Annotated in this window: 55 protein-coding genes and 1 pseudogene (1 of these 56 running past the window's edge); 17 read left to right on the top strand and 39 right to left on the bottom strand. The window is 35.2% G+C overall.

Annotated features, from left to right (window positions below; genetic code table 11):
- From Q0992_RS08335 to Q0992_RS08295, 9 genes are all read right to left on the bottom strand, one after another.
- Positions 1-852: the 5' portion of a hypothetical protein gene (locus Q0992_RS08335; protein ID WP_299522343.1), read on the bottom strand. It extends 351 nt beyond the left edge of the window; only the first 852 of its 1,203 coding nucleotides appear in the window; the start codon lies at positions 850-852; the stop codon falls past the left edge of the window.
- Positions 853-854: 2 nt separating this feature from the next.
- A complete protein-coding gene (locus tag Q0992_RS08330) occupies positions 855-1,673 on the bottom strand; it encodes a GMP synthase (RefSeq protein ID WP_299522340.1) in 819 nt (272 codons plus the stop codon).
- A gap of 15 nt (positions 1,674-1,688) precedes the next feature.
- The gene (locus Q0992_RS08325) at positions 1,689-2,783 is read right to left on the bottom strand and encodes a carboxylate-amine ligase (protein ID WP_299522337.1); all 1,095 of its coding nucleotides are present in this window, start codon (positions 2,781-2,783) and stop codon (positions 1,689-1,691) included.
- 177 nt (positions 2,784-2,960) lie between these two features.
- Entirely contained in the window at positions 2,961-3,995 is a 1,035-nt protein-coding gene (locus Q0992_RS08320; RefSeq protein ID WP_299522333.1) for a hypothetical protein, read from the bottom strand.
- Positions 3,996-4,025: 30 nt separating this feature from the next.
- The gene (locus tag Q0992_RS08315) at positions 4,026-4,730 is read right to left on the bottom strand and encodes an alpha/beta fold hydrolase (RefSeq protein ID WP_299522331.1); all 705 of its coding nucleotides are present in this window, start codon (positions 4,728-4,730) and stop codon (positions 4,026-4,028) included.
- A gap of 296 nt (positions 4,731-5,026) precedes the next feature.
- A complete protein-coding gene (locus Q0992_RS08310; RefSeq protein ID WP_299522328.1) occupies positions 5,027-5,695 on the bottom strand; it encodes a hypothetical protein in 669 nt (222 codons plus the stop codon).
- A 152-nt stretch (positions 5,696-5,847) separates the two neighbouring features.
- Entirely contained in the window at positions 5,848-6,393 is a 546-nt protein-coding gene (locus Q0992_RS08305; RefSeq protein ID WP_299522326.1) for a hypothetical protein, read from the bottom strand.
- A 78-nt stretch (positions 6,394-6,471) separates the two neighbouring features.
- A complete protein-coding gene (locus Q0992_RS08300) occupies positions 6,472-7,101 on the bottom strand; it encodes a hypothetical protein (RefSeq protein WP_299522324.1) in 630 nt (209 codons plus the stop codon).
- Positions 7,102-7,261: 160 nt separating this feature from the next.
- A complete protein-coding gene (locus Q0992_RS08295; RefSeq protein WP_299522321.1) occupies positions 7,262-8,239 on the bottom strand; it encodes a hypothetical protein in 978 nt (325 codons plus the stop codon).
- 240 nt (positions 8,240-8,479) lie between these two features.
- On the opposite strand from Q0992_RS08295, the gene fumC reads away from it, so the two are divergent.
- The 3 genes from fumC to hutI all read left to right on the top strand — a co-directional run bounded on the left by fumC (position 8,480) and on the right by hutI (position 12,725).
- Complete coding sequence (gene fumC / locus Q0992_RS08290; protein ID WP_299522318.1) at positions 8,480-9,877, top strand: class II fumarate hydratase; 1,398 nt, start codon at positions 8,480-8,482, stop codon at positions 9,875-9,877.
- 77 nt (positions 9,878-9,954) lie between these two features.
- Positions 9,955-11,361, top strand: coding sequence for a T9SS type A sorting domain-containing protein (locus Q0992_RS08285; RefSeq protein WP_299522315.1), 1,407 nt, complete (start codon positions 9,955-9,957; stop codon positions 11,359-11,361).
- 95 nt (positions 11,362-11,456) lie between these two features.
- Positions 11,457-12,725, top strand: coding sequence for an imidazolonepropionase (gene hutI, locus Q0992_RS08280; protein WP_299522312.1), 1,269 nt, complete (start codon positions 11,457-11,459; stop codon positions 12,723-12,725).
- Between the two features lie 25 nt (positions 12,726-12,750).
- Here hutI and Q0992_RS08275 read toward each other — a convergent pair whose 3' ends face one another.
- Positions 12,751-13,638 carry a chromosome partitioning protein ParA gene (locus Q0992_RS08275; protein WP_299522309.1) on the bottom strand — a complete coding sequence of 296 codons (888 nt, stop codon included), beginning with the start codon at positions 13,636-13,638 and terminating at the stop codon, positions 12,751-12,753.
- A 110-nt stretch (positions 13,639-13,748) separates the two neighbouring features.
- Between Q0992_RS08275 and Q0992_RS08270 the strand changes: the two genes are divergently transcribed.
- Positions 13,749-14,762 carry a formimidoylglutamase gene (locus tag Q0992_RS08270; RefSeq protein WP_299522306.1) on the top strand — a complete coding sequence of 338 codons (1,014 nt, stop codon included), beginning with the start codon at positions 13,749-13,751 and terminating at the stop codon, positions 14,760-14,762.
- Entirely contained in the window at positions 14,752-15,222 is a 471-nt protein-coding gene (locus tag Q0992_RS08265; protein WP_299522304.1) for a GNAT family N-acetyltransferase, read from the top strand. Before Q0992_RS08270 ends, Q0992_RS08265 begins: the two co-directional genes overlap by 11 nt.
- On the opposite strand, the gene Q0992_RS08260 is transcribed toward Q0992_RS08265, so the two are convergent.
- The 12 genes from Q0992_RS08260 to Q0992_RS08205 all read right to left on the bottom strand — a co-directional run bounded on the left by Q0992_RS08260 (position 15,212) and on the right by Q0992_RS08205 (position 28,223).
- Positions 15,212-16,867 carry a SulP family inorganic anion transporter gene (locus Q0992_RS08260; protein WP_299522301.1) on the bottom strand — a complete coding sequence of 552 codons (1,656 nt, stop codon included), beginning with the start codon at positions 16,865-16,867 and terminating at the stop codon, positions 15,212-15,214. The two genes, Q0992_RS08265 and Q0992_RS08260, sit on opposite strands and share 11 nt — an antisense overlap.
- Positions 16,868-16,996: 129 nt before the next feature.
- A complete protein-coding gene (locus Q0992_RS08255) occupies positions 16,997-17,509 on the bottom strand; it encodes a phosphoribosyl-AMP cyclohydrolase (protein ID WP_299522298.1) in 513 nt (170 codons plus the stop codon).
- 200 nt (positions 17,510-17,709) lie between these two features.
- A complete protein-coding gene (locus Q0992_RS08250; RefSeq protein ID WP_299522296.1) occupies positions 17,710-18,423 on the bottom strand; it encodes a hypothetical protein in 714 nt (237 codons plus the stop codon).
- 12 nt (positions 18,424-18,435) lie between these two features.
- Positions 18,436-18,846, bottom strand: coding sequence for a lipocalin family protein (locus Q0992_RS08245; RefSeq protein ID WP_299522293.1), 411 nt, complete (start codon positions 18,844-18,846; stop codon positions 18,436-18,438).
- Between the two features lie 90 nt (positions 18,847-18,936).
- On the bottom strand, positions 18,937-20,631 hold the full coding sequence (locus Q0992_RS08240; protein WP_299522291.1) for a hypothetical protein: 1,695 nt from the start codon (positions 20,629-20,631) through the stop codon (positions 18,937-18,939).
- A 117-nt stretch (positions 20,632-20,748) separates the two neighbouring features.
- Positions 20,749-21,297 (bottom strand): hypothetical protein, encoded by a 549-nt coding sequence (locus tag Q0992_RS08235; RefSeq protein WP_299522288.1) that lies wholly within the window; start codon positions 21,295-21,297, stop codon positions 20,749-20,751.
- A gap of 42 nt (positions 21,298-21,339) precedes the next feature.
- The gene (locus Q0992_RS08230; protein WP_299522285.1) at positions 21,340-22,575 is read right to left on the bottom strand and encodes a DUF6638 family protein; all 1,236 of its coding nucleotides are present in this window, start codon (positions 22,573-22,575) and stop codon (positions 21,340-21,342) included.
- Complete coding sequence (locus tag Q0992_RS08225; protein WP_299522282.1) at positions 22,575-23,153, bottom strand: NUDIX domain-containing protein; 579 nt, start codon at positions 23,151-23,153, stop codon at positions 22,575-22,577. Before Q0992_RS08225 ends, Q0992_RS08230 begins: the two co-directional genes overlap by 1 nt.
- A gap of 66 nt (positions 23,154-23,219) precedes the next feature.
- Positions 23,220-25,181: an AAA family ATPase gene (locus Q0992_RS08220; protein WP_299522279.1), complete on the bottom strand. Its 1,962-nt coding sequence runs from the start codon at positions 25,179-25,181 to the stop codon at positions 23,220-23,222.
- Positions 25,182-25,214: 33 nt separating this feature from the next.
- A complete protein-coding gene (locus tag Q0992_RS08215; RefSeq protein WP_299522276.1) occupies positions 25,215-25,769 on the bottom strand; it encodes a hypothetical protein in 555 nt (184 codons plus the stop codon).
- Positions 25,770-25,777: 8 nt separating this feature from the next.
- A complete protein-coding gene (locus Q0992_RS08210) occupies positions 25,778-26,824 on the bottom strand; it encodes a hypothetical protein (protein WP_299522273.1) in 1,047 nt (348 codons plus the stop codon).
- A gap of 61 nt (positions 26,825-26,885) precedes the next feature.
- On the bottom strand, positions 26,886-28,223 hold the full coding sequence (locus Q0992_RS08205) for a microtubule-binding protein (protein WP_299522270.1): 1,338 nt from the start codon (positions 28,221-28,223) through the stop codon (positions 26,886-26,888).
- Between the two features lie 508 nt (positions 28,224-28,731).
- On the opposite strand from Q0992_RS08205, the gene Q0992_RS08200 reads away from it, so the two are divergent.
- The gene (locus tag Q0992_RS08200; protein WP_299522268.1) at positions 28,732-28,953 is read left to right on the top strand and encodes a hypothetical protein; all 222 of its coding nucleotides are present in this window, start codon (positions 28,732-28,734) and stop codon (positions 28,951-28,953) included.
- Positions 28,954-29,027: 74 nt separating this feature from the next.
- Here the strand turns inward: Q0992_RS08200 and ettA are convergent, their stop codons facing one another.
- The 6 genes from ettA to Q0992_RS08170 all read right to left on the bottom strand — a co-directional run bounded on the left by ettA (position 29,028) and on the right by Q0992_RS08170 (position 33,273).
- Complete coding sequence (gene ettA / locus Q0992_RS08195; protein WP_299522265.1) at positions 29,028-30,719, bottom strand: energy-dependent translational throttle protein EttA; 1,692 nt, start codon at positions 30,717-30,719, stop codon at positions 29,028-29,030.
- 2 nt (positions 30,720-30,721) lie between these two features.
- Positions 30,722-30,904: a CAL67264 family membrane protein gene (locus Q0992_RS08190; protein ID WP_299522262.1), complete on the bottom strand. Its 183-nt coding sequence runs from the start codon at positions 30,902-30,904 to the stop codon at positions 30,722-30,724.
- Positions 30,905-31,093: 189 nt separating this feature from the next.
- A complete protein-coding gene (locus Q0992_RS08185; RefSeq protein ID WP_299522259.1) occupies positions 31,094-31,993 on the bottom strand; it encodes a pirin family protein in 900 nt (299 codons plus the stop codon).
- A 26-nt stretch (positions 31,994-32,019) separates the two neighbouring features.
- Positions 32,020-32,457, bottom strand: coding sequence for a MarR family winged helix-turn-helix transcriptional regulator (locus Q0992_RS08180; RefSeq protein ID WP_299522256.1), 438 nt, complete (start codon positions 32,455-32,457; stop codon positions 32,020-32,022).
- Between the two features lies 1 nt (position 32,458).
- A complete protein-coding gene (locus Q0992_RS08175; RefSeq protein WP_299522253.1) occupies positions 32,459-32,740 on the bottom strand; it encodes a GNAT family N-acetyltransferase in 282 nt (93 codons plus the stop codon).
- A gap of 2 nt (positions 32,741-32,742) precedes the next feature.
- Complete coding sequence (locus Q0992_RS08170) at positions 32,743-33,273, bottom strand: NADPH-dependent FMN reductase (RefSeq protein WP_299522251.1); 531 nt, start codon at positions 33,271-33,273, stop codon at positions 32,743-32,745.
- Positions 33,274-33,431: 158 nt separating this feature from the next.
- Here Q0992_RS08170 and Q0992_RS08165 point away from each other — a divergent pair, with 158 nt between their 5' ends.
- Together Q0992_RS08165 and Q0992_RS08160 are read left to right on the top strand one after the other, a co-directional pair.
- On the top strand, positions 33,432-35,075 hold the full coding sequence (locus Q0992_RS08165; RefSeq protein ID WP_299522248.1) for an acyl-CoA carboxylase subunit beta: 1,644 nt from the start codon (positions 33,432-33,434) through the stop codon (positions 35,073-35,075).
- Positions 35,075-36,349 (top strand): nitrate/nitrite transporter, encoded by a 1,275-nt coding sequence (locus Q0992_RS08160; RefSeq protein ID WP_299522245.1) that lies wholly within the window; start codon positions 35,075-35,077, stop codon positions 36,347-36,349. Before Q0992_RS08165 ends, Q0992_RS08160 begins: the two co-directional genes overlap by 1 nt.
- Here the strand turns inward: Q0992_RS08160 and Q0992_RS08155 are convergent.
- From Q0992_RS08155 to Q0992_RS08125, 7 genes are all read right to left on the bottom strand, one after another.
- Positions 36,346-37,683 carry a M24 family metallopeptidase gene (locus Q0992_RS08155; RefSeq protein WP_299522242.1) on the bottom strand — a complete coding sequence of 446 codons (1,338 nt, stop codon included), beginning with the start codon at positions 37,681-37,683 and terminating at the stop codon, positions 36,346-36,348. The two genes, Q0992_RS08160 and Q0992_RS08155, sit on opposite strands and share 4 nt — an antisense overlap.
- A 96-nt stretch (positions 37,684-37,779) precedes the next feature.
- Positions 37,780-37,953: a hypothetical protein gene (locus Q0992_RS08150; protein ID WP_299522239.1), complete on the bottom strand. Its 174-nt coding sequence runs from the start codon at positions 37,951-37,953 to the stop codon at positions 37,780-37,782.
- A 102-nt stretch (positions 37,954-38,055) separates the two neighbouring features.
- A complete protein-coding gene (locus Q0992_RS08145) occupies positions 38,056-38,418 on the bottom strand; it encodes a methylglyoxal synthase (protein ID WP_299522236.1) in 363 nt (120 codons plus the stop codon).
- Positions 38,419-39,282 (bottom strand): N-acetylglucosamine kinase, encoded by an 864-nt coding sequence (locus Q0992_RS08140; RefSeq protein WP_299522233.1) that lies wholly within the window; start codon positions 39,280-39,282, stop codon positions 38,419-38,421.
- 84 nt (positions 39,283-39,366) lie between these two features.
- Positions 39,367-40,368 carry a type I glyceraldehyde-3-phosphate dehydrogenase gene (gene gap / locus Q0992_RS08135; protein ID WP_299522230.1) on the bottom strand — a complete coding sequence of 334 codons (1,002 nt, stop codon included), beginning with the start codon at positions 40,366-40,368 and terminating at the stop codon, positions 39,367-39,369.
- A gap of 19 nt (positions 40,369-40,387) precedes the next feature.
- The gene (gene pfkA, locus Q0992_RS08130) at positions 40,388-41,374 is read right to left on the bottom strand and encodes a 6-phosphofructokinase (protein ID WP_299522227.1); all 987 of its coding nucleotides are present in this window, start codon (positions 41,372-41,374) and stop codon (positions 40,388-40,390) included.
- Between the two features lie 135 nt (positions 41,375-41,509).
- A complete protein-coding gene (locus Q0992_RS08125; RefSeq protein WP_299522224.1) occupies positions 41,510-45,889 on the bottom strand; it encodes a translocation/assembly module TamB domain-containing protein in 4,380 nt (1,459 codons plus the stop codon).
- Positions 45,890-46,214: 325 nt separating this feature from the next.
- Between Q0992_RS08125 and tsaD the strand changes: the two genes are divergently transcribed.
- The 4 genes from tsaD (at position 46,215) to Q0992_RS08105 (ending at position 49,492) form a co-directional block, all read left to right on the top strand.
- On the top strand, positions 46,215-47,237 hold the full coding sequence (tsaD, locus tag Q0992_RS08120; RefSeq protein WP_299522221.1) for a tRNA (adenosine(37)-N6)-threonylcarbamoyltransferase complex transferase subunit TsaD: 1,023 nt from the start codon (positions 46,215-46,217) through the stop codon (positions 47,235-47,237).
- A gap of 450 nt (positions 47,238-47,687) precedes the next feature.
- Positions 47,688-48,059 (top strand): hypothetical protein, encoded by a 372-nt coding sequence (locus Q0992_RS08115; protein WP_299522218.1) that lies wholly within the window; start codon positions 47,688-47,690, stop codon positions 48,057-48,059.
- 99 nt (positions 48,060-48,158) lie between these two features.
- Entirely contained in the window at positions 48,159-48,788 is a 630-nt protein-coding gene (locus Q0992_RS08110; protein WP_299522215.1) for a peptidylprolyl isomerase, read from the top strand.
- Positions 48,788-49,492: a 16S rRNA (uracil(1498)-N(3))-methyltransferase gene (locus tag Q0992_RS08105; RefSeq protein ID WP_299522212.1), complete on the top strand. Its 705-nt coding sequence runs from the start codon at positions 48,788-48,790 to the stop codon at positions 49,490-49,492. The genes Q0992_RS08110 and Q0992_RS08105 overlap by 1 nt, the downstream gene beginning before the upstream one ends.
- A 347-nt stretch (positions 49,493-49,839) precedes the next feature.
- On the opposite strand, the gene Q0992_RS08100 is transcribed toward Q0992_RS08105, so the two are convergent.
- On the bottom strand, positions 49,840-50,565 hold the full coding sequence (locus Q0992_RS08100) for a thioredoxin family protein (protein WP_299522209.1): 726 nt from the start codon (positions 50,563-50,565) through the stop codon (positions 49,840-49,842).
- Between the two features lie 76 nt (positions 50,566-50,641).
- On the opposite strand from Q0992_RS08100, the gene Q0992_RS08095 reads away from it, so the two are divergent.
- The 5 genes from Q0992_RS08095 (at position 50,642) to Q0992_RS08075 (ending at position 55,647) form a co-directional block, all read left to right on the top strand.
- Positions 50,642-51,262: a DUF4159 domain-containing protein gene (locus Q0992_RS08095; RefSeq protein WP_299522539.1), complete on the top strand. Its 621-nt coding sequence runs from the start codon at positions 50,642-50,644 to the stop codon at positions 51,260-51,262.
- Between the two features lie 66 nt (positions 51,263-51,328).
- Positions 51,329-51,829, top strand: coding sequence for a TrmH family RNA methyltransferase (locus tag Q0992_RS08090; RefSeq protein ID WP_299522206.1), 501 nt, complete (start codon positions 51,329-51,331; stop codon positions 51,827-51,829).
- A gap of 53 nt (positions 51,830-51,882) precedes the next feature.
- Positions 51,883-52,971 (top strand): AI-2E family transporter, encoded by a 1,089-nt coding sequence (locus Q0992_RS08085; RefSeq protein WP_299522203.1) that lies wholly within the window; start codon positions 51,883-51,885, stop codon positions 52,969-52,971.
- 18 nt (positions 52,972-52,989) lie between these two features.
- Entirely contained in the window at positions 52,990-54,453 is a 1,464-nt protein-coding gene (locus tag Q0992_RS08080; RefSeq protein WP_299522200.1) for a vanadium-dependent haloperoxidase, read from the top strand.
- Positions 54,454-54,465: 12 nt separating this feature from the next.
- Positions 54,466-55,647, top strand: coding sequence for a class I SAM-dependent methyltransferase (locus tag Q0992_RS08075; RefSeq protein WP_299522197.1), 1,182 nt, complete (start codon positions 54,466-54,468; stop codon positions 55,645-55,647).
- Here Q0992_RS08075 and Q0992_RS08070 read toward each other — a convergent pair.
- The 3 genes and pseudogenes from Q0992_RS08070 to Q0992_RS08060 all read right to left on the bottom strand — a co-directional run.
- On the bottom strand, positions 55,634-56,047 hold the full coding sequence (locus Q0992_RS08070) for a hypothetical protein (protein ID WP_299522194.1): 414 nt from the start codon (positions 56,045-56,047) through the stop codon (positions 55,634-55,636). The genes Q0992_RS08075 and Q0992_RS08070 overlap by 14 nt on opposite strands.
- Before the next feature lie 116 nt (positions 56,048-56,163).
- The gene (pdeM, locus tag Q0992_RS08065; protein ID WP_299522192.1) at positions 56,164-56,841 is read right to left on the bottom strand and encodes a ligase-associated DNA damage response endonuclease PdeM; all 678 of its coding nucleotides are present in this window, start codon (positions 56,839-56,841) and stop codon (positions 56,164-56,166) included.
- 116 nt (positions 56,842-56,957) lie between these two features.
- Positions 56,958-57,671 (bottom strand): annotated as a pseudogene (locus Q0992_RS08060) (DNA ligase-associated DEXH box helicase); the annotation flags it as partial.

The following is a 57,671-nucleotide window of genomic DNA, read 5'->3' as shown; positions in this document are numbered from 1 at the left end:
GTGATACGATTTTGGTATGTATTTACCGTTCAATAAAGGCATGGTGTACTTACTAATCCTAAAAAACCAATTAGGATGCCCAATCCATTCCACATCAACTTCATCCTGAAACTTAAATTCTCCTTTGATGTCCTTTCGATGGTGTAGTTCATCAAAAATAATACGATTATATATCTTTAAGATGCGTACCACTTCACCATTTTCATCTTTATAGAACAGTTGCTTACCCTTTTTAATTAAATCCGTAAAATCAATTGTCTTAATGCCCAGTATGGCTTCAGTAGCATAAAAATCAATAGCTGTGGGTTGTTCATGTGGCTCCACTTCCAATAAAACAACTTGTTTCGGATCGGTGTCACCGACGATTTCAGTTCGCAAAAGCGCAATATATTCTTCCGTCGTCATTCCATTGGGATGTTGTGAATAAGCCTTTGGAATGTTATCGCCAAAGTGCTTTTTATGCATTCTACCTAAAAGTTCTTGAAAAAAATATAGTGATGGGAATCCTTGCAATTCAATTAACTTAGGCACTAGTTCGTCGTGCTCATCCTTACAGATTCCAAAATCCAATTGTATAAACTTTGGCCGTTCATCTTCATTAGGAACAATAGAATTTTCATCAAAAAAAGCGCCTCGCGTTAAATCCTTAAAGTTGGGCTGATTAATAACCTTCATAATATCTTCACAGGCTTCAATCAGCTTTTCCTTTAGGGTTTTGGGAATAAAAATCGGAGTTTCGGCAATCTTAAACCTTACATCATAACTAAATGCGTCATTGATATCCTTTAATAAGGCTTGGTACTTATCCTCAGAAAAGTTCTGGTTATATGCAGCTCTTACATTCTTTATCATTGTTAGTCTGACATTAAAGGTTGCTTTATTTGAGTAATTGCATTTTGAATAAACCTCGGAATAATGGTATTGTAAGTCATAAATAACTTGTCAGGGTCATCTACCCTATCCATCATTTGGTCATACTTTTCCTCTCCAAAGCTTTCTACAACTATTTTTTTATTCTCCTCTAGCTTAAAAAATGCCTCCATACTAACAGGTTCAGCTTCTGGATGAAACTGAGTCCCCACAAATTCATCCGAAAAACGTACGGCCATAATGGCACGCTCCAGTTCAACATGAGTTCTGATTTTTTCTAAACTCAAAATTTCGGCTCCATGCTTCTTAAAAACCGTAAGCTTGGGCTGTACCAATTGCCAATCCCTCGAATCAACGGCATAAAATGGGTCATTAAGTTCTTTTAAGATTAGATCGTTGTGTCCTTTTTTGGTTTTATGTACGCGTAAGATGCCAAACGAAGTACTACGTCGAGGCTTTACGTCTCCCAGTTGGAAATAATCGCAAATCACCTGAAATGAATAACAGATAAAGAACACATACTTTTTTTGATGGGTTGATGATTTATTAAAATCCCAAAGCTCTTGCATCAAATTTAGATAAGGTTGTCGCCATGCCTCATCCTCTAAGGGACTTCCTGGACCACCGCTGGATATATAAATATCATAGGAACTATTCGGAATTTCATTTTTTGCCCTAACATCATATATCTTGTATTCTATCTCGCTTTGAAATTTTTGGACAATTTCCTCAATGCAGCGCAACCCTTGATTGGGTTCTGCATCGTTCATATCCAAGATAGCCAGTTTTATTTTTTCTGTCATTTTTATTGTAGGTAATTATAGGCCTAAAATTGTTTGTTCTTTAATATAGTCAACAACTTTAGTGAGGTCTTTTGTTTCTTCATAAACTTCTAGCTGACGATCAGCTCCAGTGCCTTTTTTAAGCATTTGGCGAACGTTTTCTACTTCATTTCTCGAGCCCAATTCATCAACTACATCATCAATAAAGTCCAAAAGTTCTTCCATTAAAACAGTAGTAGCAACTTCGGTCTGTTTTCCGAAATCTATCATTTTACCTCCCAAACCATAACGACTGGCTCTCCATTTATTTTCATTGATAAGCGCTCGGTGGTAAATGATAAAGTTTAAATTTTGACACTTCAACTTGTACAACTTTACAACCAAAGCCTGAATCAAAGCTGCTATACTTAGGGTTTCTTCATAGGTCATTGGCACATCACAAATACGTACTTCAATCGTTGGGTACGTTGGGTGTATTCGAATATCCCACCATATTTTTTTCGGATTGTCTATGCATCTCGTTTTTACAAGCGTATCCACATAATTTTGGTACTGTGCATAGTTGTCAAAAATCCCAGGAATTCCTGTTCTCGGAAATTTGTCAAATACTTTAGACCTAAATGATTTAAAGCCTGTATTTCTACCTTCCCAAAATGGTGAGTTGGATGATAGTGCGTAAATATGCGGTAAAAAATAACGCATGGCATTGGAAATATGAAGTGCTAAATCCCTATCCGCAATACCTACATGCACATGCAGGCCAAAAATTAAATTAGAACGAGCGGTGTCTTGTAGTTCATTAATGATTTCATCATATCTAGGATTCGGCGTCAATAGTTGTGTTTCCCATTTTGAAAATGGATGTGTCCCTGCTGCTGCAATATTGAACCCTAAATCATTAGCAATATTGGATATGGATTGACGAAGATGTTTAATCTGTTGACGCGCATCGGTAATATCCTGACATATATTGGTACCTACTTCAACAACAGCTTGGTGCATTTCTGCTTTAACCTGTTCGCCCAAAACCTTCTCAGCTTCAACAACAATTTTCTGGTCATGGGAAACCAACTCTCTTGTTTCAGGATCAATGACCTGGTATTCTTCTTCGATACCTAATGTAAACTTCATATGTTTAGTTGATTAATTAAGGTGCTTTTTGAAAAGCTCATATTGATGTCATTTCGAGCCTCTTCGAGAAATCTTTAGCACGCACTTTTAATGCATTTCGAATGCGCTCAATGTGACAGATTTAAGTAATTTTTGACTTTCCAAACATGATCTTTTAAATACATGACTACAGTTCTCTTATTTTTTCTTGGCAGATGCCCGCTTAGTTGTCTTCGTCGTTTGCTTCTTAGCAGGAGTCTTTTTGGCTGCTGTTTTTGGAGCTGATATTTGATTCGTTACAAATGTTCCCCAAGTGAGATTCATTTTTCCCTTTTTGTATTGTTTCGCCTTTTCAATAGCCATATTCGCAGCATTTTCAACAATCCAATCAAAGTTGTCCTGACCTACGGAATGTATATCTGCATCTGGCGCTGGGTTACAAAAATCAATGGCATAAGGCACTCCGTCCCTTACAGCAAACTCTACGGTATTAAAATCATAACCCAAGGCTTTATTGAGCTTTATACAGTACTTTTCCACTAAATTCAATAGCTTTTTATCCACAGGAGGACCATCGATGACATATCGCAAATGATGTGGATTCCTAGGTTCGTATTGCATAATATGGACATTATCTGTTCCTAGAACATAACATCTAAAGTATTCGGTAAATTGAATTTCTTCCTGTAGCATCATTACCAAATGCTCGGTTTCGCCATGTTTAGCCCATAAATCTTCAGGATTTTCAACCTTATAAACACTTTTCCAGCCTCCACCATCATGAGGCTTCATATATGCAGGGAAACCGATAGTATCAAACATTTTTTCCCAGTCGAAAGGAAACTTCATGTTTCTGAATGAATTTTCATCTGTATTTTGTGGTCGGTGCGAGGTTGGAAGAATAAATGTTTTTGGTACAGGAACACCTATTTTTTCAGCTAATGCATTGTTAAAGAACTTCTCATCCGCACTCCACCAAAAAGGATTGTTAATCACAGCAGTTCCCGTGATTGCTGCATTCTTTAAATACGCTCTGTAAAACGGTACGTCTTGAGAAATTCTATCTATAATTACTGCGTATTCGTCTGACTTTGCCTGCTCTACGGTGTCAATCAATACAGCTTCGGCCATCATGTTTTTGATGCCTTGCTCCTTTATCTTTTCATTAACCCTATCAATAAATGCCCATGGAAAGGTATCTTCTTGACCAAATAGTATTCCTATTTTTTTCATAGTTCTATGATTAGTTTTTAAAATTGATTACTAAATTTTTGATAAATAATGTGGAAACATTTGGCACCATATCGGCCAATCGTGTTCTGCCCATTTACGCTCATCATGCCAAAATGGTATATTTTTATCTGAGAGTATCTTAGCCATATGCTTATTGGCATCTAAACAAATATCCCACTCACCGACTCCAAGAACAATTTTCATGTGCCATAAATCTGGATGGTTAGCATTTGGCAAATAGTCCACTGGATTGTTAAAATACACATTATCATCGTAATAGCCATCCAAAAACGACTTTATGTCAAATGCACCACTCATACTAAACATATGGCTCACGCGATCTGGATGTCTAAACGCAAAATTTGCGGCTTGATAGCCACCAAAACTTGGGCCTGCAACAGCAACTTTGTGCATCTGCTTCTCTTGGCAAATTTTATTGACCAGTTCATTTAAGATGAACGTATCATACCATATATGATTTTTTACTTTGTCAGCAGGGTGCAGACCTCTATTGTACCAGCTCATATCGTTTATACTATCCGGACAATAAATCTGAACCAAACCTTGCTCCAAAAACCACCTTGCAGATTCTATTAAACCTCTATCTTTACACTCGTAATACTGACCCCCAGTTGTAGGAAACAAGATTACAGGATACCCTTGATGACCAAAAACAAGCATTTCTATATCCTTACTGAGTGTTGGCGAATACCACTTAAAATATTCTTCTTTCAATTGATACGTTTTATAGTTGTTTTATACTATTTTTTTGAGGGTGCAAAATTATGGTATTTCCTTCAATATCAAGAGAAAACCAACGTTAATTAAACGTCAATAATAAAAAAATTATTAACTATATCGTTTTCGGAATACAGATGGTCTTGTTTTTCAACTAAAAAATTGAAAATCAGCGCGAAGCGACGATGTTAAAATATAGCGAGTTGTAAGCTGACGATTTGGATGGGAAGACTGTAGATTAAGTAAAAGTTAGACTAATAAAAGTAGTTACTTATAGCCATTCTTGTACTACGTTATTTATTTTTTATTTTGCTCAATTTTTTACCAATTAAATTTCTCCAAAAGAAAATAGATAACAACGAAAATAAATTTAGTGGAATATAGATTAATAATGACCACCTCACCCACTCATACTTCCAAAATATAATATATAGAATAACAGCAATTATTGTTCTAATTAACCAAAGAATTAATTTCTTTTTTTTGAATTCTTCGGTTAAAATTTCATTATTTTCAATCTCTTTAATGAGATTATTTTTCCAATCTTCTTTTGTAGATTCAATTATTTTTAAACTCCCTTTTTCTATTTCAATAATTTTTGTTGGCTCGTCTATTTCATCACTTTCATAAATACTGGCATTATCAATATTTTGATTTTTGAAAGTATCGCTTGAGAATGTTTTTAAGGCATTTAGTATTTTTTCATAAAAGCCATCTATGTCTTCTAGTTCCAAATCTTGTAGTTCGTCAAATTCAACTACAGAATAATTATCAGAATCATCGGTAATTCCTTTTTCCGAATCATACCAATGACAGGAAACATAAGAGTTGGTTTCATTGATCCATAGAAGTAATTCGTTTTGATTCCTAGTTTGGCTTAACTGATTAGATATTAATTGAATTAACTCAATTCTAATTTCGTCTAATGAAATGGCTTTTGAATTTTTACTGTAGAATAGCATTTTTTATAAAGTATTACAACGGTTTTGTGTATGGCTTCGTTGCCTGATGACACGAAGTGATATTCCACCGTGGATTAAAGATAGCAAATTGCAAGGAATTCAGAGTTGGAATTTAAGCCGCTATGAACTATAGCCGTTATTGTGGTTAGTTTTTATAATTTAAGTATTGATTCTATTTTTTTAATTCCAGCATTACTCAAACTTCCAAATTTCATATTCAGTGAAAAAGGATTTGAGAATGTCATTCCGCAATTATTTAAACAAAGCCATACCTTTCCAATTTCAACTTGTTCTTGGTTAAAAAAGCGCAAAATATAGTCAGATTCTCTTAAAGTCCAAGTAGTTTCAGCCCAATCAAAATTTTCTGGTGAATTAAAGAACTTTTGTACTTCGAGTCTTTGATTTTCTGACAAACTTTTACCAGTTAGTCTACTAACAAAAGGTACATTCCTATATATTTTGATATCATCCACTTTAATTCTTGGAAATTTATAGTCCTCATTTAGAAAATTCCGTTTGTAAAGTTCTTTAGGATAATCTTTGTCTTTTTTCTCATCTCCAAGACGATATTCGTTATCTATAAAAGTCATATAAGAAAATCCATCTCCATTATTATAAAGTCGGTCGTTCAATTCAAGAAAATAGACTGCTATAATTCCAATTAGTAAAATTGTAATTATCAAAAGATTCTTTTTCATAATTGAATTTCCAAATTGCACCTAACGGTTTTGGCTAAACTACGTTTTAATGCAGTTTAGGTTTTGTTGTGCTGAGTTTTACTCTGGAATATCTACAATTCTAATCCACATACCAGCCTGTGGACTTCCAATCCATGAGCCTTCTTGAACATCTCTGACTAACCATTTCGAATTTGTTGGAACTTTAAAATCGGTATAATCTGCTGGATTCAGATGTTCATCTTGAACTGGTGAAACAAAAGCTTGACTCATTCCACTATTTTTGTAATTATTCACAATTAAATCACTTGAAACCTTCATTTGAACTATGTCTCCCTTTTCAACGTAGTTACGCTGTCCCCTTGAATTAGTCTCTATTATCGATATATAGGGACCCTCAGTCCAAAATTCTTTGTCAATATCAAAATATCCGACAAACACCCATCCCGTATTTATTGGTAGTTTAAATGAATCTAATGATACTTCAGAGGTAGTTTCAATAGGTTTTTTGCCATTGATTTCAACATAGGCCCAAGCTCCAATTCCTGCAAGAGCAATTGTCCATACAGCTATCGTTATAGTTAAAATTATTCTATACGAGTGCTTTTTCGTAAGACTTGAGAAGAATTGTTTTTGAATTATCTGTCTAAAGAGTATTAAAGCTATTCCAGACACAATTCCTGCTAATCCAGCAATTTGACCAAGTGATTTAAGTAATTCTTGTTCCATATTTATGATTCTAATTCAGCACAACGGTCTCGGCTATGATTTCGTTGTGGTAAGAAAATCGATAGATTTTCAACCGTAGAAATCAGCCGAAATAAATTTAGTTATTTTGTTTTTAGTTTATTCATAGCAATGAATTATAGCCATTGTTAGCAACTGGCTTTTATTTATTCAAAAAGTGATTGTAAAGTATATTTGTAACCAAGCCTATTATTATACTAATAACTAAAGTCCCAATATATTTAAACACCTCTTTTCTATAACTCGATAGTCTTTTAGTTTTATACTTTTCACTTTCGGGTGTTAACAGAACGAAACTTGGTGCGCCATAATACTGAAATTCTTCGAGTAGAATCATAGTTATCCTATACAAAAAGTATATTCCAAAAAATAAAAAAATATAACTCCCATAATGATGAATCCAAAATAGAGAATCTTCATTATTGGCATTAATAAGTCTCAATCTTTCAGTTCTAAAAATGGCAAAGAACAAAGTGATTCCAACTAATATTGCAGATAAAACGTGATTTGCACTATCGCTATTATATTTAAAAAAGCGTACGAATTTTGATTCTTTTTGAACTAAAGTCTCAAGGTGTTTAGTCAAAATGGCTTCTATATCAGCACCCCAAGTTCTGCCAGTATGAGAAATTCTAAAACTCACTCCACTGTCATAATATGGTCGAGCAAATGTTTCATCCACAAAAGGAACAGATCCGTCTGTTTCAGTAATAAATGAAAGAGCAATCTCTTGTTTTTCAAAAGAGCCCTTATCTTTAAATTTCACCAAATATTGCCAAGTTAAATGAACTGCTTGAGAAATTAAAGGTAGTTTCTCATTATAATTTACCAAATGGTCATAACCATTTAAAGTTACAGTTGTATTGTCATTATAATAAATTGATGCTCTAAATTGTATGAGTTTAGCATCATTCTGTTGGTAAATCCGTTGGTTAATTATTTCAAAGATACTTGTAAGATTATTTTTGTCTATTTCAAACTTACCTCTTAAATGTTTTGTAATAGTTTGAGGTTTACCTAATAAACTTACAATGAAATCCTTAAACTGGTTTTCATTGAAAGGTAATGATACCTGTCCGCTATGCTCTGGATTATTTGGTAAGATGTTGTTTTCTTCCATAGTTTTCTTTTGCTTGTTGCTAACTAGTAAACATATCTGTATTTAAGTCCCTTTTTTTTAAATCTCATAAGTATACAGCGCTATAACTTATTTCCGTTAAAATTAATTAGTTAAAACACAAAAGTCAATACGTAGAACTACGTATTTTTCATATTTATAAGCACTTAAAATATATGACATTCTTCAGCTTTTAAACAGTCTAAATCTGTAATTTTGTAATTCCTAAAAAACTTACACATCATGTCATACAGAATAGAAAAAGATACCATGGGCGAGGTTAAGGTACCTGCCGATAAATTGTGGGGAGCACAAACCGAGCGTTCGCGTAATAATTTTAAAATTGGAACACCAGCCTCAATGCCATTAGAAGTGGTGTATGGTTTTGCCTATCTTAAAAAAGCAGCAGCCTATGCCAACTGCGAATTAGGCGTTTTAGATAAAGACAAACGCAATCTCATTGCCCAAGTCTGTGATGAGATTTTGGATGGTCAGCATGATGATCAGTTTCCTTTAGTGATTTGGCAAACGGGTTCCGGGACACAAAGCAATATGAACGTGAATGAAGTCATTGCCAATAGAGCCCATCAAATTGCAGGTAAAGTGATAGGTGAAGGGGATAAAACCATTCAGCCAAACGATGACGTTAATAAATCGCAATCGTCTAACGATACCTTCCCTACTGGGATGCATATTGCCGCCTATAAAAAAGTGGTAGAAACCACCATTCCAGGCGTAATCCAATTACGAAACACGCTTCATAAGAAAGCTTTGGAATTCAAGGATTGCGTAAAAATCGGGCGTACACATCTTATGGATGCCACACCATTGACTTTAGGCCAAGAATTTTCAGGTTATGTTTCGCAATTGGATCATGGTCTAAAAGCCTTGGAAAATACCTTAGCGCATTTAAGTGAACTCGCTTTAGGTGGTACCGCTGTAGGCACCGGACTCAACACACCTGCAGGTTATGATGTATTAGTTGCCAAATACATCGCTGAATTTACAGGCTTACCATTTGTCACTGCAGAAAACAAATTTGAAGCCTTGGCTGCGCATGATGCAATTGTAGAAACGCATGGAGCTTTAAAGCAATTGGCCGTTTCCTTAAATAAAATAGCCAATGATATTAGAATGATGGCCTCTGGTCCACGTTCTGGTATTGGTGAGATTATTATTCCTGCCAACGAACCTGGTAGTTCCATAATGCCAGGAAAAGTGAATCCTACACAATGCGAGGCCTTAACCATGGTTTGTGCCCAAGTGATGGGTAACGATGTTGCGATTAGTGTTGGTGGTACGCAAGGCCATTATGAGCTTAATGTCTTTAAACCAGTAATGGCTGCCAATATTCTGCAATCGGCACAACTGCTTGGTGATGCTTGTGTCAGCTTTGAGGAAAACTGTGCTATTGGTATTGAGCCTAACCATTCCGTCATAAAACAATTGCTCAATAACTCATTAATGTTAGTCACCGCTTTAAACACAAAAATCGGTTATTATAAAGCGGCTGAGATTGCAAACACCGCCCATAAAAATGGTACGACCTTAAAAGAGGAAGCCATTAATTTAGGCTATGTTACCGCTGAGGAATATGACGAATGGGTTAAACCCGAGGATATGGTAGGGAGTTTAAAATAATGTTAATTACATTATAGAAGTTTCAAAATCCGCACTGAATATATGCTTACATTGGTGTAAAAATTAATGCAATGCTCATGAAACATTCTTTACTAGCCCTCTTATTAACACTATCCGTATTAATGACAACCCAAGCACAAACGGTTTGGGCTGCCAAGTCAACTATAAATAGTAATACAGGTGATGCGCCATACGCGATAGCTAGTGGCCTAGTTGATGCTGATGCGCTTCCAGATATCGTAATCGGGACTTATATCGGGAATACCATTGAATGGTATAAAAATAATGGTGATGGTACATTTACTATACAACCCTTGGTATCTAATGTTCTGGATGGCATAGGAGCATTAAAGCTCGTTGACCTTAATGGCGATACCTTCTTGGATATTTTGGCTACGGGTTATAATAATAACCGTATGGTATGGATCGCAAATGACGGTAACGGCAACTTTGTAAACCAAAATGTGATTTCAAATGGTATAAGCGGTGCCTCAGGTATAGCACTTGGCAATATTAACAACGATGCCCATTTGGATATTGCAGTTACAGCCTACGATAATGACGAAGTGATGTGGTTTTCTGGTAATGGTGCAGGTAATTTTACCCTCGAAACCACCAGAATTGATAATACCTTAAATGCACCAAGTGTCATTAATTTGAGCGACATTGATGGAGATGGCGATTTAGACGCCTTGATTGCAACAACTGCCTATGACGGTAATGATGTCATCGAAATCTTTAGAAACAATTTAATTCCTAGCGGAACGGTTTCCTTTACTAAGGATACTAACTCAGTGGCAACAGGAAAAACTGGTATTTTTAGTGCTTCTTTTGAAGATTTAGACGGAGATACTAACCTCGATATTTTAGCTACTGAGGTTTCTGTTGGCGGTGGGCCTACAGGAAGTCTTTACTGGTATGAGGATAATGGTTCAGGTTTTACGGAAACGGCATTTACAACCGCAATTGTTAATCCATCCGTTGCTCAGTTTAAAGATTTGGATGCGGATGGTCTTAACGATATCGTTTTAAGTAGCGGGTCCTCTGGTGCTGGTGATGACTTAGTATGGTTTAAGAATAATGGATCGGGAAGTTTTGGTAGTGAAACTGTTATTGACAATACACAAAGTCAAGCATTTGTTTATACCATCAATGATTTTGATAACGATGGTGATAATGATATTGTGAGTTGTGCTTATAACCAAAATGATTTAAATTATTTTGAAAACTTACTGGAGTCCTTGGATATCGATGATTTTTCGCAGCAAACCATATCCGTCTTCCCTAACCCAACATCGGATATTTTAAATTTTGAAGTGTTCGATGCTACTGTTATCAATATAGCCATTTTTGATATCCTAGGTAAAGTTGTCATGGTGAAATCTCACGATGTCAATCAACCACTTGATGTCTCAACGCTAGCAAATGGCATATACTCCTTAAACATTAATGGTGAATTTATGTCTAAGTTTATCAAAGACTAATATGTAATTTATAGTTCCATAAATTAACGCTAGCACTAACTACTAGCGTTTTTTTTATTCAAAAAAAATCGACAACTTTACAGAAAGCCATCTCTATGTCTATACTTATTACAAATATTAAGCAACTTTTACAAGTACATGATCATAATGTATTGATTCTTAAAGGTGAAGCCATGAAAACCCTCTCTGTACTTGAAAATGCTTATTTGTATATAGAACACGATACCATCATAGAATATGGTGATATGAAATACTGTGAAGGTATAGAAGCGGAAACCATTGTTGATGCCACTGGCAAGATTGTTTTGCCTTCTTGGTGCGATTCCCATACGCATTTGGTGTATGCTGGTAATAGAACCACAGAGTTCGTAGATCGTATCAATGGCTTAAGCTATGCAGAAATTGCCAATCGTGGAGGAGGCATTTTGAATTCTGCTAAACTATTGCAAGATACTTCTGAAGAGGATTTATACGAACAGTCTATAAATCGACTGGAAGAACTCATTAAAATAGGTACAGGCGCTTTTGAGATCAAAACGGGTTACGGACTTACGGTAGAAGCCGAACTAAAAATGCTTCGTGTTATCAAACGTATTAAACTAGAAAGTTTAGCAAAAATAACACCCACCCTTTTGGCAGCACATGCCATTCCAGAAGACTATCGCGAGAAAAAACCGGACTACATCAAACTCATTACTGAAGAGCTTATTCCAAAAGCGGCCAAACTAAACATCGCTCGTTATATTGATGTGTTCTGTGAAGATGGCTATTTTGACATCAACGATACGGAAGCCATTCTTAAAGCTGGCCAAAAGTATAAATTCAGACCTAAAATTCATGTCAACCAATTTAATATTCTTGGTGGCGTAGCTTTAGGTGCAAAGTATAACGCACTGTCCGTAGACCATTTGGAAGAATTGAATGCTGAAGATATCAAAGCCTTAAAAAATAAGGATACCATACCTGTCGCCTTACCAGGTTGCTCTTTCTTTTTGGGCATTCCTTACACACCAGCAAGGCAACTTATCGATGCAGGTTTACCATTGGCTATAGCCTCGGATTATAATCCTGGTTCTGCACCTAGTGGCAACATGAATTTTGTTGTTAGCACTGCTTGCATAAAATTAAAAATGACACCAGAAGAAGCCATAAATGCGGCAACAATTAATGGTGCTTATGCTATGGGAATCAGTAATATGTACGGTAGTATCACACGCGGAAAGAAAGCTAATGTAATCATTACAAAACCCTTGAACCATTATAGCGAAATCCCTTATGCGTTCGCTCATAATCCTATAGAGCAAATCGTGATTAATGGCCAACTTAAGGATATAAAAAATCCGGAAGAAAACTTCCGGATTTAATAGCTATTAATCAAATAGAAATTTCTTATTTCAGAACAAACTCTGATGAAGAAATCATCTCTTTATCGTTAAATACACTTACTTGATAGCGTCCTTTTTCAAATTTAGAATCACTTGGCTTTGAAACATACTCGCAGATATTCAAGTTTCTATTCTCATAGTTAAATCGGCTTATCAAACTGTAGTTCAACACCTGATCTTCAAACTGAACTTGATTATTAGACCCTAAAACATTGTTCTTAGGATCAATTACTTGAATATATAACTCTTTATCACCAGCCTCTGTTAAGGTATTTTTAGCTACGGTGAAGCAGACCTTAATCTTATCAGTTCTACGCGCACGTTCCATAGGCACTTGTTTTCCACTACTTCTTTCAAGTACACCCATACCAATTAACCCAACAGTTTGTAATGCTGCTGCATCCTCAACAACATTTGCCAATTCGGTATTTTGCACCAATAAGGAATCTGTAAAAACCGTACGTTCGGCCAACTGCACTTGAGTACTATCCAACGACGTCGCCAAATATTCGTTTTCTACCTTTAAACGGTCATTTTCCGCAAGCAACTCATCCATTTCTTCCTGTAAGGCCAAGAATTTTTTCTTATATCTAAATAAGCTATTGACACTGTTTTGGGAAACCTTTAAAGAATCCATTAGACCCTGAATGCGTTCTCTGGCAGCGACTAAATCCTGATCTTTAATTTCACTTTCGGCAATAGCTTGATCATATTGCTTTGCCATGTTATTGAGATCATTCATCACTAATTGCTTCTCTGAAATCAACTCTTTTTCTTGCTCTTTACTGTCAGAATACAGTTTTGATGCATAAAATGCAGTTGCTAAAAAAAGGACCAAAAGCATCCCTAATCCTATTTTAAGACCTGTATTTGATTTTTGTGAACCTTCCATAATTTTTAGTATTTAAGTTATTGTCAATTCTTGTTTTTAAATTAAATTAAAACATTATTATTGTTTAAATAAAGCTATATTTTTATTTTAATCTTTTAATTAAAATCCAAATGAAGAATCTCGTATTATTCACTTCAAAAGATCGCGATACACTTTTAAAGCGTCGTAAAGGAGAATCAAAATTTGGAGAACATGTTCGGTTAATACCTAAACTCACTAACATATACGATGACATTGTCAATTTAGATGTTGAGTACGTAATTTTTGGTATCTGTGAAGATATTGGAGTCTACGCAAACCACGGAAAAACAGGAACTTACAAAGCTTGGTCTGTTGTAAAAAAATTTTTGTTAAATATCCAGAGTAATCCTTTTTCAAAGGCTAAACGCGTTTTAATTCTCGGATATTTAGATTACACTAGTGATTGGGATAAGCTGAGCCAAGAACCCAATAAAAAATCAATATCAAAAGCACGACAACTGGTAGAAGCTATAGATAAGGATGTGACTTACCTTGTATCGTCAATTATTAAGGCAGGTAAAACCCCTATCATTATTGGTGGAGGTCACAATAATGCCTATGGAAATATTAAAGGCTTAGCTCTTGCTAAAAATGACAAGGTGAATGTTGTCAATTTTGATGCCCACACTGACTTTAGACCTGAGGAAGGCAGACATAGTGGCAATGGTTTTAGTTACGCTTATGCGGAAGGCTTCTTGAAGAATTATTTCATTTTTGGATTGCACGAAAACTATACATCAGAAAAATTATTTAAAACCCTAAAGAAGATTAAGAACATTAAATACAACACTTACGAGGCTCTTGAGATTAGTAAAGAACTTGATTTTAATTCTGAAATGGAAAGGGCTACTGATCATATTTCGGGAAAGTTTTTTGGGATAGAAATCGATTGTGATGCCATAGAAAATATTCCAAGTAGTGCTGAAACACCGAGTGGTTTCAATACAAAGCAAGCTAGACAATTTGTACATTATTTTGGGAAACATAAAAAATCGGCTTATTTGCATATTTGTGAAGCAGCACCAAGAAAAAAATCACAGTATAAAGTAGGTAAACTCATCACCTATTTAATCACTGATTTTATCAGAGCAAATGGCAATTAAAATTATTGATTATAGCAACGCACATGCCAAGTACTTTTACGATTTAAATATAGAATGGCTCAAAACCTTTTTTTATGTTGAGCCATTTGATGAAGAAGTACTGAGTAAACCCGATATCTACATTATCAATAAAGGAGGCTTTATTTTCTTTGCGCTAAAAAATGAAAAAGTCGTAGGTACCGTAGCACTGATGCCAACTAAACAAGAAGCTATCTTAGAACTCACCAAAATGGCAGTATCCCCTAAAGAGCGTGGGCAAAAGATTGGTCAGCAATTATTACGACATTGTATAGATTTTGCCAAAACCAAAAAGTTAAAAGCCCTTATGCTCTACTCTAATACGAAACTAGAAAACGCCATTTACTTATACAGAAAATATGGCTTTAAAGAACTAGAACTCGAAAAGGATAGTCCCTACAAACGTTCTGATATAAAAATGTTGTTGCAGTTTAGAGTTTGAATTCAGCTTTTAAGTAATCAAACGCATCATTAATATTTTCAAAAATATGTTCTTCGGAAATTAAATCGGGAACTATATCTATAGACACCAACTTATCCTTAGGCTGTTCTTGTAAAGCAGTGAGTAAAACACATATTCCGCTTTGCTCTAAATCCAATACGGCATTCTCCAAGGCATATAATCCGGATTGATCAACATAAGGTACACGGTCCATACGGATTATCAATGCTTTTACACCTTCAGGTATATTCTTTATTTCCTCTTGAAAATGAGACGTAAAACCAAAAAACAAAGGACCATACAGATGCTTTATATATACTTTGTCCTTGTATTTGTTATAAAATTCAACTTCATCTTGCCAAGGTTTCTCACCATCAAAACCAGCTAAGGTCCCCACTTCCATACCTTTTTCGCCAATGTCGCCTACTTGTTTCATAAACAATAAACAAGCCAATAATAAGCCCATGCCAACTGCTTGTATTAAACTGCCAAATGTGGTCACTAGTAGTACTAAAATAAGAACGATAGCATCAGCTCTAGGAACTATCAATAAATGTTTTAGGCCTTTGGTATCAATTATTTTAAAACCGATGGGAATTAACAAGCCTGCTAGTACGGATAAAGGAATATAACCTGCAAGTTTACCTAAGCCCAACAGAACTGCCAACAGAAATAAGCCATGAATAGTTCCTGAAAGACGTGTACGACCTCCAGCATTAATATTAACAACAGTACCTTTTGTGGCACCTGCACCTGGAATACCACCAAAAATTGCAGCAATGGAGTTTCCTATTCCCTGACCGATCAACTCCTTATTACTATTATGTTTAGTTTTGGTCATATTATCAGCAATGACAGAAGTTAACAAAGAATCAATGGAGCCTAAAATCGCTAATACCGTTGCATATTCACCTATAAGCATATAGGCACTTGCGTCTATTGAAAAAATTCCATCCAATTGTAAAGAAGGTAGTCCTGATGGAATATCACCAATAATCGGCACATCCCATTTAAGAAAATAGCCAACAATTGAAGCGACGATTAAGGCCACTAATGCACTAGGAATCACTTTAGTTATATATGGAAACACATAATATATCAGAACGGTTAAAGCTCCCAAGGCAAGTGCTTGCCAATTGAAATCCGAAAATAAACGTGGTAAATCCTGAATAACCAACCAAGTTGATTTTGCGGAATCTAGACCAACGAACGGAAATATTTGTAAAATAACAATAATCAAACCTACACCACTCATAAAACCAGAAACCACAGGATACGGAAAGTATTTAACGTAGCCTGCAATATTAATTAGACCAAAAACAATCTGAAAAATTCCACCAAGTAAAAACGTTAGAATAATAATAGGCAAGGCTGCTTCCAAACTTCCTGTAAGTTCAATGGCTGCAGCAACTAGTGCGGCAGAAACCACAGTCATCGGACCTGTAGGACCACTGGCTTGAGTTGCCGTACCACCAAAAATAGCCGCAAATATCCCAACAGCTATAGCTCCGTATAAACCTGCAATAGCACCAAGACCTGATTGTACACCAAAAGCCAAAGCCAATGGTAAGGCTACAACACCAGCAACCAAACCACCTGTTAAGTCACCCTTCAAATATTTAAAATCGTAGAATTTTGAAAACATAAATATGAATTAGTTAGTGAAATAAAAAACAAAACCTCTCAGGTAAAATAGAACTTTTAATACACTTAGCAGATTGTATAATGTTCTAACCTGAAAGGTTTATTATCTTAAGAAAAAATGAGTGACATTTTAATTATTGGGATTATATGGTAAAGATGACTTGTGAACAACAATTCGCAATTTGCCTTCTCGATCTTTTACATATCCCAATGTGTATTCTACTTTAACTTCATCACCATCAGTAGTTGTAAAGAAATAGTTACCCATAGCCACAGCCATATTAGTCCCGCCATTAATGATGCCTATATTTTTCCAACGTACATTCGTCCAAGGCTTTATGGCGAATCCACCATCCTCAGGGTACGTTTCATTTCCTCCAATAAAATAAGACAAAGCCGCATCGAAGGTACCTCTAAACTGATCTTCAGATGCTAGGGTTGGTTTAAAAAGCACCATACCCAAATCATAAGCATAATGATTTTGAATATGGTCGGATGCCGCTTTTTCGTAGTCACCGCCATCAGTGAACACTTTTCCGATATGAACTATACCTTCACCCCAAGCTTTCTGTGCCGCTACAACTTCAGCTTCAGTAATAGGATCTGTAGAATAAACTGTTAATGTGTTTTCGTCTTGTTTCATTTTAGTTTTTACGTTAAATTTTTAGTGTGTATTATTTTTTTTGTTTAATGATTTATGTTAAAATATTAGACAATAAAAATAAACGTTAAACAAATTTTACAAAAACTGTGCTAGGAAATATTAACGTAAATTTATGATTTTGAATACTTAAACGCTTTAATACCCTGAAAGTAATTATAAGTTAAAAGAACTAGTTATGATTAATTCTTTCTTTTTCGTCTTTCGAGATCTCTAGATATTGCAGATTCTAAACTATGATAGAAATCCGAATAATCTCGATGATTATGATAAAGCCTACTATCTAAAGCAGTTAAAGATTTATGCTGCATATTAATTCTAGGAATATAAATCTCTTCTACCTTGACCTCATAGTCATCTAATAGCTTAAAAAATTTCTTCTTTTTGATTAATTCTATCCATTCGAATAGATTGGAATACTTCCTTAATATTTGGATTATAAAAGCTCTCGAAGGATCTCTATAGTCACTATGTGAAAAAATGATCTCATCGAAAATTAATTTAATGTATTTATAAAGATTTGGATTTTTTGATCGATTAACTTCGTTAATGGCATCATGTACCAATACAGAAAACCAATCCTTATCCAAGTGAAGATCTACAACTTTAAAATAATAATCTGTAGCTTCCTTTTCAATTAAACCGAAAATGTATCTATGGACTTTCTGAACTTGATAAATCTCAACAATGTTTCTATTAATGAGATTTAAAATGGTAAGTCTTATGGTCGCAATGGTGTGAAACTTCCAATTGAAGTTTTCAGAATTAGAAAAATCACCATACTTGAATCTTGGGTATTTACCAATTACATAAAGTCCAATATCATCACAATGAAAAAGTTCAAAGTCAAGTTTAATTTTCTGTTCAGAAATTTTTATGATTTCGTATAAAGACAACTTAAAACAAAACTAATTATGATAGTTTCTATCCTTTACTTCTATATGCTCTGGCACCAGATGATCTAAAATAGTACGTTCGGTATTGCCGAACTGCTTATGCTTAAAACTAATTATTAAAAGTGTATCCGAAAGTGCCTTAATCTTAAAGAACTTATAATCATTCTCTTGATTTAATAATGTCTTTACCTTTTCGCCTTTCCACTTAATATAAGCACCTTTATCATTGGTATAGAAGGACCAATTAGCTTCCATAGATTCACCACAATCTCTATTTTTAGAGTTATTATCTGTAGTCATTCCATTAGAATTATAGGTTACTCTATAAGAAAGAAAACAGTCACCCATATTCATACGATAATTATCATTATACCGTTTGGCCAATTTCCAAGTCTTTGATGAATTACTTGTTAGTAATTCCATGGCATTTTGAGGTAGATCGAATTTTTCTGAAGAACAAGACATTATTACAAACAAAATTGCAAAAAAATAGCTGTAGCCCTTTTTCATGGATTAATTCTTAATGGCCTTTAAAGAATCGATCTGACGCTGTAGTGCCTCGATTTGTTTGGTATTATCATCTACTTTAGGAATTGTTTTTAAGGAGTCTATGGCTTGCTCAATCATATCCTCGTCTTTTGGTGTTTCATTATAGTAATAACCAATGCCTTCTTCTGATCTCCAAGCTTCGTTTAACTGACTATAAACGTTCTCGTCCCAAGTGCTAGGATGCTTCACATCTATCCAAACCACATCTCGATACTCACTATCTATCAAGACCAAATCTGGCGTAGCAGCACCATCAAACTGTTGTGCGTTCTGGGCGCTTATAGAAGAAATAGTGCCTAGAAAAAACATACGTTTTCTACCTGCTATATCTTTAATGTAAGGCCTAAATTCTACTGGTGTGCTGGCATTCCAATCGTATTCTTTTCTAGATTCCTTAACCTTTAATGGCATGGCAGAAACGCCAGCATAGCCTTGTTTCTTCGTAGCATGGTCATAATAATATAACCTGTCCGTACCATCAGCGGGTACGAAAACACTATAACTTAGACTTGTTCGCTCATCACCAACAGGTTCTAAACCAAACCAATGATATAATCCGCTGTAGGCATCCGAATTACTTCCGGCAAAATCAAAATCCGTTACATAAGGTTGTTGGTTTTGGTCCTTAGGCATCAAAGGTATTTTAACCGCAGTTTCCATATTCCAAGGTAAAGGATCACTAAAACCTCCTAAAAATTTTAAAGACTCTGCCTGTAGTTGAGATACTTTTTCAGATAATGTATTTTGCTTGGTTAAAAATTTATAGTTTTTTACTTCATCAGGATTTATAAACGTTCCCTTTCCAATGGTTATACGTTCTAAATAGTCATTAAAATTATGATCACCATTATCAATAATCATCACACCACCAAACGTTGGATATGGAAAGAAAAAGCCTTTCCACTTTATTAAACTCACCACTTGCACCCATACGCCTTCATCATTTTTCATGTAAAAGGTATCGCTTGGTTCATAATTAAATAACATCCAAGGATTAAAACGCTGTACCACTGCATTGTAGGTGTTTCTGCTAAACATGAGTGATTCGCCTATTGAAAACGTAATATCGACACGGTTTTCATTTGAAAACCTTGGAAATGGCGTAGTGCTACTTACAGAAAATACCTCCTCTGTATTATCACTGATACGCTGCATAATATATTTTTCACTAGGCTGAATGGCCATCGTCCATTTATTTTCTGTACCAATGCGTACTAAATGTGGCAAAGACACGTCTTTAGTTTCCCCAACACTTTCATTAGCCATTGAAAATATGTTTCGCAATGGTTGTATACGCTCATTTTGTGTTAAAGGGAGTTCATCTATTTCTACCCTATTGAGATTATTGAACACATTATAGGTTTTCATATAATCGTAGAGCCCTTGGTTCCAACCTAAAAAATACAATAGCCCAAAAAATACGATTAAAAGACCTAGAATACCTAAACGTCCGCCAGTACTGGCTGTCCTTCTGAATTTTCTGAGTCCCAAAATTAAAATCAATAGGCTCACAAGAATTATGAATATATATTTTCTTAGAAAAAGTAAGACAGGTTGATAATCGTCCCTAAAAAAGAAGAGCGCAAGTACGAGCAAAATTCCAACGATAACAGCGATTCGTTTTTGTTTTGCTCCTTTATTCCAATAGTTTTTAATCATGGTAATTAGTTGTCATTGCGAATCCCAAAATTTTGGGATGTGGCAATCTTTTAGTTTATAGTTAGATTTTCAATTTAAAAAGATTACGTCGTCATTTCATTCCTCGTAATGACATTTTCACATCAGACCCTTATCCTTTAATCGGTCTCGTGCACTTTTCTTTTCAGCTTCAGGCTCGGGTTCTGTTTGTATGTCTTCTTTGGTTTCTTTAATTTCCTTGGTTGTGTCTGGCTTTAAGTCTTCAATCAAATCCTTGCCCTTTTCAACAGCATCACCTAACAAATCACCAATAGAATCACTTTTTTCTTCAATGACTTTGGATGATTTGATTACAAAATTTGCCAGATAAGTTCCGATTATGGTTCCTGTAGCAAAGGTGGCCAAACCAGATAAGCCATAGAAATTTGAAAAAACCTTAATTGGTGTTAAGAATTGAAGAATTAATCCAACGACCAAAAGAGAAATTACCACAAACAGTAATCTAGGTATGAAGGGTTGCTTATAGATAAACCCCTTTGGGTTATCAGCACTCATCTGGAGTTCTTTACTATTCATTATTTTATTAATAAATCGGTAAGCGCCGTTTCCATTAGATTCTCGCCAGTATATAAAAATCCCTACGAGGATAGCTGAAACAAAAATTATGATGTCGATTCCTAATCCCATTTTATTGAATTTAAGGTTCTTTATAAAATTAGTCTAAAATTCCTAAATATTGTTACGAATTGTTTCAATCACCCAATCTCTAAATGAATCATCCCAAGTCTCATAACTTTTATAAAACTGCTCTTTATCATACCAATACAAAAACAAAACATCCTTAGGTGAAATATTAATCAATAACTTATGTATGAGGTCACGATGCTTAGTAGATAGCGAAGAATGCGGTTGGTGCAATGCAAAATACATGGACTGATCGACCATATCTTCAATTTTGAAAGCATTACTGCGTTCGAGTCTTTCGAGATATAGCTCAGCACCCATGATCTGTTTTCTGGATTTTATATCAATTTTGTTAAGATAACTCCTAAATAAGGACTTGCTATCCAAGATTTCTTTTATAGGATGTTCTGCATCTTTAAGCAATTGATACAGCTCAAATTTTTTGATGCGATCATAGTTTGGTGTTTTTACCATATACTCCAAATCGCATTCAATAATGATGTGACTCTTTAGCTTGTCAACCAATTCTGGCTGGTCAATATGATAAATCAGTACATCGTGAATGGTATCCTTAATGGCTTCTTTATATGCGTCTTCACTTTCAAAAACCAAAATAGGCTTGATGAAGTCTCTTAATAGGTAAACACCGTCAAAAGCTCTTGTATAAAAGGAGTCCGTAGAAAAATTTAGCGGATGAAGGTTTAAATCCCTATTGCGTAAATCGCCATAAGTCTTTGCGGAATCCAATAATTCTTTGTGGATGCGTTCGTCTATAAAATTATTTCCCGTTCTAAATTTATCGACAAGTTGAAGCTGTTCTTTTTGTTTTTCTACGAGATTATCTATTAACCTAAAGGTGATACTAACATCTTCGTATTTAAGAACATCCAAAGGTTCATAAAAAACATCTATGTCTTGGTCGAAATCAATACAAATCGCAGAATCTCTCGTGATATCATTAATTTTACTACCATGTGTTTTAAAAATATGCCGCATCATTTCCCTATCGAAGGAATGAAACGGTAAATAAACAGGTTTTCCTTTCTGTAAAGGTGAAATTATAATACCATGTGGATTGGCATCACCATGGTTTAAATAGTGGACATCCTTCTTTTCTTCTGCCACTTCTGGACTCCATCCCACTCCGTCAATAGAGAAGGATTTGAGCTTTGTTGTTTTGAATCCTAAGGTTTTTAAGCATTTATTATAACGTTCGACCAGTTTTCCACTTACCGGAATCAGTTCACTTCTATATAGATTGGCTTCCTTTAATTTTTGCATTACAACAACTTATGGATTTGAGCATACTGCAATAGCATAATTGTTTTGGCATCAATAATCTCTTCGTCTTCCATCATCCTAATTGCTTTTTTAAATGGTATTTCTATGAGCTCTATTTCTTCGTGCTCACTTTCTAAGCCACCACCATCGTTTATTTTCATACTGTCATCATATTCCGTAACAAATAAGTACATTTTTTCTGTTAATGCACCTGGTGATGTATATGCTGTTAGCACTTGCTTAGCATTCTCAATCTTGTAGCCCACTTCTTCTTCGGTTTCTCTTATAATAGTTTCCAAAGGTGAATCGTTGCCATCAATGGCGCCAGCACAAACCTCTATTGACATACTATCCTTAGTATCGTTCTCATAAATCGGCATTCGGAATTGCCTAGTTAATATAACTGTGCCTTTGTCTTTATTGTACAACAATATAGCGGCACCATTACCACGATTATAAGTTTCGCGAGATAAGCGTTTCCATTGGCCATTCTTAAATTGAAAGTCATAATCTATCCTGTGCAATGTTGCCCAATCATTAGAGAGGTTGATGTGTTCTATGTTTTTTAGACTTTTCATTCGTTATGGGATTCCTCGTCGTTAGTTTCTCACTCTACCGGAATGATAAATCCACAGTATTTATTTCTAATTTTCTCTTTCAAACCGCTCCCTTGCTTCAGTTTCAATATTCAGCTGATTAATTCTGGCATCCACTTTACGCTTAAAGTCAGTATCCGCAATGGTAGCCACATTATCTAAATAACGTACTACCTCTTGGCGTCTAATATCGCTAAAATCTAGTCCTTTCATATTGGCACGCATCAGCTCTTGCAACATGCCGAATTTGGTATCGTAATCTTTTTTGAAATAGATTTCAGGATTATCGAACCAATCGGGTTCTAAATCAAAATCCGTTAAACGCAGTGAAACTGCTTTTTGAATATTCCTCACATCGCGCGATGAAAAGAATGGAAATATCTTCTGCATCTCGGTATATAAATGTGCATAGAACATATGATCATCATCGTCATACTTCTTAGCGACTTCTTCAAAAGTCTCAAGCACACGCTCTTCAGTTGGCTTATCAATTTTTTCTAATATCTCACCAAGGTTCTTTGCCACCTTTTGCGCATCGAGAAACTTGTAATCTTCAGGATTATCCATATTAATGAAATCTGGCATGGTATCCTCTAATTTTCGCCACCATAAATAATCCTGATCTACAAAATCTTTTTCATTACGTGCTCCATCAATCTTAAAACGGCCTTGAACACGCGAAATCACCGCTTTATCTAACATTTCTGGTAAGTTGGTAAATAAGCCGATAGAACTGTTGCCATAGTTAACCGCGTAAGCACCTTCTGTATACCTTAAAAATACACCTATCACCTCTTTTACTCCTGCAGAAACCCCTTGCGCTGTTCGTTCTTGTAGGTTGTTTTCTGCATCATCAATTGGTGCAAAAATCAATCGAGTCGGGTCTTGTAAGGGTTTCATCCACTCTACCATCTTTTCTGCTGAGCCTCCTTGAAACGTACTTACAATTGTATCTGGCATAGGATGAAACAAAAATGGAATTTCCAGATGCTCACTATGTTCCTTCAATCGCGTTGCTATGGCAGCAATGAGCATACTTTTTCCTGTACCGGGAATTCCATAACCCATGAACACTGGCATAAAACCTCCCAATTCTTGAAATGGATTCTTCTTGGCTTCAAAGTCATAGCTCAGGAGCCTTTCCGTTAAACGTCTGGCGAAGTGCTTAGCATCTTTATTACCAACAATTTGCTCAAACTGTACTTTGTTGAATTCCACACTAACCGCTGTACCTTGAAAGACGTTGTTCCAGCCATCAACAGCAAAATCGGAATTCTCTAATTTATAGGCCCTATCGACAATGGTTTCAGTATATTCTAAACTACTTTTTCGCAATTGAATTTCATCAATCAACGCTTCAAAGTAAACCACCGTAAAGTCAATGACATCTCTATCGGTTTTAATAATGTCTGGATGCCCTAAATACTTGTCATAATAAAATAACTGACAGGAAATTCCCTTCAATGGAGATAACAAAGATACTTCTGGAATACCTGCAAATTTTTGTTTCATTACTGATAAATCGTCTGAAGCATGCGGTTTTAAATCATGAAGTATTTTATAAGCCGTTGCAAACAACATAAATGCCGTTGCCGTTTGCATTTTGCTTTCATATTCCCGCTTTCCTGCCCTATCTAACGCAGACCTGTTTTCGTGTAAGGTGGATAATCCTGAAGCATCATAATAACTGTCCTTAATCCATAAACCTAGTGTGATGCCTTCTTGTACACCAAACAAAGAGTGATTTAAATCAATAGGAATTGCCACAGATTCTGGCAACAAGCGTTTCTTTAAAGCTAAAATCGTTTTAGAAACCGATGTTACGGCAACGCTACTGCCATTATTGGCTCTTGACAGATACAAAAGAATCGACCCGTCCTTACCATCGTTATCTCTATTCTTAACACGCTGACTCTGCTCCCATTGAATGGATTTTAGATAAGACGTCGCTTCATCTCGAAGCATATCGAGTTCATTTTGTTTTATAGGGAAGGTTGAGTTGTGTTCCATTTAGATTTATGTAATTATATTGAAAGAATAGACTTATTCCCAAGATTCGAAAAACTCGGTTATATCCGTTCCATTGTTGTCTATGTAAATATTATCCCAATATAAGCTTTGGTTAGTTTTAATGAAAACCCGATAGTAGCCTGTACTAAAACCATCTAGATTTAAAGTAATATTGGTATTTGACAGGCCATTAAAAGCTTGCACAGAAGCTTGGGAAATTTCGTTTACTGTATAAGTGTTCTCATTTAGGATTTCATCAAAATCGGTATCCTGATAAATTTGCTGAGCATTTGCACTAACTAACCAAACATCAGTCATAACTTCATTGGTCTGTGAAATCTCTATAGTTAGAGCACTAATTACGGGATTAGGGTAGGCTATTATAGCTACTGAAGATATGCCGATTGGCATTCTTACGTTTGGATTGCCCAACCTAAAAATATTATTTACATCTGATTTTGCATTCACACCAGTTACAAGATTAATGGCCGTGATGTCATTTGACGAACCATTATCATCATCATTTGAACAACCAAAAACAATGAGTGTGCAGAGGAAAAGTGCGTAAAACTTTAGTTTGTTTTTCATAATAAATTTTAATCCTTAATTTTTAAATCAGAAACCTGAACTGGTGGAATAGCCAACTTGTTCATTATTTCTGGTGTTTTATTGTATAATAATTGTATAATTCTATGTGGTGCAAATACATAACGCTGTCTAAATGTGTTTCCCCATTTTTGAAAGATTTGCTTGTTGAAAAAGCCCCCTTCCTTAAATTCACTTTTAGAACCAAGTTCGTCTACTTTAAAAGACACTGCATAAGACTCTAACGGTATGGTCTTTTTTGATATCCCATCTAAAATTGCATGCGTTACGTCGTTTTCGTCTTTAGCAAATACATTATGAATTGGCCCTAGATCGATACGTCTGATTAATTTAGGCAATACCTTTGGCAGTCGTTTATCTATAGCATAAGCCATCGTATCTAAAGCCATTTCACGGTCAGAAGTGTTTTTGAGAACACTGTAAATTTCGTCTTTATAACCTTGAACATCCCTTCCGTCATAGTTAAAATACATATAGCAAATAAAGGGTCTGTTGTGCGTAACGTCGTAAAAACTCCAACTGACCAAATGCTCTGCTTGCGAACCTTTTGGAGCACCAATAATCTTTCCTTGTACAAAACGATTGAAAATATATTCCTTTCTAGCAGACGTATAATACACTATCGATGAAGCCTGAAACAGCTTTCGCTTAGAAATAGGCTGCTTTTTTCGCATTAAGGTATCCAAAAATTCATCTTTTAGGACATCCACATCTGTAAGTCTGCCGAGAAATTCTTCCCTGAGCTCTAAATCATTGAACAAGTAACGGAACTCCAAATAATTTGGGAAGCTGGAATCTGTTAAGTCTACCTTCATATTCTCATCGTCATTGTACATATATTTCACGCGCATAGCCTCAATGGAATACAACAGTAAGTCTGTATATTGCTTAAATAGCAAAACTTCTTGTTGATTCAATATTTGTTTGGCTTGAACTGCTGTTATAAGTTCTTTGAGCGTAAAATCTATCATTTTATGATAGAATATATATTGCTCTTTAGAATCTAGAGTTGCTGAATCTAAGGGAGTAACTATCATTCTTCAAGTATCCAATTTACAAAGGCCGTGAATAGTGTTTAAATCGGCAACTGATTACCATCTATCCAAGTAAATCATCTGCTTCTGGTTTTGGTTCACCTTCGGGCTCACCTCCACCATCGCTTGGTGCATTAGAATCGGCATTATAGTATTCGTTAAAAATCTCTTTCATATCGATGCCATAACGATCGGCAAAGTTTTTCTGAATTTCGGCATCTTTAGATCGTATATCTTTTAAAGCTTCAGCATAGCTGCCATAAATCCCTTGCATCACTTTCTCGTGTACTGGAATGTTATCCATCATTTCTTGACGCGCCTTAGCACTTGCTGTATGCATAGCAGCTAGGGTTTCACCAATATGCTCATCGGTTTTTACACCTAAATGTTCTAAAATTGCTGCAAACTCTTGATCTGTACGTGCTTTTAAGGCCACAACATAACCATCATAATATTTTAAACGCTCATCTGTATCCGATTTAAGCTTAGCACGATGGGTTTGCAAATTACTTCTTAGAGAGGTCAATACCTTAATGGTTAAGTTATGTTTATGTACAAAACTATCTTTAGAAGCGGCTAATGTGGTATAAGCATTCTTAAGACCTTCCAGTTCTTCTACTTTTTGTTCGAGTTGTGTTACTCTCTCTAAAGCCTCGGAATATTCAGGAGATTGCTTATCGGCAACTTCTTCTAAAGCCTGTCTTGCCTGCTTTAACAAAGCATACTGTTCTTCGAGTCTTGCTTCAACTTCTTCCTTCTTTTGAAGTGCTTTAGTGTGGTTGTTACTAGCTTCAACAATGGCTACTTTTAAGCTCTCCTCAACTTCCTTGATTTCGAGTTCTCTATCTTTTAAACGTTTAATGGCAGCTTGACTCTTAAACGATAATTCATTGAGTAGGGTTTGCACATCAGCAGTTTCGATACGCTCTTGGAACATCGCCTTGGCTCTATTATCGGCACCATCACGTTGTTTTTGGGCAGCGGTTAATTCGTCTTCGGCCTTTTTAATTTTACTTTTGCGTCCCCAAAGATTATTCCACCATGTGTCTGGTTTAGCTTTTGCATCTTCTAGTTCAACTTTGGCACGCTCTAAACGTTTAACGGCATCATCGATGATTTTTTGTTCAGCGGCATTAAGCGCGGAGAACCCTTCAAACATAATCCCTACCTCATCTTGATAATCTGTTAAATCCTTAATAGCATCCAAAAGTGTTGTTCTGTCCTTCTCTGCCATATCCACAACATTGTCTAATGTGGCATTTAAGATCTTCTGACGACTTTCGGGATCATCTTCTTGAGCCAATTTAGACTTCATTTGGTCTATGGCTTTTCCCCAGTTGACTTCTACTTTTTCAGTTTTTTCTTGTGAGTTGGTCTCTAATAAATCAAAATCATCAGACATATTATATCAAGTTATTTTAGTTGAACAAATTTTAGGATAAGCAATTTCGGCAATTTTTTAAGACTATAAAAACTTTACCTTCAAATTATAGGTAGCATTAATAATAAAATTGTTACACTATTTTAAATGTTACCAATTATTGAATCTCAGCATATAATAAAGACCTCTACCTGGTATTTGAAAAGACTATTTTTTGTTGCAAAATGATAAAATATTGTCTCTTTTAGTTTTATCTGTAAGATTTTACAACTAAAGTACAGTTGATAATTCTATCAAAAAGGTTTTTTGAATTACTATTGAGTGATTTTAGAAATGTTAAATTTTTGAGTTGTTAACAACTTAGCAAAACCTGTCTTTTAACCGAAAACACTGCGTTTTATCGAATATTTTATTCGTTTTAACGATAAAATTGTTTATAAGAAAACTGTAATTTCTTTAAAATTAAGTAATTGGCTTAGGTTTTTTTTCTATATTAGCACCATAGAACCCAAATCTAACCGTTTTAACCATGCTTAATAAACTGCTTTCCAAGGCTTTAATAGTGACAACCACACAATTAACTATGATTCTGATAGCCGTAGCATCTATATTCCTTGTATTTATTATTATTGCCATTATAAAAATGTACAAGCTAAAAGCTGAAAACAAAAAGCTTATGGAAACCAACGCTTTTAAAGATTACGAAGCAACAGATAAAGAATTTACGGGTCATTTATACGGTGACAACTAGAATAATAACAAATAATCAAATAAAAAGGCCTGCAATTTAGCAGGCCTTTTTATTTGATTATTTAATGTGTGTTATTATCTAACTAACTTTTTATATTTAATACGTTTGGGCATTAGATCTGCTCCGAGTCGTTTCTTTTTATTCTCCTCATAATCACTAAAACCACCTTCGAAGAAATAGACTTGTGAATTGCCTTCAAAGGCAAGTATATGGGTACAAATTCTATCTAAAAACCATCTATCATGGCTAATGACAACAGCACAACCCGCAAAATTCTCCAATCCTTCTTCCAAAGCTCTTAATGTATTGACATCTAAATCATTGGTGGGCTCATCCAAAAGTAATACATTACCTTCTTCTTTTAATGTCATTGCTAAGTGCAATCGGTTTCTTTCACCTCCGGACAATAGCTTCACCTTTTTATTCTGCTCACTTCCGGAAAAATTAAAACGACTCAAATACGCTCTAGAATTTACTTGACGATTACCCATCATTATCAACTCTTGTTCATCACTAAAGTTTTGCCAAATCGTTTTTTCTGGATCTATGTTAGCATGTTTTTGGTCCACGTAAGCAATCTTGGCAGTCTCACCAACCTCAAATTCACCTTTATCTGGAGTTTCTTCTCCCATTATCATTCGAAAAATAGTGGTCTTACCTGCTCCATTAGGCCCAATAACTCCTACAATACCTGCTTGTGGCAACTTAAAATTTAGATCGTCATAAAGTAATTTGTCATCATAACCTTTAGCAACTCCTATAGCTTCAATAACATTAGTCCCTAAACGTGGACCATTGGGAATATAGATTTCCAATTTTTCATCGAGCTGCTTTTGGTCTTGGTTCATCAGTTTGTCATAATTTTTCAAACGTGCTTTTTGCTTTGTTTGACGACCTTTAGCGCCTTGTCTTACCCATTCTAACTCTCGCTCTAATGTTTTTTGACGCTTTGATGCTGATTTACTTTCTTGAGCCAAGCGCTTAGACTTTTGGTCTAGCCAGGATGAATAGTTGCCTTTCCAAGGAATCCCTTCTCCTCTATCGAGCTCTAAAATCCAACCGGCTACATTATCTAAAAAGTATCTATCGTGAGTTACAGCAATCACAGTTCCCTTATACTGTGCCAAATGGTGCTCTAACCAATGTACCGATTCTGCGTCTAAATGGTTGGTTGGCTCATCCAAAAGTAACACATCAGGTTCTTGAAGCAATAAACGACATAAAGCTACTCTACGTCGCTCACCACCAGAAAGCACACTAATCTTTTTATCACTGTCTGGAGTCCTTAAAGCATCCATAGCAATTTCGAGTTTTGTATCCAACTCCCAGGCATTAGAAGCGTCGATTTGATCTTGAAGCTCTGCTTGGCGATTCATCAGCTTTTCCATCTTATCTGGATCGCTATAAACTTCTTCTAGACCAAACTGCTCATTGATGCTATTGTACTCGTCAAGAATAGCCACAGTTTCTGCAGCGCCTTCCTTTACTACATCCATTACGGTTTTTTCATCATCCAATTGTGGCTCTTGCTCCAAATAGCCTACTGAATAATCTTGGGAAAACACAACATCTCCTTGATAGTTTTTATCAACTCCAGCAATTATTTTTAGTAACGTTGATTTACCCGACCCATTAAGACCCAGGATACCTATTTTAGCACCATAGAAAAAACTGAGATATATATTTTTGAGTACTGGAGTATTAGCTGATTGAAATGTCTTGGTAACACCAGACATTGAAAAAATGACTTTTTTATCGTCGCTCATAATTATACACGTCCTTTTAAAGCATTAAACACCCATGCTATTGCAAAAAAACCAATGCCTACGGTTGCAAATCCCCAACCTGCAACATCATCGTATCGGTAAGCACCCATCAGAATTAATAAAATACCCATTATTATCATGAGTACCGTAGCCCATGCGAGTACGGTATTTTTATTCATCGCCATAATCTTAAAAATTTTATTAGATAGTTAGTTGAAACACAAATATCGTGAAATAAACCAAAAAAGCATTCTTTAATAAGAATGCTTTTAAATTTATGACTATCGATTTTTATTGAAACTAAGGCATCCGTTCTGCCATAATAACTGAATCTGAGTTTTTGTTAGCAGTTGGGAAGTAATGACACAGCTAAACTAACTTACTGGAAGAAATCCCATCTTTCCTATCTGGTAATCGCGCATAGCTTCGAGCAATTCTGTTTGTGTGTTCATAACATAAGGCCCATAAGTGGCCACTTCCTCATTAAAGGGTTCACCAGATAGAAACAATAGTAAACTATTATTTTCTGCTTCGATCTTAAAACCATCTCCATCTTGGTTAAAATAAACCAACTGGTTTTTATTCAATTCCAAAGTGGTTTCATTATTTACCCTTACTTTTCCTTTTAGCAGATACAACATACCTTGGTGTGAGCTAGTAAAATGAACCGTTTCCGTTCCGCCTTGTTTAGCTTCAATCATAAATGCATTGACCGACGTTTGCGTTACAATTTTGCCTTGTTTTTCATTTAATGAACCTGCTACAATTTTCGTTTTTACCTTATTATCAGGCGAACTAACCACTTCAAATTCTTCACTTTTAGCGTGCTGGTAATTGGGCTGAATCATTTTCTTTTCTTCAGGTAAATTCAACCATAGTTGAATACCTTCTATAGTTCCTCCTTTGCTTACAAACTCCTTGGTTGGACCTTCAGCATGGATAATACCTCTGCCAGCAGTAGTCCACTGTACGTCACCAGCTTTGACCACACTTTCATGACCGAGTGAATCGCGATGCAATTGTTCCCCTTGTACCAAAAAGGTGACTGGCTCAAATCCTCTGTGAGGATGTGGTCCTAAATCAAAAGGATTGCTTTCAGGACTTATGGTATATGGTCCGTAGTGGTGTAACAATATAAATGGGTCTATCATTTCTATTTGTTGTGTTGGTAGTGGTTGACGTAGTCGTATAGGACCCATATTTACAAAGTCACTACGCCCTACTCGTTTTATTGTATTTGTTTTCATTTTAATTTCTATTATATTATTTTCCATGGAAAATATTTGGTTAAAAAAATGTATTATCGCATTTTGTCTAAGAGGTTGCTCAATTGTTCTGCTTCTTTTTCGCTTAAATTCTTAAGCAACTCTTTGTTTATTTTATTAGGTATAGATTTTAATAAGTCTTTGCCTTCTTCTGTTATTGCAATTTTTACAACGCGCCTATCATGTTCTGACGGCAAGCGCTCAATATAGTTTTTGGAACAAAGTTTATCCATTAATCGGGTGGCATTTGGTGAGCGTTCTAACATTCTATCTTTTATCACCTGAACTTTTAGTGGCTCACCAGCACCTCTCAATATTCTTAGAATATTGTATTGCTGTGGCGAAATACCATAATCCTTAAAAAATTCATTTTGGCAACTGTTAATCCAATTGGCTGTATAAATAATATTAAGTAAAGCTTTTACTCTATTATTTTCGAATTTTGAATTGATATCCTTTGCTAAATCTCCCATATTAAAATCTAACATCGTTATATTCACTGCGCTTTCTAAAAACAGCATTGGCAAAAGGGCAAAGCGGCATAATCTTTAAGTTATTCTCTCTCGCAAAGTTGACTGCAGCTTCAACCAAGCTGTAACCAATACCTTGACCTTTTTGAGACTCATCGACTTCAGTATGGTCAATAATAATCTTGTCTGGACCTGCATAGCTATAGGTCATTAAGCCTAATTTTTGACCATCTACTTCATAATAGAACTCGCCTTTCTTTTCATTTTCTGACTGTTGGATATTCATAATTATAAACTGTCTTCAAATTGTTTCACTTCTTCTAATAATTCATTGTTTAGTTCTTCATTGGTAATTTTTCCATCTGAAAAATTGTTATGAAATGCTGGTAAAGAAAATTTCCCAACAATATTGGCATCATGTCTCGGAAAACGATCAGAAGCCATTCCCATTACAGAAAGCCCTCCACGTTGTCCTGGTGATGTCGCCATTAGTAACATGGGTTTTCCTAAAAAGGTTTTTTGCTCTACTCGTGTTGCCCAATCAAATACATTTTTAAATGCACCCGAATAAGCTCCATTATATTCGGCTAAAGACACAACAATACCGTCTGCACGTCTTATTTCGTCAACAAAAGCTACTGCCTCTTTTGGGTGACCAGATTCCTTTTCCCTATCCGAGCTGTAGATTGGCATTTCGTAATCATTAAGGTCCAGAACCTTAACTTCAACATTATTTACCAAGCTTGATGCATAAGTAGCTAGTTGCTTGTTTATAGATGTACTGCTATTGCTTCCAGCTAACACTATTATTTTTCTCATTTCTGTTTTCCTTTTTTGTTTATACAAATTTAGAAAAATAAAATTTGTTTTCCAAGGAATATATTTCCATGTAATAAATATTTAACGTTTCATTTAGAAAACAGCTTTAACAATTAATGGTATAGTTTCGTAAATTCGTAGCAAATAAAAATGTATTGATGGATATTAAATTCAATAAAAACGAAGATCATAATAAACTTTTACTCTCAGATTTAAAAAAACGATTAGCCAAGGTTAAGCTTGGTGGTGGTGAAAAAAGTATAGAAAAACACCACAGCAAAGGAAAAATGACAGCGAGAGAACGTATTGATTATCTACTCGACTCTAAGTCAAAGTCCATAGAAATTGGTGCTTTTGCTGGAGAGGATATGTATAAAGATTATGGTGGTTGTCCATCAGGTGGTGTAGTCGTAAAAATAGGTTACATAAAAGGAAAACAATGCATGGTCGTTGCTAACGACGCTACAGTTAAAGCTGGAGCTTGGTTTCCAATTACAGGGAAAAAGAATTTAAGAGCTCAAGAAATAGCCATCGAAAATCGCTTACCTATTATTTACCTTGTTGATAGTGCAGGTGTATTTTTACCTATGCAAGATGAAATCTTTCCAGATAAGGAACATTTTGGTCGCATATTTAGAAATAATGCCATTATGAGCAGTATGGGAATTACACAAATCGCAGCAGTAATGGGTAGTTGCGTTGCTGGTGGTGCTTACTTACCTATTATGAGTGACGAAGCTCTTATCGTTGACAAAACTGGTAGTATCTTTTTAGCAGGAAGCTATTTGGTTAAGGCGGCCATTGGAGAAACTATAGATAACGAAACGCTTGGAGGGGCGACAACGCACTGTGAAATTTCAGGAGTTACGGATTATAAAGCTAAAGATGACAAAGATGCTTTGGATACCATTAAGAACATCGTTGATAAAATCGGTGATTTTGATAAAGCAGGTTATAACCGAATAAAAGCCGCCAAACCTGAAGAAAATCCGGAAGATATCTATGGTATCTTACCCAATAGTCGAGCTGATCAGTATGATATGAACGAGATCATAAAGCGATTAGTAGACAATTCGGAATTTGAAGAATACAAGGCTGGTTACGGACAAACCATAATTACTGGATATGCACGAATCGATGGTTGGGCCGTTGGTATTGTAGCCAATCAACGGCAAATTGTTAAAACCAAAGGCGCGAAGACGAAACCTAGTGAAATGCAGTTTGGAGGTGTGATTTATAACGATTCGGCAGATAAAGCCACGCGTTTTATAGCCAATTGCAACCAGAAGAAAATCCCACTCGTCTTCCTACAGGACGTTACTGGATTTATGGTGGGCAGTAAATCCGAACATGGTGGTATAATAAAAGATGGTGCTAAAATGGTTAACGCTGTTAGTAATTCAGTAGTACCTAAATTCACTATTGTCATAGGCAACAGTTATGGTGCCGGTAATTACGCCATGTGTGGCAAAGCATATGACCCAAGATTGATTGTAGCTTGGCCAAGTGCGGAGCTAGCTGTTATGAGTGGTAAATCTGCTGCCAAAGTGTTATTGCAAATTGAGACCGCTTCCTTAAAAAAGAAAGGCGAAACCATTACCAAAGAAAAAGAAGAGGCGTTGTTTAATAAAATAAAGTCGAGATATGATAACCAAGTATCTCCATACTATGCTGCTGCGCGACTTTGGACAGACGCCATTATTGATCCTTTAGACACCAGAACTTGGATAAGTATGGGCATTGAGGCTGCCAACCATGCACCTATTGAGAAACCTTTTAATTTAGGTGTTTTACAGGTGTAATGCAGCATAAAGAAAATAAAAAACAGCCTTTATATATCATACTATTATTGATATTGGCGGCAGAGACTATTTTTATTTTACCCTTTGTTTTGCAACGCATTTTTAGAACGACCTTCTTAGAATCGTTTTCAATTTCACAAACAGAATTAGGAAGTTGTTTTTCGGCCTATGGTATTGTAGCCTTGGTTTCCTATTTATTTGGTGGACCATTGGCGGACCGATTTAAGTCTAATGTTTTAATGTCTTCGGCACTAATTTTAACAGCGTTGGGTGGATTTTACCTATCGATTTATCCCACTCTTGTTAATCTGCATCTGCTCTACGGTTTTTGGGGATTTACAACTATTTTTTTGTTTTGGGCGGCTATGATAAAAGCAACTAGAATTTGGGGCGGATCTGATAAACAAGGGATTGCTTTTGGTTTTTTAGATGGCGGACGTGGTTTGGTCGCCGCGCTTTTTGGTTCGGGAGGTGTCATTATATTCTCGTTATTCATTACAAAAGATATTGAATTAACAACTGTTGAAGAACGTCGATTAGCATTTAAAGAAGTCATAAGATACACATCCTTGGCTGTTCTAATTATTGGAATTATTGTGTATGTTTTTTTAAGGTTTAAGGAATCGACAACGGATTCTTCTGAAAAGCCTGTAAAATTATTGACTATTAACAATTTTAAAAATGTTGCTAAATATCGTTCGGTTTGGCTACTGATGATTATCATTCTTTGTGCCTATTATGGTTATAAAATGACCGACCTTTTTAGCCAATATGCAGAGCAAGTTATGCTATACAATAAAATTGAAGCCGCCAAAATCGGGACTTATCTGTTGTACTTAAGACCTGTAATTGGAGTCATTATCGGTTTGTTGGCTGATAGAACAAGAGCTTCCTTATGGATTGTCATAGGATTTTTGTTAATGACTATTACCAGCCTCATTTTTTACTTAGGAATAATTGATGACTCAAAAACACTTTTCTTTGTGCTATCGATTGGAACCATGGCACTTGGCGTATATTCTGCCAGAGTCTTATATTTTGCTACGCTTGAAGAAGCCAAAATACCAGTAGCTATAACAGGAACCGTTGTTGGTTTTATTTCAGTAGTCGGTTATACACCAGATATTTTTGCTGGCTTATTGATGGGGTATTTTTTAGATGCTAATGAAGGTGCTTTAGGTTTGCAACACGCCTTTGGAGTTATGGGCTTGTTTACATTTGTTGGTTTAGCAGCTTCTTATTTCTTCTACAAACATCAAAAACGCATTACCTAATTTCCTTGATGCGATTTTACCCTTGGAATTGTTAGTAGTTTCGTCTGTCGACCATTGACATATCTAAATCCATCTTCGCCCCAAAATCCGGCTTCCTCGAGCATAATACGTATATCGCGCTTCCATTCTGGGATGGTCACTGTGGTGTTTAATTCTATCGCATACACCGTATTTTCACGCAAAGGATAATCGCCATTAACTGGTACACCGTTTTGTGCGTCCCACATACCGAAAGTCGTTCCGGAGGAATGCCCATAAGTTCCAAGGGGATGTGTGTATATAGCCGGTCGAAAACCTTCAGACTTACCTTGTGCTAGTGACGCTTTCAAAATGGCATTTCCGGTTTTACCAGTCTCAAAATTTGAGGTGAATATATCTTGAACTCTATTACCATCCTTTAACGCTTTTTGCAAAAATTCTGGTGGTTCTGTTTCATTTGGTTTTAGAACATAAGCCAATTCCTGACAATCGGTATTCAACCTAAGATATGTAATCCCAACATCACAATGTACTAAGTCACCCGGAAGAATGACCATATCTTCTGGTCGATTGGAAAATGCATACAAGTGATTACCTAATTCTTCCGCAGTACGCTGCACATCTACAGTAGGATGAAACCAAGTTTTCAACCCTAAAGCAATGATTTTATCTCTCATCCACCACTCCACATCAGTTGTAGTTGTTATTCCAGTTGTTATGACTTTTTCTGAAAAAGCTTCAGCGATAATATCATGGGTAATATCTACTAATTGATTGTAGATAATCATTTCTGTTTCGGTACGGGTTTCTATCCATCCAATGGCGAGCTGTTCGGCAGATTTTACTTTGGATTGATAATCTTCTGGTAGGTTATCCATAAAAGCTTCATAATCCGTTTTTACAATGCCATCACAAATATTGAAATGTTCGGAATAATTCAATCCGATTGATTTTGGCTGTCGTTCTTCAATAATTTGTATTAATCGTTTCCACTGATTGGGTTCTTTTTCCTTTTCCCAAGCAGACTTAATATTTTCGCCAAAGTTATAACGTGCCACAGCTAATTTTTCTATGGTATTGGCTTCCTTATCCCTATAAAATACGAGGATAGTTCTTCGTCTGGCATTGAGCCAAGTCGCAGGCAACATCGTCTTTAACACAGGATCTTCGTTATATTCTCGTGAAATTAAAATCCACATATCAAAACCTGTATTATCCATAAGTTTCGGCAATAACTTATCAAACCTTTCCTTTAGTATTTTATCAATCACTTCGGCCCGTTCCCGCTCAGGAAGTATCTGTTGGGCTTTAAGGTTAAGACTAATCAACACTATCAATATTAAAAAACGTTTCATTGCACAGGAAATTAAGACCACTAAAATACCTAAATTATGGCATAAAAAAAGAGTGCAAATTGCACTCTTTCTTGTCATATACTTTTGAACTAGCGATTAAGCTTCTCGCTTAGCTCGTTTCTCTTCTTTTATTTCTTTGAAACGCTCAATTGCGGCACCGAACACCCAGTAAGGGATAACAAAAGTCAAAAGGAAAATCATTAGCCAGAAACCAATTGTTAAAATGGTTAAAAACGCTAAAAATCCCAGATATTGATCAAATTCAAACATAATTAGGTTTCATTTTTGTTGTATGGCAAAGATATGACCAAATAATAAACTTTACAATAGCAAAAGTGAGATTTATTAACAGCCTATTCAACACTATAAATACTAAACAGCCCTAATCAACAATTCTGCAGTTGCAGCATTAGTAGCTAATGGCACATTATGAACGTCGCACAAGCGCATTAACATTAGAATATCCGGCTCGTGAGGATGCTTATCCAAAGGGTCTCTGAAGAATAAAACCATATGGCACTTCCCTTCAGCAACCCTCGCTGCAATCTGTGCATCACCACCCAGTGGACCAGATAATAAGGCATCGACCTTAAATCCGGCCTTCATTACTTTTTCTCCTGTAGTTCCCGTTGATATAAGTGTAATATTTTTTTTGTTCAAAATATCACTATGTTCATTTAAAAACTGAACCATGTCAGCTTTTTTACCGTCATGAGCTATAATGGCTATTTCCATTCATAAATTTTTTACATGGTAATCGACTAAACCATCGATTGGTCTTCTTATAAAATTTCCAACCTTAAAGCTGTATTCCGTTGCAATTTCTAGGATTTCATCTTTTGAAAAATAGGCAATAGATCCTGCAAAATGTACAGGTACACCTGTATTTAGTTCTTCCCGAAACTGTAAAATCATATTCTCGGTGAATACCCTTATCCCAGATTTTATGAGCTCCTTAATATAATTTGAATCTTTATTCAAGAACATAAATTCCGCAAAATTTGCTAAATAAGCATTAGGGTTTGCCTGTTTGTATAAATTGAATTTTATATAATCTGGATCTAAATTGTACTTGTGTTCAAAAGCCAACTCAATGGTTTCTGGCATTTTCTTAAAATAGTAATCACGTATTAGTTGTTTACCAAAATAATTACCACTGGCATCGTCCATTAAAGTATAACCTAAGCTCTTTACGCGTTGATGTAAATTGTTACCGTCAAAATAACTACAATTAGAACCAGTACCCATAATACAGACTACAGCAGCTTCGGTATTGTGATTAAGAGATGCTCTTACGGCTGCCATTGTATCTTCCTGTACTTCAACATTTGCTAATGGGAACAAGAACTGAAGCACATGCGTAAGCATAGTTCTTGGTTTTTCTGTACCACACCCAGCTCCATAGAAAAATATGTGCGAAACATCAGACTTAAACTGCATTAATTCGTCACTTCCACTAATGATTTGCTTTATTTCAGTTTCTGTTAAAATTGCTGGATTAAGACCTTTTGTTCTTATTTTTTGTGCCAGTCTTTCACCTGAATTATCTATAGCTATCCAGTCGCATTTAGTGGAACCGCCATCGGTGATTAAAATCATAATTTATATTTAAAAAAAATCCGCAATGCTTAAAATATAATAGCACTGCGGAATTTCATAATTAATATCTAAGATTATTACGCACTAAAGGGTGTTGATTTTTTGGGCTAAATCCACCAACTTAGTAGAATATGCAAACTCATTGTCGTACCAAGATATCACTTTAAAGAATTTTGAATTTAACTCAATACCTGCACTTGCATCAAAAATACTTGTGCGTGTATCGCTTACAAAATCTTGAGATACTACTGGCTCTTCAGTATATCCCAAAACACCATTCATAGCTCCTTCTGATGCTGCCTTAAATGCTTTTTTTATGTCCTCATAAGAGGTTTCTTTTTGAAGTCTTACCGTTAAATCTACCACAGAAACATCAGCAGTTGGTACTCTAAATGCCATTCCTGTAAGTTTTCCATTTAATTTAGGAATAACTTTACCTACAGCTTTAGCTGCACCTGTTGTTGAAGGAATGATATTGGTCAATGCTGAACGGCCTAATCTATAATTTTTACGGGATGGGCCATCAACAGTAAGCTGGGTGGCTGTAGAAGCATGAATCGTAGTCATAAGAGCTTCTTCTATTCCAAAATTATCATCTAAGACTTTTGCTACAGGTGCTAAACAGTTTGTGGTACATGACGCATTGGAAACAATCTTATGATCTGCAGTAAGTTCATCATCATTAACACCCATTACAAACATAGGAGCATCTTTACTTGGTGCAGATATTGCAACTTTTTTTGCACCTGCATCAATATGATATTGTGCCGTTTCGAGGGTTGTAAAAATCCCTGTACATTCTGCTACCACATCAGTCCCGACTTCGTCCCACTTTAAATTTTTCGGGTCTCTTTCCGCTGTAACACGAATGGTCTTTCCGTCTACTACTAAGTGACCATCCTTAACCTCAACGGTTCCATCAAAACGACCATGTACTGAATCGTACTTTAACAAATATGCGAGATGTTCTACATCCAATAAATCATTGATTGCAACAACATCTACATCTGGACGTTTTACCGTTGCTCTAAATACTATTCTTCCTATTCTACCGAATCCGTTGATTCCTAATTTTAAATTTGACATTGTTCTCTTTTTTTAGTCTTTATATTGTCATTATGTCTGAAACCCTAAGTAGTTCCATGTTAATTTTTGATTTCCCTTTTACGGCTTGGTCAAATGGAGTCAGATCCATAATATCGTTCTTGAGACCTACCATAAAATTACTTTTACCAGTAATAAGTGACTCTACAGCCTTAACTCCCATACGACTCGCTAAAACACGATCAAAACATGAAGGATTTCCTCCTCTTTGCATGTGTCCTAAAACTGAAACACGAACTTCATATTCGGTCATATTTTCTTCAACATAATCTGCTAACTCAAATACGTTTTTACCTATTTTATCTCCTTCTGCTACAACAACAACACTAGAAGATTTACCTGAGGCTTTACTTCGCCTCAAAGAATCTAGCAACCTATCTAGACCTAAATCTTCTTCAGGTATTAAAATTTCTTCAGCACCAGCACCAACTCCTACATTAAGTGCAATATGACCAACATCACGTCCCATGACCTCAATGAAAAACAAGCGATTATGCGAACTGGCAGTATCTCTAATTTTGTCAATAGCATCTACAGCAGTGTTCAATGCCGTATCATAGCCAAGTGTGTGGGTTGTCCCAAAAATATCATTATCTATAGTCCCTGGAATTCCCATGACAGGAAAACCAAACTCCTGATTAAAAATCATGGCGCCTGTAAAACTACCGTCTCCTCCAATAACCACAAAGGCATCGATTTCAGCTTTCCTTAATGCATTGTAAGCTTTTTGGCGTCCTTCCTTAGTCCTAAAGTCTTGTGATCTTGCAGATTTGAGCATGGTACCACCTTTATTGATGATACCTTTTACACTACGGGCATCCATTTTTTCAAAATCACCTTCAATCATACCTTGGTATCCTCTGTAGCAACCATAACATTCTATATCGTGAAAGGCACAGGCTCTAACTACAGAACGAATAGCAGCATTCATACCTGGAGAGTCTCCTCCAGAAGTTAAGACCGCAACTTTTTTTATTGTGTGAAGCATTTTCCTTTTTATTTTTAGTAAAATTACTAAACAAAACACACAATATTATGACTTAAATCATAAAAAAAATAGGCCTAAATAAATTCAAACGTTTTCGTTAATAAATTTTTAAATAATAATGAAAAAATGCGTGATTTAAGACTTGGATTTTGTTTTCTTTTTCTTCATGGTAATGTATTCTGGCATAAAATCATCGTCTTCACCTTCTTGATTTTCATTGGCGTTTTCATTTTTCTTATCCTTTCTATTCTTTCCTGAAAAAATGATATCTATAAGTTCCTTAAATGTGTCAAATTCTACACTATAGGATAAACCTACACCTTGAGTGTAGCCTATTTCCTCTCCAAAGTTTCTGATGATATTTTCCCTGTTAAACACTTTAGCCCGTAATGTACCGTCTTCATTTAGTAACCAGTCGATCTGCACATCTCCTGTAATCGTGGTCTGCTGTGCTGTACCAAATGGTACACCTACGGTTCCATTCACTAAAACCCTATCGGAAATCTTAGTCTGTAGTGTTAATCCAACTCGACTATTGGTTTGTAGCTCTGGTGTATCCTGACCAAGCTCAAAATCTAGCCCTACCTGTAAATCACCATTGTTACCACCGAGAAGGTTATTTACGATACCGCTAAGTCGCTCTGCAATGGTTCCAGAAAAATCGAGACCACTAACTCCATTCGCAAAACTACCTGTGGCCAAAAATATTAAGGCTTGATTATCGCGTTCGTCCTTAGATGACAACCTATAATCTAGCTCTGATTTAACCGTAGAATTAACCGTTGGGAATCTGAAATCGAACTCTGGATCTGGCTGTTCTAACTGACCTGTTAAATGAATGATTACCTCAACAGGAATGGATTGGCTTATCGGATTATCTAATAATACTGATGGGTTGGCAGTAGCTTGGTAAACTGCTCTAATATCTATCTGGGCTTTTAAAGGGTCACCTTCCCAAACAATACTCCCTCCCTGCTCTACATCGAATCTTTTCTCTACAAGTCCGCGATATCTAAAATTATATAAGCCTTCAAAGACAGAGAAATCTCCCCACATATTAAACTTACCATTGGTATTTATTAAAAATACAAGGTTTCCTTCCCCTCTACCTTTTATAGTACTGCCTGAATCTTTATCAATAACAATTTCAATGGTTGCGTTTTGGTTAACATCCAAATCAAAATTAAGCTCTAATCCCTTCACTTCTATAGCTTCAACTATTTCCCCACTTACTCTAGCTTTTTTCTCTTCAGGACTTAAGAAGTGTATAAAAGAGTTGTCACCGAAGCTCTCAGAATCGTTCAACGGTATATTAAACTCTGTTCCTTGTGCCGTACTCCCTTCTACATCAATAATTAATTGGTCCGTTGGGCCTTTTATGGTAGCATCACCAGAAATAAATGCTGTACCATAATATAATTCATCTTCAGATTCTTCAGTATTTAAAACCAATAACCGATCTGTGGTGAGGTCTAAACCTAATTTCCAATCCGAAAAATTATCATGCTCAATGTAGCCGTTTAGATAGCCTTGTGAAAAATACTCAGAATCTGTCATAGCCACATTATTGAAAATAAATTGCTGCTTCCGCAATGAGACCTTAGAATCAAAATCAAAGCCGTAATCTACATTGAGATAAGGGATGGAAAGGCCAGCTCTATCGAGAAGTAACTCACCATCGATACTGGGCTTTTTTAGACTTCCCGTAACCTTGGCGTTTCCAGACACTTGACCTCTTATATTGCTAATAACACCTTCTCCTAAAGGGTTTAGTGGGTCGAGTAAAAACTCGTCGAAGATTACATCCAAATCTATGGTCGGTCTAGTTTTGGCAACATCTATGGCACCCTTTGCCGAAAACGACGTTAAATTATCATTCACCAAGGATACATCAACGCTATAGTCTGTGAGTGAATTGTTCCCTTCAACTTTTGTTGTTAGGTTTCCGAGATCATAATCGTTGACAAAAAGATTGTTGACCTCTATATTGGATTTTGGCAAATACACACCATTGCTTTGATTGAGATCAAACTTTCCGTTGACTATTCCATCAAGTGCCAAACTATCTATACGAGGTGTAATTTTAACCAATTCTACGTCCTTAAAATCAACCCTTATATTTTTGTTAATGCTATCGCTAATAATACCCGAAAGTTCAATTTCCTCATTCCCTTGGTTTATGGTAATCGGAAAAATATCAAACGACTTTAGTTCCTTATCAAAGCGTACCTTATTGAAATTATTTTTTTCTGAATTTACAAACCATTCATAGCCCTTGAATAATACATCTGACTTTCTAAAACCAATAATGGATTTGTTAGCTTCGTCAATGGTATAAAAAAGGTTAAGATTAAACTCATCTTTATTGTTTTTTCCACCTTTGAATTCAGTCTTAATCAGTAGAGTATCTCTTTTGGTGACATTAACCAATGTAAAATCCGATGCGTCATAAATACCAGCACTCAAACTATCAATTTCAATAAATGTATTGTATAATGGATTGTTATTGTTGACTTCGATATTGATATTATTTGCAAAATAATCCTGAAATTTAATCTCTGGTGAATTAAAGGTGAGTTCAAATCCTTTTTCGTCGGTCTCCACTCTTCCTTCGATAAAGGTATTTTTGCCTAAATACAAATCTTTGAAAAATACAGATGCAATCTTTGAATATACATTGAACCTAAAATCCATATACTGCCCTTCTTCAACCTCATACGGCACGTAATTGGCATATATGCTTCCCAGTGAATTTTCTGTCAGTTTTTGAATATCCCTAATTCTAAACTTTCCCTTTATTTTTCCTGTTATTATATCGGGTGAATTAATTGTCACGGTTCGTTCTTCTCCTTCAAATGATGACACGATATCAAAATCCTCGAATCTATATCTGCTATCTTGATTTTTATAGGTGGTATTTTTTATGTTTACGGCACCTCTTGCATTATCATATGTACTGCCCACTGCTGTTATATTCACAAGTCCTCTAAACTCTGAGATACTATCACGATCAACGAAGTTGAGTACTCTTAGGTTGGCATAACCGACGTTAGCCTTAAAATCGAATTGTTTTTGCTCTTCAGAAAAATCCACTAAGCCATTAAAATCCAATTGCAGGTTGGGATCGTCTGCTTTCAACCTTCCGTTAAAGATTTTATTCCCTAAATCACCAGAAATGGCAACTCCTTCGTATGTATAACTGTTGTAATCTAAACTAAAGACATCACCTTTAATATCTGTTCGCAGATTGTCGAGTGTAAACCCCTTACCATCAACATCGACATTAGCGGATACATATTTAGCCATGGGGTCATCTACTAGCTGTCCGATATCAAATTCATCAAAAACAACATTCCCAATATAACTTGCTTCATCAATATCGTCTATTTCGGTGAGTTCTAAATTAGATTTGATGAAACCTAAATCTGTATCAATAGCTATATCAGCATTTATCTGCTTGGTTGTAATTTGGGAGGTTCCGTTAACTCTGAAATTACCTACCTTAGATAGAACCGTCGGAATGGCATTGCCTAAAATTCTTGGCAATAGTGCCGTTAAGTCATTATAGTTAGATGCCAGATTTTTGAACTTGCCATCCAATGCAAAACTATCATCATCCTTACTAAAAAGATTCTTAAACTTAATATCACCTACGATTCTTGTATTTCTGGTTGTACTGACCTTGAGATTGTTGGCTGCCAAATCGTTTAGTGTACCTGATAAATCAACATTGAGACTGGCGCGTTGATTCTTTCCGAATTCATCAAAAAAAACATTAAGCTCAGTGAGCGATATTTGAGAATCCTTGAAACTAGCTGTTACATTTACTTTATCTGTAAAATCCTTTAAGTCCTCACGTTTATAGTCAAATCTTAGGTTACCTTTGAGCTCAGAATTTTGGGTTTTAATATCTAAATTCCCAAAACTCATATGGTTAAGCGTGTATTCGAAATTTGCCATTAAATTATCAACGACAATTCCTCTACTGTCCTTAAAACTAAATTTATTGATCCGACTGCTGACATCTGGCCCACTAATCAAAAAATTAGTCGTATTAATATTTAATTCCGTGAAATTAAATACTTCAGGAGTTTCAAGATTTTCGTCTACCAATCTAAAAATTCCGTTTTCTACCGATACGTCACTAGATGAGAATAAAAACTCACTTGGGCCTTCACGTGGATTATCATCTTCAAACTTATCTACAAAAACATCGAGGTTGGTGTCCTCTTCATCTTTGTATGTCTTAAGGTTAAATACGAGATTTTGAATATCGATATCTCCAAAATTCAGTTTACCGTTATATAGATTTTTAAAACTAACGATTGAGCTATTCAATTCTCCAATACTAATAAGCGTATCTTCCTGATGGTCTTTAATCAGAATTTCCTTGAGTTCAATATCGCCATTCAGCTGAAGCCCGACTTTTGCAATATTAATATTGGTTTTAAATTCTTCATTGACTTTCTTGGTGGCATATTTACCAAGTTTGGTTTGTACGGCAGGAATACCCAAAATCAAAAACACAATAAAAAACAGGAGCAGAATGATACCTGCTATTTTTCCTATTATTTTGAGTATTCTTTTGATACGGTTTGTAATTATGAATTGATGAAATCTTCACTAACTTTCTTCTGTAAGAACTAAAATTTTTTTGAAAAAATCTGCAAAATTTAGTTTTACATCAGGAACCACTTCGTTAGTACATTAATTGTTTTCGTTTGATTTATCAAATTTTCAAACTAAAAAATTCATGTACTTTTGCAACTACAGTACGTTGTAATATGCTACCTTAGACTATATCTGGTAAAATTAACAATTATTGTGCCTAATATCGCCTATGAAAAAAGAAAATATATACATCCTAGGTATTGAATCTTCTTGTGATGACACTTCGGCTGCTATATTATGTAACGACAAAATTTTGAGCAATGTTGTTGCCGACCAAAAAATCCATGCCGAATATGGTGGCGTTGTCCCAGAATTGGCCTCCAGAGCGCATCAACAGAACATTGTTCCAGTGGTACATCAAGCACTGGAAAAAGCCGGAATCACTAAAGACCAATTGAGTGCTATCGCCTTTACTCGTGGCCCAGGTCTTATGGGTTCTTTGCTTGTAGGCACGTCATTTGCAAAGTCTTTAGCTTATGGATTGAGCATCCCTTTAATCGATGTGAACCATATGCAAGCACATATACTGGCACACTTTATAGATGAAGAACATCACAACAAACCACCTTTTCCTTTTTTGGCGATGACCATTTCTGGCGGACACACCCAAATTGTGAAAGTGACCAATTATTTTGAAATGGAAGTTTTAGGAGAAACCATAGATGATGCTGTCGGTGAAGCTTATGATAAGAGTGGAAAGGTTTTAGGTTTGGGGTATCCTGCTGGTCCAGAAATTGATAAACGTGCTCAACTTGGTAACCCAAAGGCTTACCCATTTACCAAACCAAAAGTTGATGGCCTTAATTTTAGCTTCTCTGGTTTAAAAACAGGTATCTTGTATTTTGTGCAACGCGAAACCAAAGCCAATCCTGATTTTATTGCCGAGAACTTAAATGATATTTGTGCTTCTATTCAGTACACCATTATCGGTATTTTGATGGATAAACTAAAACTAGCTGTGAAGCAGACAGGTATAAAATATGTTGCTATTGGTGGCGGTGTGTCTGCGAATTCTGGTATTCGGAAAGCTTTAAAGGAAGCCGAAAAAAGACATGGTTGGACCACTTATATTCCAAAATTTGAATATACCACAGATAATGCGGCCATGATTGCCATTGTAGGCTATTTGAAATATTTAGAGCAGGATTTTTCGGATTTTGATGTAATGGCTACCGCGAGGTTGAAGATTTGATATGAAATCATTTTTTAAGAAACCATATACAATTCTCTGGATCTGCATTATTTCATTTGCTGTTTATCGGGAATTTAGATTATCAAAAAATGATATAGTTTATAATTATTACGACACCTATTTTGTAATTGCTCAAAGACACTACACAATACTTTTAGCAATAGTGTTGTTTGTAATTAGTTTAGTTTATTTATTTTCAGAAAAACTACACATAAAACTTTACCCTAGGCTCAATATTATTCATCTCACTTTGACCATTATACCAACATTAGCATCTCCACTTATAAAATTATACTATGAAAAGAAGTGTGGAGAATTCCCATTATTTGATTATTGTGATAATCTTGATTTTTACACCGAGATTTTAGTAGTTTCATTTTTGATAGCCCAACTCATACTTATAGTTAATTTATCAGTATCGATAATTAAAGTAATTCAAAGAAAAATCAAATGATTCTAAAACTAGTTTATATAGCCAATGTTATAGTTGCAGGTTGGATTGGCATTATGTCACTGTTTTATCCAAAGACTGCAGTAAGTATCATTTTTGAAAATGCTTATTCAAATTCAGAGTATATTCGATTAGTTGGTGCACTCTGGTTAAGCATTGCAATTCTATCTGTATTTGGACTTTTTAGACCACAAGCCTTTTCACCAGTATTAGTCTTACAATTAATTTACAAAAGCACTTGGCTTATGGTCGTCGCTATTCCTGCAATTATAAACCAAAACCCCTATCCGAAAGGAATGGCTATTTTCTTTTTAGTTTGGGTTGTCATACTCCCCTTTGTAATTCCTTGGAACTATTTATTCTCTAGCTAATTGTTAAAACATCTGTTGATAAGCAAATACCAATTACCTTAATTCCATTTTAAAATTTAGTTGATTTGTGTAACCCAAATCCTATTAAAATTTTATACGATGAAGCAATTATTAGTTTTACTACTCTTTATGCCACTTTTAAGTCTCTCTCAAGAATCCTTGGAGGAAGAACTCGATTCCGTAAGCTCAATTGAAGAAGCAAAATTCTTTGCTAAAACTTATAAGAAGGCTAACAAGAGTAAAGTCTTAACTTTTAATAAGGCAAAGCACAAAACACGATTGGCAGATGACCTTTTCAAGTTATCAAAGGGTGGTAAAAAAGTTGTGAAGAAAGATTATAAAAAAACCTACTATAAGATTATAGATAAAGAAAGAACACTCCATTACAGAGTGAGTTACATTTATTTTGATGGTCATAAAATGGCACTTGATGATATAAATTCTAAACGCTCTAAAATCATTTCGCAATACAAACAGGGTTATAAATTTGAAGCTTTAGCAAAAATACATTCTATGGGCCAAAACTCTAAAAGAGGTGGTGATTTGGGCTGGTTTCCCGAAGGGCAACTACATCCAGAATTTGAAGAAGCCATTAGATCCCATAATATCGAAGATATTTTCACTCTGGATATTAAGGAGGAGAATTGGTATTACGTCATTCTAAAAACTCACGATGCAAAGCCTATTGAAGAAATCACGGTTTTAAAATATACTGAAGTTACTGAATAATGCAATTGTTTTATAATCCTAATATTTCTGAGCATAGTGAGGAATTCGACTTCGATAAAGACGAAAGTCGACATATTGTAAAAGTGCTGCGTAAAAAAGTTGGAGATAACATTCATATTACCAATGGCCAGGGCTGGTTATTTGAAGCTCAGTTGACCTTAGCAGATATAAAACACTGCACCGTTGCCATTGTTTCTAAAACTTTGCAGCCAAAACGAAACTACAACTTGCATCTTGCGGTTGCACCTACCAAAATGAACGATCGCTACGAGTGGTTTTTAGAGAAAGCCACCGAAATAGGCATTGATGAAATTACACCGATTATTTGCGATAATAGCGAACGTAAAGTGGTAAAGTTAGAGCGTTTTGAAAAGATTATTCAATCGGCTATGAAACAATCCCTACAATGTTATTTGCCCAAACTTCATCAGCCTATAACATTTAAAGATTTTATAAATCAAGATATCGCAAGTCAGAAGTTTATAGCACATTGTGAGGATACAGGTCGAAAATCTCTCAAATCTGAACTAGTTTCAACTAAAAATATCACCATTTTAATTGGTCCGGAAGGCGATTTTAGCAGAAACGAAATCTCACTAGCACTTAAGGACAATTTTATTCCAGTGACCTTGGGTGATACCCGACTAAGAACAGAAACTGCCGCAATAGTATCATGTAGCTTAATTAATTATTTAAACAAGTAGTTTTTTAATATGTATTTTATCAATAGCCTTGTTAACAAAAAACTTAACTTATTAACAACTAGATTGTTAAAGATCTGTTGAGATTGTAGTTCCAAAATTCTAGGTTGATTAACTTTTTTTACAAACCTTTGTAATTGAGAAAGACCTAAAACCACTTATCTCTTTTTGTGTTAGAGCCAAGATAGCAATAGGTCTGTTTAAAGTTAAAGCCTCTCCTGTTGTATTGAAGAGGTTTTTTCTTATATACAAATTTAAAAATCTTGTATTTAAAAACAATTAAGTATTTATACTAGTTTTACACATCTACCTTTATTAACAAACCAACTCATGAGATAATATATTTAAAATTAAATTTCTTCCATATTTGCGCCGGTAATATCTAGATTACTATTCTCAATGACAACTATTAAGGATAAATCGTCCGAAGACGCAACGATTTCTGGCACTATGATAGACCCTTTGCCAGAATTAGATTCTAGCTTAAAACGCTGCTCATTAACAACAATATTAGTATTGGTGAGTTCGCGATTTCTATTTTCACCACGTTTCACAGAGGTTTTACGTTCATTAATAACCAAAATTGTTCGTATATAAGTATCGTCAAGATTCCCTACTACTTTGTAATTGAAATTTACAATAGCTTCAGATTTAGAAACTTCAGTCAAGGAAACACTATTCAAATTATCAGTTTTAGAATACTTTCCAATCTTTTGATTTAACAAGCGTCTGTCAGAACCTACAATATGTTCCTGCCCATTAATTACCAATTGAGGTGTGTAGATGGTACTACTATTAAACTTAATACCATAATCACGCTGTCTTTCAGTATATACAGATTTACTAAAAGGGTCTTTCCAACCTATATAATTCCAATAATCCACATGATAAGATAAAGCAATGATATTATCGCTCTTTACTTCGTTCAAAAGTCGGTCTGCTGGCGGACAACTCGAACAGCCTTGTGAGGTAAATAATTCAAGCACTATTATATTACTGGAAGTAGTAGGTTTATCCTTAAACAATGAAAAAATAAATACAGGAATTATAAATAATGTTAAGAGAATAGACTTCATAGGATTTCTTTTTTACATTTGAAATATGAACCTTCAGTCGAAAAAAACAAGACCACTTACATTGCTCATAGGAATTATGATGAGTTTAACAAGTGCTCAGCTTATAGCTCAAGATGTTGCTGTATTAAAGTATAAAGGTGGTGGAGATTGGTACAGTAATCCTACAGCCTTACCAAATTTGGTTAAATATTGTAATGATAATATTGATACTAATATCAATGAGAATATCCAAACGGTTGAAGTGGGCAGTATTGATATTTTTCAATTCCCATTGTTGCATATGACAGGTCATGGCAATGTGTTTTTTAGCGATGATGATGCCGAAAACTTAAGAAAGTACTTGATTTCTGGTGGATTTCTTCACATCGATGACAATTACGGTATGGAGCCTTATATTACCAAAGAACTAAAAAAAGTGTTTCCAAATAATGAATTAAGAGAAATACCCAAAAATCACGAAATCTTTAATTCGGCATATAATTTCCCGAATGGTTTACCAAAAATCCATGAGCACGATGGTAAAGCACCTCAAGCCCTAGGTATTTTTCATGAAAATCGATTGGTACTCTTATTCACATTTGAAAGTGATTTGGGAGATGGTTGGGAAGACCAAGAAGTACACAATGATCCTGAAGATGTACGCGAGAAAGCCCTAAAAATGGGCGCCAATATTGTAAAATATGCCTTCTCTAATTGACGATTGTAGATTTACAATTTTAGAACCCATAAATCGTAAATCATAATTCATAAATCTGGAATCAGTTTGCAACTCAGCCACTACAACTCAAACTTCAAAAAACAAAAGCATCCCATTACCTTGATTTGTGATAACATTAGTAATGCACCAAATATTGGCTCTCTATTTCGTATTGCAGACGCTTTTAATATTGAAGAGATTGTATTCTACGGTGATACTATTCCTATTGGAAAGCGCATGTCCAAGACATCGCGCTCTACGGAGAAGTATGTCAATTATAGAATTGATAATGATATTAATAGTGTCATCAACAAACTCAAAACTAAACACTTTATAATCGCTTTAGAGATTACTGAAAACAGTATAGAATTAACTAAGTTCAAGTTAAATACGAATCAACCAATTGTGCTTGTCATTGGTGATGAAAACTTTGGGATTTCAGAATCTGTTTTAGAGCAGTGTGATGCCATAGTGCATATCAATATGTATGGGACTAATAGTAGTATGAATGTCGTACAAGCTACCAGTATAGGGTTATACGAAATTACCAAACAGCTTAATTCATGAAATTTATCTCGCTGTTCCGATAGTTATCGGAATTTTTTCAGCATCTTTGAGTTATGAACTCAAAAATCATCGCTAATGGTATTCTAAGAGCTTTAGGCATTCTGGTTGCCATAACCTTGGTTTTGTTTTTTCTCTACAAAATCCAATCGGTCATCGTTTACATCGCCGTAGCAGCTGTGATTTCGTTGATAGGGCGACCCATCATCTTGTTTTTAAGACGCAAGCTGAAATTCAATAATACCTTAGCCGTAATAGTTACAATGATTTTATTTGTTGGTATATTACTAAGCTTAATAAGTATGTTTATTCCACTTATTGCTGACCAAGGAAAAAATCTGGCCTTATTGGATTTTCAACAATTAGAACGAAATGTCGACGACCTCTACCAACAGATTATCACTTATTTTGAGTTTAACAATATCGATGTTGAGCAATCCATAAAAGATTCTAACCTACTATCGAAATTGGATTTTTCTCTAATCCCCAACTTTTTTAATGGTATAGTTAGTGGTTTAGGCAGTTTTAGTATAGGACTGTTCTCTGTTCTATTCATTTCATTTTTCTTTTTAAAGGACAGTCAACTCTTCGAAAATGGTATCATGATATTTGTTCCCGATGGTAAAGAAATGCGCTCAAGACATTCATGGAATAAAATAAAAGATCTTTTATCGCGCTATTTTGTTGGGCTTATATTCCAAATCTTAATTCTTTTTGTAATCTACACCATCGTATTATTGGTTTTTAGAATCGATAATGCCTTAGTTATTGCCTTTTTATGTGCATTGCTCAACTTAGTTCCTTATGTTGGGCCTTTGGTTAGTGGTTTCTTAATGCTCTTACTAAGTATGTCCAGTAATTTGGGCGAAAGTTTTAGTGACGTGATTTTGCCAAAAACGACCTATGTCATGATAGGATTTATCATAGCACAATTAGTTGATAATTTCTTTAGTCAACCTTTTATTTTTTCAAAGAGTGTCAAATCTCATCCTTTAGAAATATTCCTTGTTATTATCATTGCAGGAATTCTATTCGGCATTGTGGGAATGATTGTTGCTGTTCCTGCTTATACTGCCATAAAAGTGATATTAAAAGAGTTCTTATCGGAATACAAAATCGTGAATAAACTTACAAAAGGATTATAAGTAATAGCAATTAAAAATATGAAGAGAGTCGGTTTAGTTATATTTTTTGCTCTAGTCATTTTAGGCTGTAAAGAAGACAGCAAAAAAAATAAAATTACCATTACACCTGAACCAATCGGAGTCAACAATATGGCTTATAAATGGGGAAGAATGGCACTCACAGCAACTGCGAATGACACTGAACGTTTTCAACCCAGACCAACAGTGACATCACGTTACTTAGGATTAATATTTGTAGCTGTTTTTGATGCATGGTCACGATATGACGAAAAAGCGATTCCTGTTTATTTAAAAAATGTAGAAAGAAGACCAGAAAATGAATGTACACTAAAAAATAAAGAAATCGCAATCAGTTATGCGGCATTTAGAGCAATGAATGAATACTACTATTCTGATAAAGCTTTATTTGCAGATTTCATGACAGAATTAGGCTTAGATCCCAATAACAATAGTCTTGATCCTAATTCACCAGAAGGTATTGGTAACCTAGCAGCAAAAGCAGTCATAGAAGCGCGTAAAGGAGATGGTGCAAATCAGTATGGAGAAGAAGCTGGATCTAATGGAGAAGCTTATTTTAATTATGTTGGATATGAACCTGTTAATTCTGCAGATAATAATGTTGATGCCAACCGTTGGCAACCAAAATACTTTTCTGATGGTAAAGGTGGGAAGTTTGCACCTGGATGCCTAACCCCTTATTGGGACAAGGTTAAACCTATTGCATTAAAATCTGGAGATCAATTTAGACCTGGCCCACCGCCAATGATTGGTTCAGAACAATTGGAAATTGAAGTAAAAGAGGTCATTCAAATGCAAGCAAATCTTACGGATTATCAAAAAGCTTTAGTAGAGTTTATGCGTGATGGCCCACAATCAGTACAACAAGCAGGACATTGGCTAAAATTTGCTCAAGATGTATCAAGAAGAGATACTCATACGCTTGACCAAGATGTCAAAATGTATTTTTATAATCAAGTGGTCGCAATGGATGCATTTATTGCATCTTGGGATTCGAAAATGTATTATGACTATGCCAGACCGTATGCATTAGTTCATGAATATTATGATAATCAAAAGATAAAAGCTTGGGGTGGTGAAGGTAAAGGTATGATTGAAATTGATGGAGAGCAATGGCGGCCTTATTCTCCAGAAACGTTTTTGTGTCCGCCTTTCCCGAGTTATGTTTCAGGACATAGCACAATAAGTGGAGGTTGTGGTGAAGCATTGAAAATCTGGACAGGAAGTGATGAATTTGGCTCGAGTGCACAGTTGGTTGCAGGCGCAATGACTGAACCCAATAATCTAGGAGATACTATAACATTAGAGTTTCCAACTTTTACAGAAACTGCCGAAATGGCCGGAATTTCAAGAGTTTTAGGTGGATATCATATCCAAGCTGATAATGTAGCTGGATTAGAATTAGGAAGGCAAGTCGCCAAGGAAGTTTGGAAATTCTATAAAAAACATATTGGAGCGCAATAACTTAAAGTAATCTTGAATTTAAATCTTCTAAATATTGAAATTCAAAACTTTATAAACTCAAATTTAGATTCAGACATTTCTAGTTTATTATTGAGAGGCATCTATTTTGAAGGTACATCTTCACAAGAAATCGTTGAACAAATTGAAGCCAAAAAGCGGAGCAAAAAGAAGTTGCCTACTTGGTTCAATGCCCAAAATATTTACTACCCTAACAAACTTAACATAGAGCAAACCTCATCTGAAGTCACCGCCAAGTATAAAGCTGATTTAGTTACAGGAAATACCTTAATCGACCTTACTGGTGGCTTTGGTGTGGATGCTTATTGTTTTTCAAGAAAAATTGAATCAGTTACCCATTGCGAAATTAATGTAGAGCTCTCTAAAATCGTTTCGCACAACTACCAACAGCTTCATGCCAATAATATTATTTGCCTTAAAGAAAGTGGCATAGACGCCCTAAAGCGAATTGATAAAGCGTTTGATTGGATATATATTGACCCTTCGCGAAGAGACGGTTCAAAACAAAAAGTATTTTTACTGTCTGATTGTACTCCAAATGTAAAGCTGTTTCAAGGTTTGTTTTTGAAGTATGCTAAAAACGTATTGATTAAAACCTCACCATTGCTCGATATTAAAGCAACTACGAACGATTTAAAATTTATTAAGGAACTGCATATTGTGGCCGTAGATAACGAAGTCAAGGAATTATTATGGGTTTTAGAACGGAATAGCGAAACTGAATTCATTATCAAGACTATAAATATTTCAAAATCAATACATCAAGCTTTTGAATTTAAGTATAATGAAGAAGCCACTACTTTAGTTGAATATTCAAAACCACTCGCCTACTTGTATGAGCCAAATTCGGCAATTTTAAAAGCTGGTGCTTTTAATTCTGTCAGTAGTGCATTTAAGGTTAGTAAGCTTCATAAACATTCACATTTATATACTTCCGAAAAGCTAATAGATTTTCCTGGTAGACGATTTAAGATAGAAAAAATAATCCCTTTCAACAAAAAGGCATTTGCAAAAGAGAAGATTGATAAAGCCAATGTTACCACAAGAAATTTTCCACTTTCCGTAGGTGATATTCGAAAAAAACTAAGAATAAAAGATGGTGGGCAGTGTTATCTTTTTTTTACAACTGACAAGAGTAACTCAAAAATTATTATTATTTGCTCTAAAGCCTTGTAGGTGTATTAGAAACTATTTGATTATTAATGTCAATTTCTATATCATATACCATACAAGTGCCCATTTTCAATACTACTGCTATATCATCTGTCGTAGAAACATTGCTGTTAAGAGAGAATGTGATATCACCCTCTGGAAAACTTGCCCAAGATGTTGTAGTATTAGCTTGAATGCTTAACATTTCTACCAAAACCGTACCTTCTGTATCCAGTACAAGCAAATCAAAGGCTTCAGTACTATTATTGATAACTCTTGCAGCGGGATCTTGATTTACGCAAGGTTCACTTAATTGTGAATGGGTAACTTCTTGTAAACTATCATTGAAGTCCAAGTCAGATGCACAGGCAGTTAGCATCAAAGTAAGACACAAAATTTGTGTCAATTTAAGTAGGTTTTTCATTTGGTTAATATTTTTATTGTCACAGAATTAGCTATGACAATCAATTTGGGACTTCAAACATATAAAACTATATTGAATTGTCGATAAAAAGTCTTAAATATTCGATGAAATACAATTCATTTAAACTTAAATATTGTCGAATCAGTAAAAGCATAACAAACGGACTCATCAGGATTTGCTCTGGTATTTAAACCTGTAAACAGGCTAAAAGCTGGAAGTATCAATTGCTTCGACGTTATTTGATAGCATGGTAGTTTCAACTTCTGTTTACCTTTTCCTTTTATCAAAATACCTGGATGTGTATGACCTGAAATCATAAACGATTCATAATTTCGTTCTAAATTATCATGAACAAATGTAAATGGGCTAACAACCAACTCCTTTACTACTTTAATGTTCAAATCATCCATTAAACGTTTACGTTTAGATAACCTATCATGATTACCTTTTACTAAAACAAGCTTTAAACCTTGAAACTGCGCTAACCATGACTTAAATGTCACCATATCACTATTGGTCTCTGCATGAAATAAATCACCTACTATCAGTAATTTTTTGACTCTAAAATGAAGTATCAACTGTTCTAATCGCTTTAAATCTTTTTGTAAGATACCATCTGGCATTGGAATACCATGCTTTCTGAAATGTGCTGTTTTACCTATATGAATGTCCGAGAGAATTAAAGTGTTCTGACTTTCCCAAAAGATGGCACGTTGATTGGTTAACGTTAAAACCTCATCTAGTATGGTGATATTTTCGGTTACTATTTTCAAATCAAAAGTGAAATTCGTCAATTCGAGTGGTTTTTTGAAATTAAAAATGAGGAAAATAATATCGAGGATAGAATTTCATGTTATTCTCGATACATTTTCATTTCACAAGGTGAAATGAAAATACTCGAACTGACCTTCTAATCAATTTTAAAAGCTTGTTCTTTAATACGTTGTATCCGTTTATCTAAATTCTCATTACTCATAGTGCCCCTAAGACTATCTACTTTAAGTGGAAAACTCAATGGTGTAAAAGACTTTGCATGCTTTACAATGATTTTACTTTTTGAAATACGTTTAAAAGCTTGTTGTAATCTTGCTTCTTCCAGTTGCTGATTAAATACCTCCGTATAAGCTTGTCGCAATAATAAATTATCCTGCTCATAATCTTCTAATACTCTAAAAATAAGTCCTGAAGATGATTGTAAACTCTTATTGTTTTTTCGAGTTCCAGGTTGTGATTGCACTACCAACCCTGCAATCACAGCAATATCCCTGAACTTACGTGATGCCATTTCTGAGGCATTAATACTGGCAATAACATCATCCATTAAATTATCCTTGTTCAACAATGCTTCAACATTATTCTCATCCACAGGAATCGGTTGGTCACTTAGTAACTCAAACCCATAATCGTTCATAGCTATAGTAAAAGTAATCTGCTTTAGTTTACTAATACGATACGCAACCAACGCTGAGAATACTTCATGTACTAAACGACCTTCAAAAGGATACATGAACAAATGATAACCGTCTTTAGTTTCAATCAATTCTACCAAAAACTCATCAGATTTCGGAATATGTGAATGCTGGTGTTGCCGACTCACCAAAGGGTTTAAAAATCGCAATTCCTT

This window comes from Winogradskyella sp. (genome assembly GCF_028289625.1).
In the GTDB taxonomy this organism is placed as follows: domain Bacteria; phylum Bacteroidota; class Bacteroidia; order Flavobacteriales; family Flavobacteriaceae; genus Winogradskyella.
The sequence above is the reverse complement of the archived record's forward strand: the minus strand, read 5'-3'. Positions and strand labels throughout refer to the sequence as shown.

Coding starts and splice junctions, on each gene's coding strand:
- Q0992_RS08330 (WP_299522340.1), bottom strand. CDS start 1,673: ATGACAGAAAAAATAAAACTGGCTATCTTGGATATGAACGATGCAGAA.
- Q0992_RS08325 (WP_299522337.1), bottom strand. CDS start 2,783: ATGAAGTTTACATTAGGTATCGAAGAAGAATACCAGGTCATTGATCCT.
- Q0992_RS08320 (WP_299522333.1), bottom strand. CDS start 3,995: ATGAAAAAAATAGGAATACTATTTGGTCAAGAAGATACCTTTCCATGG.
- Q0992_RS08310 (WP_299522328.1), bottom strand. CDS start 5,695: ATGCTATTCTACAGTAAAAATTCAAAAGCCATTTCATTAGACGAAATT.
- Q0992_RS08305 (WP_299522326.1), bottom strand. CDS start 6,393: ATGAAAAAGAATCTTTTGATAATTACAATTTTACTAATTGGAATTATA.
- Q0992_RS08300 (WP_299522324.1), bottom strand. CDS start 7,101: ATGGAACAAGAATTACTTAAATCACTTGGTCAAATTGCTGGATTAGCA.
- Q0992_RS08295 (WP_299522321.1), bottom strand. CDS start 8,239: ATGGAAGAAAACAACATCTTACCAAATAATCCAGAGCATAGCGGACAG.
- fumC (WP_299522318.1), top strand. CDS start 8,480: ATGTCATACAGAATAGAAAAAGATACCATGGGCGAGGTTAAGGTACCT.
- Q0992_RS08285 (WP_299522315.1), top strand. CDS start 9,955: ATGAAACATTCTTTACTAGCCCTCTTATTAACACTATCCGTATTAATG.
- hutI (WP_299522312.1), top strand. CDS start 11,457: ATGTCTATACTTATTACAAATATTAAGCAACTTTTACAAGTACATGAT.
- Q0992_RS08275 (WP_299522309.1), bottom strand. CDS start 13,638: ATGGAAGGTTCACAAAAATCAAATACAGGTCTTAAAATAGGATTAGGG.
- Q0992_RS08270 (WP_299522306.1), top strand. CDS start 13,749: ATGAAGAATCTCGTATTATTCACTTCAAAAGATCGCGATACACTTTTA.
- Q0992_RS08265 (WP_299522304.1), top strand. CDS start 14,752: ATGGCAATTAAAATTATTGATTATAGCAACGCACATGCCAAGTACTTT.
- Q0992_RS08260 (WP_299522301.1), bottom strand. CDS start 16,867: ATGTTTTCAAAATTCTACGATTTTAAATATTTGAAGGGTGACTTAACA.
- Q0992_RS08255 (WP_299522298.1), bottom strand. CDS start 17,509: ATGAAACAAGACGAAAACACATTAACAGTTTATTCTACAGATCCTATT.
- Q0992_RS08245 (WP_299522293.1), bottom strand. CDS start 18,846: ATGGAATTACTAACAAGTAATTCATCAAAGACTTGGAAATTGGCCAAA.
- Q0992_RS08240 (WP_299522291.1), bottom strand. CDS start 20,631: ATGATTAAAAACTATTGGAATAAAGGAGCAAAACAAAAACGAATCGCT.
- Q0992_RS08235 (WP_299522288.1), bottom strand. CDS start 21,297: ATGGGATTAGGAATCGACATCATAATTTTTGTTTCAGCTATCCTCGTA.
- Q0992_RS08230 (WP_299522285.1), bottom strand. CDS start 22,575: ATGCAAAAATTAAAGGAAGCCAATCTATATAGAAGTGAACTGATTCCG.
- Q0992_RS08225 (WP_299522282.1), bottom strand. CDS start 23,153: ATGAAAAGTCTAAAAAACATAGAACACATCAACCTCTCTAATGATTGG.
- Q0992_RS08220 (WP_299522279.1), bottom strand. CDS start 25,181: ATGGAACACAACTCAACCTTCCCTATAAAACAAAATGAACTCGATATG.
- Q0992_RS08215 (WP_299522276.1), bottom strand. CDS start 25,769: ATGAAAAACAAACTAAAGTTTTACGCACTTTTCCTCTGCACACTCATT.
- Q0992_RS08210 (WP_299522273.1), bottom strand. CDS start 26,824: ATGATAGTTACTCCCTTAGATTCAGCAACTCTAGATTCTAAAGAGCAA.
- Q0992_RS08205 (WP_299522270.1), bottom strand. CDS start 28,223: ATGTCTGATGATTTTGATTTATTAGAGACCAACTCACAAGAAAAAACT.
- Q0992_RS08200 (WP_299522268.1), top strand. CDS start 28,732: ATGCTTAATAAACTGCTTTCCAAGGCTTTAATAGTGACAACCACACAA.
- ettA (WP_299522265.1), bottom strand. CDS start 30,719: ATGAGCGACGATAAAAAAGTCATTTTTTCAATGTCTGGTGTTACCAAG.
- Q0992_RS08190 (WP_299522262.1), bottom strand. CDS start 30,904: ATGGCGATGAATAAAAATACCGTACTCGCATGGGCTACGGTACTCATG.
- Q0992_RS08185 (WP_299522259.1), bottom strand. CDS start 31,993: ATGGAAAATAATATAATAGAAATTAAAATGAAAACAAATACAATAAAA.
- Q0992_RS08180 (WP_299522256.1), bottom strand. CDS start 32,457: ATGGGAGATTTAGCAAAGGATATCAATTCAAAATTCGAAAATAATAGA.
- Q0992_RS08175 (WP_299522253.1), bottom strand. CDS start 32,740: ATGAATATCCAACAGTCAGAAAATGAAAAGAAAGGCGAGTTCTATTAT.
- Q0992_RS08170 (WP_299522251.1), bottom strand. CDS start 33,273: ATGAGAAAAATAATAGTGTTAGCTGGAAGCAATAGCAGTACATCTATA.
- Q0992_RS08165 (WP_299522248.1), top strand. CDS start 33,432: ATGGATATTAAATTCAATAAAAACGAAGATCATAATAAACTTTTACTC.
- Q0992_RS08160 (WP_299522245.1), top strand. CDS start 35,075: ATGCAGCATAAAGAAAATAAAAAACAGCCTTTATATATCATACTATTA.
- Q0992_RS08155 (WP_299522242.1), bottom strand. CDS start 37,683: ATGAAACGTTTTTTAATATTGATAGTGTTGATTAGTCTTAACCTTAAA.
- Q0992_RS08150 (WP_299522239.1), bottom strand. CDS start 37,953: ATGTTTGAATTTGATCAATATCTGGGATTTTTAGCGTTTTTAACCATT.
- Q0992_RS08145 (WP_299522236.1), bottom strand. CDS start 38,418: ATGGAAATAGCCATTATAGCTCATGACGGTAAAAAAGCTGACATGGTT.
- Q0992_RS08140 (WP_299522233.1), bottom strand. CDS start 39,282: ATGATTTTAATCACCGATGGCGGTTCCACTAAATGCGACTGGATAGCT.
- gap (WP_299522230.1), bottom strand. CDS start 40,368: ATGTCAAATTTAAAATTAGGAATCAACGGATTCGGTAGAATAGGAAGA.
- pfkA (WP_299522227.1), bottom strand. CDS start 41,374: ATGCTTCACACAATAAAAAAAGTTGCGGTCTTAACTTCTGGAGGAGAC.
- tsaD (WP_299522221.1), top strand. CDS start 46,215: ATGAAAAAAGAAAATATATACATCCTAGGTATTGAATCTTCTTGTGAT.
- Q0992_RS08115 (WP_299522218.1), top strand. CDS start 47,688: ATGATTCTAAAACTAGTTTATATAGCCAATGTTATAGTTGCAGGTTGG.
- Q0992_RS08110 (WP_299522215.1), top strand. CDS start 48,159: ATGAAGCAATTATTAGTTTTACTACTCTTTATGCCACTTTTAAGTCTC.
- Q0992_RS08105 (WP_299522212.1), top strand. CDS start 48,788: ATGCAATTGTTTTATAATCCTAATATTTCTGAGCATAGTGAGGAATTC.
- Q0992_RS08100 (WP_299522209.1), bottom strand. CDS start 50,565: ATGAAGTCTATTCTCTTAACATTATTTATAATTCCTGTATTTATTTTT.
- Q0992_RS08095 (WP_299522539.1), top strand. CDS start 50,642: ATGATGAGTTTAACAAGTGCTCAGCTTATAGCTCAAGATGTTGCTGTA.
- Q0992_RS08085 (WP_299522203.1), top strand. CDS start 51,883: ATGAACTCAAAAATCATCGCTAATGGTATTCTAAGAGCTTTAGGCATT.
- Q0992_RS08080 (WP_299522200.1), top strand. CDS start 52,990: ATGAAGAGAGTCGGTTTAGTTATATTTTTTGCTCTAGTCATTTTAGGC.
- Q0992_RS08070 (WP_299522194.1), bottom strand. CDS start 56,047: ATGAAAAACCTACTTAAATTGACACAAATTTTGTGTCTTACTTTGATG.